Source organism: Galbibacter sp. PAP.153, from assembly GCF_037029175.1.
Classification (GTDB): Bacteria; Bacteroidota; Bacteroidia; order Flavobacteriales; family Flavobacteriaceae; genus Galbibacter; species Galbibacter pacificus.
Genome location: NZ_JAZEUN010000014.1, coordinates 57,672 through 115,342, shown reverse-complemented (window position 1 = coordinate 115,342; position 57,671 = coordinate 57,672). Strand labels below are relative to the sequence as shown.

47 protein-coding genes, 1 other RNA gene and 1 pseudogene (1 of these 49 only partly in view) are annotated in these 57,671 nt (G+C 38.3%); 36 read left to right on the top strand and 13 right to left on the bottom strand.

Going from position 1 to position 57,671, the window contains the following annotated elements; genetic code table 11:
- The 3 genes in view from UXI14_RS10790 to UXI14_RS10780 are tightly spaced (at most 11 nt apart) and all read right to left on the bottom strand, a layout consistent with a single transcriptional unit that may run on beyond the window.
- Positions 1-2, bottom strand: a 2-nt sliver of a protein-coding gene (locus UXI14_RS10790) for a hypothetical protein (RefSeq protein ID WP_335966148.1). It extends 517 nt beyond the left edge of the window; just 2 of its 519 coding nucleotides fall inside the window; only part of the start codon is in view: it crosses the left edge, with 2 bases visible at positions 1-2; the stop codon falls past the left edge of the window.
- Between the two features lie 11 nt (positions 3-13).
- Complete coding sequence (locus tag UXI14_RS10785; protein ID WP_335966147.1) at positions 14-1,618, bottom strand: FMN-binding glutamate synthase family protein; 1,605 nt, start codon at positions 1,616-1,618, stop codon at positions 14-16.
- Positions 1,619-2,902 carry an amidohydrolase gene (locus tag UXI14_RS10780; protein ID WP_335966146.1) on the bottom strand — a complete coding sequence of 428 codons (1,284 nt, stop codon included), beginning with the start codon at positions 2,900-2,902 and terminating at the stop codon, positions 1,619-1,621.
- A gap of 375 nt (positions 2,903-3,277) precedes the next feature.
- On the opposite strand from UXI14_RS10780, the gene UXI14_RS10775 reads away from it, so the two are divergent.
- The 7 genes from UXI14_RS10775 (at position 3,278) to UXI14_RS10745 (ending at position 11,307) form a co-directional block, all read left to right on the top strand.
- Positions 3,278-5,608: a UvrD-helicase domain-containing protein gene (locus UXI14_RS10775; RefSeq protein ID WP_277899197.1), complete on the top strand. Its 2,331-nt coding sequence runs from the start codon at positions 3,278-3,280 to the stop codon at positions 5,606-5,608.
- Between the two features lie 711 nt (positions 5,609-6,319).
- Positions 6,320-6,655, top strand: a complete 336-nt coding sequence (locus UXI14_RS10770; RefSeq protein WP_277899198.1) for a metalloregulator ArsR/SmtB family transcription factor — start codon at positions 6,320-6,322, stop codon at positions 6,653-6,655.
- 53 nt (positions 6,656-6,708) lie between these two features.
- Positions 6,709-7,182: a DUF6428 family protein gene (locus tag UXI14_RS10765; RefSeq protein WP_335966144.1), complete on the top strand. Its 474-nt coding sequence runs from the start codon at positions 6,709-6,711 to the stop codon at positions 7,180-7,182.
- Positions 7,183-7,200: 18 nt separating this feature from the next.
- Positions 7,201-7,812, top strand: a complete 612-nt coding sequence (locus UXI14_RS10760; protein ID WP_335966143.1) for a protein-tyrosine-phosphatase — start codon at positions 7,201-7,203, stop codon at positions 7,810-7,812.
- A complete protein-coding gene (gene arsB / locus UXI14_RS10755) occupies positions 7,812-8,861 on the top strand; it encodes an ACR3 family arsenite efflux transporter (RefSeq protein WP_335966142.1) in 1,050 nt (349 codons plus the stop codon). The genes UXI14_RS10760 and arsB overlap by 1 nt, the downstream gene beginning before the upstream one ends.
- Positions 8,862-8,937: 76 nt before the next feature.
- A complete protein-coding gene (locus UXI14_RS10750) occupies positions 8,938-10,218 on the top strand; it encodes a sorbosone dehydrogenase family protein (RefSeq protein ID WP_335966141.1) in 1,281 nt (426 codons plus the stop codon).
- 84 nt (positions 10,219-10,302) lie between these two features.
- Positions 10,303-11,307: a hypothetical protein gene (locus UXI14_RS10745; RefSeq protein ID WP_335966140.1), complete on the top strand. Its 1,005-nt coding sequence runs from the start codon at positions 10,303-10,305 to the stop codon at positions 11,305-11,307.
- A gap of 74 nt (positions 11,308-11,381) precedes the next feature.
- Here the strand turns inward: UXI14_RS10745 and UXI14_RS10740 are convergent, their stop codons facing one another.
- A complete protein-coding gene (locus UXI14_RS10740; protein WP_277899204.1) occupies positions 11,382-12,215 on the bottom strand; it encodes a flagellar motor protein MotB in 834 nt (277 codons plus the stop codon).
- Between the two features lie 259 nt (positions 12,216-12,474).
- Between UXI14_RS10740 and UXI14_RS10735 the strand changes: the two genes are divergently transcribed.
- From UXI14_RS10735 to UXI14_RS10725, 3 genes are all read left to right on the top strand, one after another.
- Positions 12,475-13,197 carry a DUF6090 family protein gene (locus tag UXI14_RS10735; RefSeq protein ID WP_277899205.1) on the top strand — a complete coding sequence of 241 codons (723 nt, stop codon included), beginning with the start codon at positions 12,475-12,477 and terminating at the stop codon, positions 13,195-13,197.
- A gap of 91 nt (positions 13,198-13,288) precedes the next feature.
- Complete coding sequence (locus UXI14_RS10730; RefSeq protein WP_335966139.1) at positions 13,289-14,560, top strand: MFS transporter; 1,272 nt, start codon at positions 13,289-13,291, stop codon at positions 14,558-14,560.
- Between the two features lie 178 nt (positions 14,561-14,738).
- On the top strand, positions 14,739-16,679 hold the full coding sequence (locus UXI14_RS10725) for a heavy metal translocating P-type ATPase (RefSeq protein WP_335966137.1): 1,941 nt from the start codon (positions 14,739-14,741) through the stop codon (positions 16,677-16,679).
- Here the strand turns inward: UXI14_RS10725 and UXI14_RS10720 are convergent.
- Positions 16,651-17,241 carry a pseudouridine synthase gene (locus tag UXI14_RS10720; RefSeq protein ID WP_335966136.1) on the bottom strand — a complete coding sequence of 197 codons (591 nt, stop codon included), beginning with the start codon at positions 17,239-17,241 and terminating at the stop codon, positions 16,651-16,653. The genes UXI14_RS10725 and UXI14_RS10720 overlap by 29 nt on opposite strands.
- 270 nt (positions 17,242-17,511) lie before the next feature.
- On the opposite strand from UXI14_RS10720, the gene UXI14_RS10715 reads away from it, so the two are divergent.
- The 13 genes from UXI14_RS10715 (at position 17,512) to UXI14_RS10655 (ending at position 38,596) form a co-directional block, all read left to right on the top strand.
- Positions 17,512-23,661 (top strand): DUF2272 domain-containing protein, encoded by a 6,150-nt coding sequence (locus UXI14_RS10715; RefSeq protein ID WP_335966135.1) that lies wholly within the window; start codon positions 17,512-17,514, stop codon positions 23,659-23,661.
- Positions 23,662-23,818: 157 nt separating this feature from the next.
- The gene (locus UXI14_RS10710) at positions 23,819-24,382 is read left to right on the top strand and encodes an AAA family ATPase (protein ID WP_335966134.1); all 564 of its coding nucleotides are present in this window, start codon (positions 23,819-23,821) and stop codon (positions 24,380-24,382) included.
- A gap of 97 nt (positions 24,383-24,479) precedes the next feature.
- A complete protein-coding gene (locus UXI14_RS10705; RefSeq protein WP_335966133.1) occupies positions 24,480-24,854 on the top strand; it encodes a hypothetical protein in 375 nt (124 codons plus the stop codon).
- 88 nt (positions 24,855-24,942) lie between these two features.
- Positions 24,943-26,220: a serine hydrolase domain-containing protein gene (locus tag UXI14_RS10700; protein ID WP_335966132.1), complete on the top strand. Its 1,278-nt coding sequence runs from the start codon at positions 24,943-24,945 to the stop codon at positions 26,218-26,220.
- Between the two features lie 356 nt (positions 26,221-26,576).
- Entirely contained in the window at positions 26,577-27,338 is a 762-nt protein-coding gene (locus UXI14_RS10695; protein ID WP_335966131.1) for an AraC family transcriptional regulator, read from the top strand.
- Positions 27,339-27,496: 158 nt separating this feature from the next.
- A complete protein-coding gene (lepB, locus tag UXI14_RS10690) occupies positions 27,497-29,002 on the top strand; it encodes a signal peptidase I (protein ID WP_335966130.1) in 1,506 nt (501 codons plus the stop codon).
- 99 nt (positions 29,003-29,101) lie between these two features.
- Positions 29,102-29,569: a (2Fe-2S)-binding protein gene (locus UXI14_RS10685; protein ID WP_277899215.1), complete on the top strand. Its 468-nt coding sequence runs from the start codon at positions 29,102-29,104 to the stop codon at positions 29,567-29,569.
- 50 nt (positions 29,570-29,619) lie between these two features.
- Complete coding sequence (locus UXI14_RS10680) at positions 29,620-31,878, top strand: molybdopterin cofactor-binding domain-containing protein (RefSeq protein ID WP_335966129.1); 2,259 nt, start codon at positions 29,620-29,622, stop codon at positions 31,876-31,878.
- Between the two features lie 474 nt (positions 31,879-32,352).
- A complete protein-coding gene (locus UXI14_RS10675) occupies positions 32,353-34,431 on the top strand; it encodes a M1 family metallopeptidase (protein ID WP_277899217.1) in 2,079 nt (692 codons plus the stop codon).
- Between the two features lie 50 nt (positions 34,432-34,481).
- A complete protein-coding gene (locus tag UXI14_RS10670) occupies positions 34,482-35,387 on the top strand; it encodes a patatin-like phospholipase family protein (RefSeq protein ID WP_335966128.1) in 906 nt (301 codons plus the stop codon).
- A 102-nt stretch (positions 35,388-35,489) separates the two neighbouring features.
- Positions 35,490-36,407 (top strand): patatin-like phospholipase family protein, encoded by a 918-nt coding sequence (locus UXI14_RS10665; protein ID WP_277899219.1) that lies wholly within the window; start codon positions 35,490-35,492, stop codon positions 36,405-36,407.
- A gap of 307 nt (positions 36,408-36,714) precedes the next feature.
- Positions 36,715-37,338: an L-threonylcarbamoyladenylate synthase gene (locus UXI14_RS10660; protein ID WP_335966127.1), complete on the top strand. Its 624-nt coding sequence runs from the start codon at positions 36,715-36,717 to the stop codon at positions 37,336-37,338.
- A gap of 1 nt (position 37,339) precedes the next feature.
- A complete protein-coding gene (locus UXI14_RS10655) occupies positions 37,340-38,596 on the top strand; it encodes a glycosyltransferase (RefSeq protein ID WP_277899221.1) in 1,257 nt (418 codons plus the stop codon).
- 6 nt (positions 38,597-38,602) lie between these two features.
- On the opposite strand, the gene UXI14_RS10650 is transcribed toward UXI14_RS10655, so the two are convergent.
- Together UXI14_RS10650 and UXI14_RS10645 are read right to left on the bottom strand one after the other, a co-directional pair.
- Complete coding sequence (locus UXI14_RS10650) at positions 38,603-38,992, bottom strand: acyl-ACP thioesterase domain-containing protein (RefSeq protein ID WP_335966126.1); 390 nt, start codon at positions 38,990-38,992, stop codon at positions 38,603-38,605.
- A gap of 226 nt (positions 38,993-39,218) precedes the next feature.
- On the bottom strand, positions 39,219-40,283 hold the full coding sequence (locus UXI14_RS10645; RefSeq protein ID WP_335966125.1) for a glutaminyl-peptide cyclotransferase: 1,065 nt from the start codon (positions 40,281-40,283) through the stop codon (positions 39,219-39,221).
- Between the two features lie 83 nt (positions 40,284-40,366).
- Here UXI14_RS10645 and ffs point away from each other — a divergent pair.
- An RNA gene (gene ffs / locus UXI14_RS10640) (signal recognition particle sRNA small type) lies at positions 40,367-40,465 on the top strand.
- Between the two features lie 173 nt (positions 40,466-40,638).
- Positions 40,639-41,295, top strand: a complete 657-nt coding sequence (fsa, locus tag UXI14_RS10635; protein ID WP_277899223.1) for a fructose-6-phosphate aldolase — start codon at positions 40,639-40,641, stop codon at positions 41,293-41,295.
- Between the two features lie 67 nt (positions 41,296-41,362).
- On the opposite strand, the gene UXI14_RS10630 is transcribed toward fsa, so the two are convergent.
- The 4 genes from UXI14_RS10630 to UXI14_RS10615 all read right to left on the bottom strand — a co-directional run bounded on the left by UXI14_RS10630 (position 41,363) and on the right by UXI14_RS10615 (position 44,122).
- Positions 41,363-41,764: a hypothetical protein gene (locus tag UXI14_RS10630; RefSeq protein WP_277899224.1), complete on the bottom strand. Its 402-nt coding sequence runs from the start codon at positions 41,762-41,764 to the stop codon at positions 41,363-41,365.
- A gap of 87 nt (positions 41,765-41,851) precedes the next feature.
- A complete protein-coding gene (gene raiA, locus UXI14_RS10625) occupies positions 41,852-42,157 on the bottom strand; it encodes a ribosome-associated translation inhibitor RaiA (protein WP_277899225.1) in 306 nt (101 codons plus the stop codon).
- A 240-nt stretch (positions 42,158-42,397) separates the two neighbouring features.
- Entirely contained in the window at positions 42,398-43,198 is an 801-nt protein-coding gene (locus tag UXI14_RS10620) for a hypothetical protein (RefSeq protein WP_335966124.1), read from the bottom strand.
- Positions 43,199-43,291: 93 nt separating this feature from the next.
- The gene (locus tag UXI14_RS10615) at positions 43,292-44,122 is read right to left on the bottom strand and encodes a UDP-2,3-diacylglucosamine diphosphatase (protein WP_335966123.1); all 831 of its coding nucleotides are present in this window, start codon (positions 44,120-44,122) and stop codon (positions 43,292-43,294) included.
- A gap of 185 nt (positions 44,123-44,307) precedes the next feature.
- On the opposite strand from UXI14_RS10615, the gene aroC reads away from it, so the two are divergent.
- From aroC to UXI14_RS10560, 11 genes and pseudogenes are all read left to right on the top strand, one after another.
- On the top strand, positions 44,308-45,372 hold the full coding sequence (gene aroC / locus UXI14_RS10610) for a chorismate synthase (RefSeq protein ID WP_335966121.1): 1,065 nt from the start codon (positions 44,308-44,310) through the stop codon (positions 45,370-45,372).
- Positions 45,373-45,420: 48 nt separating this feature from the next.
- Positions 45,421-46,866, top strand: coding sequence for a dicarboxylate/amino acid:cation symporter (locus UXI14_RS10605; protein ID WP_335966119.1), 1,446 nt, complete (start codon positions 45,421-45,423; stop codon positions 46,864-46,866).
- Positions 46,866-48,026 carry a flavohemoglobin expression-modulating QEGLA motif protein gene (locus UXI14_RS10600; protein ID WP_335966118.1) on the top strand — a complete coding sequence of 387 codons (1,161 nt, stop codon included), beginning with the start codon at positions 46,866-46,868 and terminating at the stop codon, positions 48,024-48,026. Before UXI14_RS10605 ends, UXI14_RS10600 begins: the two co-directional genes overlap by 1 nt.
- A gap of 241 nt (positions 48,027-48,267) precedes the next feature.
- Complete coding sequence (locus UXI14_RS10595; protein ID WP_335966117.1) at positions 48,268-48,660, top strand: hypothetical protein; 393 nt, start codon at positions 48,268-48,270, stop codon at positions 48,658-48,660.
- Positions 48,653-49,042: a response regulator gene (locus tag UXI14_RS10590; protein WP_335966116.1), complete on the top strand. Its 390-nt coding sequence runs from the start codon at positions 48,653-48,655 to the stop codon at positions 49,040-49,042. Before UXI14_RS10595 ends, UXI14_RS10590 begins: the two co-directional genes overlap by 8 nt.
- Positions 49,043-49,373: 331 nt before the next feature.
- On the top strand, positions 49,374-50,669 hold the full coding sequence (locus tag UXI14_RS10585; RefSeq protein ID WP_335966115.1) for a carboxypeptidase-like regulatory domain-containing protein: 1,296 nt from the start codon (positions 49,374-49,376) through the stop codon (positions 50,667-50,669).
- A 252-nt stretch (positions 50,670-50,921) separates the two neighbouring features.
- Positions 50,922-51,584: a hypothetical protein gene (locus UXI14_RS10580; RefSeq protein ID WP_335966113.1), complete on the top strand. Its 663-nt coding sequence runs from the start codon at positions 50,922-50,924 to the stop codon at positions 51,582-51,584.
- A gap of 155 nt (positions 51,585-51,739) precedes the next feature.
- Positions 51,740-53,244 (top strand): annotated as a pseudogene (locus tag UXI14_RS10575) (YifB family Mg chelatase-like AAA ATPase).
- Between the two features lie 136 nt (positions 53,245-53,380).
- Entirely contained in the window at positions 53,381-54,109 is a 729-nt protein-coding gene (gene pxpA / locus UXI14_RS10570) for a 5-oxoprolinase subunit PxpA (RefSeq protein ID WP_335966112.1), read from the top strand.
- Complete coding sequence (gene pxpB / locus UXI14_RS10565; RefSeq protein ID WP_335966111.1) at positions 54,102-54,836, top strand: 5-oxoprolinase subunit PxpB; 735 nt, start codon at positions 54,102-54,104, stop codon at positions 54,834-54,836. Before pxpA ends, pxpB begins: the two co-directional genes overlap by 8 nt.
- Positions 54,820-55,665, top strand: coding sequence for a biotin-dependent carboxyltransferase family protein (locus UXI14_RS10560; protein WP_335966110.1), 846 nt, complete (start codon positions 54,820-54,822; stop codon positions 55,663-55,665). Before pxpB ends, UXI14_RS10560 begins: the two co-directional genes overlap by 17 nt.
- A 1-nt stretch (position 55,666) precedes the next feature.
- On the opposite strand, the gene UXI14_RS10555 is transcribed toward UXI14_RS10560, so the two are convergent.
- Both UXI14_RS10555 and UXI14_RS10550 read right to left on the bottom strand, forming a co-directional pair.
- Complete coding sequence (locus UXI14_RS10555; protein WP_335966109.1) at positions 55,667-56,254, bottom strand: hypothetical protein; 588 nt, start codon at positions 56,252-56,254, stop codon at positions 55,667-55,669.
- Positions 56,255-56,433: 179 nt separating this feature from the next.
- Positions 56,434-57,264: an N-acetylmuramidase family protein gene (locus UXI14_RS10550; RefSeq protein ID WP_335966108.1), complete on the bottom strand. Its 831-nt coding sequence runs from the start codon at positions 57,262-57,264 to the stop codon at positions 56,434-56,436.
- Between the last annotated feature and the right edge of the window lie 407 nt (positions 57,265-57,671).

Here is a 57,671-nt window from a genome sequence, read left to right as displayed (position 1 = left end):
ATGGGGATTGTTATTAATAGCGTATTTGTTTGTTTTTAAATTTATCCATGGCACCTTCTGTGGTATAATGGCCACCTAAGTGTGGGCAATGTAATAAACTTTCTGTTCCCTCAAAAGGAACATTTACTTTATTATAACCATATACATTTGCCAATGGCTGGGTTAAACTTTTGTCGCCTAGATTTATGTCCACATCTTCCATGGTTAACTGGCTTGGGTGCTCGTAACCGCAGGCATGTGTTATTTCAATAAGTTCTTTTTTAAAGTTTTTAAAATAATAACTCACGCGTTCTGCTTTATCTTCAATGTTTATACCAGATTGCAGCCACTTGTTCTGGGTGGCCACGCCGCTTGGACATGTATTGTTATGACATACTTTGGCCTGTATGCAACCAATGCTCAACATGGCTTCCCGGGCAACATTTATAAGGTCGGCACCCATGGCAAATGCCATTGCCGCTTTTGATGGGAAACCAAGCTTGCCGCTACCAATAAATACGATACGGTCGGTTAGTTCGGCATCTTTAAAAACCCTGTACAGATCGCTAAATGAATATACCCACGGAAGGGAAACATGATCGGCAAAACTCGGTGGAGCGGCTCCTGTACCGCCTTCGCCACCGTCTACGGTAATGAAATCGGGGCCTTTATTGGTTTTTTTCATGATTTCCGCCAGTTCTTTCCATTGGTCAAGTTTTCCAACGGCGGCCTTTATTCCAACGGGCAAGCCGGTTTCATGGGCAAGGAGCTCTATAAATTCCACCATTTCCTCAACATTGGAAAAAGCCGAATGATTTGGTGGCGACAATACATCTTTTCCCATTGGAACATGGCGTATCTCGGCTATTTCCTTGGTGATTTTAGATGCGGGCAAGACCCCGCCTTTACCCGGTTTTGCCCCTTGCGAAAGTTTTAGTTCGATGGCTCTTACCTGTGGATATTCTTTAACTAAGGCTTTAAGCTTTTCTAATGAAAAATTTCCTTGTTCGTCCCTAACGCCAAAATATCCGGTACCGATATGAAAAATAACATCGGCTCCTTTTTTATGATAGGGAGAAAGGCCGCCCTCGCCGGTATTGTGGTATGCATGTGCCAAATAGCAACCTTTGTTTAAAGAAGCTATGGCCCTTGCCGAAAGCGAACCGAAGCTCATTGCCGATACATTGATAACCGAGGCAGGCCTGTATGGACGTTTTCTTTTATTGTATCCACCGATTAATTTGGCGCAGGGCAAAAAATAAGGATCACTGGCATTGGGGTGCCCCATTTTTATTTTGAAGGGCATCATGGCATTATTTATAAAGACATAATGAGATTCATGAATATCCCTGTCTGTACCAAAACCTTCATAATTGTTTTCGTTTTTTGCAGAAGCGTATATCCAACCTCTTTCAATTCGGTTAAAGGGAAGCTCCTCACGGTTATTTGCAACAATATATTGCCGTAATTCCGGACCTATGCTTTCCAGCATATACCTAATGTGCCCAACCACGGGAAAGTTATGGGTAATAATATGCTTTTTATTAAAAAAAACATCCCTAATTGCAATAATCACCAAAACGATAAGGATCCATCCCCACCAGGGAATATTTCCCAAAAAATCTAAAATTGTTTCCATTTATTCTGTTAAATAATCATTTACTATTTGTGTAAAAGCCTTGACCCCAAGCAGGAGTCCGCTTTCATCAATATAAAAATCGGGAGTATGGTGTGGTGCCGCTTCTGTAGCATTTAACGGCTTTCCGCCCAAAAAGAAATAAAACCCGGGAACCTTTTCCTGAAAAAAAGAAAAATCTTCACCGCCCGTAGTTGCCTTAACCAGTTCTACATGTTCTTTTCCCGCCACTTTTTCTAACGAGGGCAACATTTTATCGACCAATTTTTCATCGTTATAAGTTACTGCGGTAAAATTTTCAATTTCAATGGTGGCTTCTCCGCCATAGGCTTTAGCAATTGTAGGAACCATTTCTTTCATCCGTTTTAAAATCAGGGTGCGCATGTCGGGGTCCAAAGTCCTTACCGTTCCAATAAGTTCGGCGGTTTCGGGGATGATATTAAAACGTACACCGCTGGTAATTTTTCCAACCGTAATTACTGCGGCTTCGTCTACCAATCGGGCTTCGCGGCTTATTATTGTTTGTAGCCCGTCTATTATTTTTGCCGAAATCAATATGGGATCGACACCGCTCCAAGGTGCCGAACCGTGGGTTTGTTTGCCTTTTACGTTTATTACAAAGCGTTCTACTGCCGCCATAATCCCGCCGGGCTTATAACGAATAGTACCAACAGGGGTTTCAGAGTTGATATGGAGCCCGAATATTGCATCTACTTTTGGACTTTCTAGTACGCCTTCCTTAATCATTAATTTTGCACCGCCTTCTTCACCCGGTGGCGGGCCTTCCTCGGCGGGCTGAAAAATAAACTTAACGGTTCCGGCAAAATCATTGTGCTTGCTCAATATTTCTGCTACGCCCATCATAATGGCAATATGCGTATCGTGCCCGCAAGCATGCATAACCCCGGTTTCTTTTCCCAAAAAAGTATCTTTAACAACAGACTTAAACGGTAAATCGTTGCGTTCGGTAACGGGCAAGGCATCAATATCGGCCCTAAGAGCAATTACCTTTCCCGGTTTTTTTCCTTTTAAAATGCCAACGACACCTGTTTTTGCTATTCCCGTGGTTACCTCCATGCCAAGACTTGTAAGGTGTTCGGCTATTTTTTTTGAAGTATTAAACTCGCGGTTGGACAATTCGGGATGCTCATGAAAATACCTACGCCACTCTATTACTTTACTTTCTATATTATCGATATCATTATTGAGCGAAGTTTGCGAAAAAACATGTGCAGATAAAGTAAATAGGATTAATAGCGGTATATATATTTTAAGCCCTTGTCTCATATTTTGTTTTACGTTTGGTGGTTAAAATTAGTAATATTTTCGATTTTAGGGTTGGATTTTTTTATTTAGTATGGCATTCATCATGGGGAGCTTTATATTTCCAGACGTTTTCCCAATATAAGGATTTATTATAAGTTTTACTTGTGGAAAATTACGATCTTGATATGGGCCGTAATGATTGTTGTTGAGTTCATTTATAAAAAATAAAAGCATCAGCATTAAAATACCGTTTAATTGATTAAATTGACATGCCAAGTAATATTTGGTTCATGTTTATGGAGCGGTCCCTGATTGTTGACTAATCCAAAAGATAAATGTATTTTTGGGCTTGCATCCGGATATTTTTATTATCAAAATAAAAAAAAGAAAACTACATTGGAAAAGTATTTAGCAGAGTTGAATGAGGCGCAACGGGCGCCCGTGTTGCATAAAGACGGCGCATTAATGGTTATTGCAGGTGCCGGTTCGGGCAAAACAAGGGTACTTACCTATAGAATTGCATATTTGATGAACCAAGGCGTAGATGCTTTTAATATACTGTCGTTAACCTTTACCAACAAGGCAGCCCGTGAGATGAAAAAACGTATTGCCAATATTGTTGGGAATAGTGAAGCTAAAAATCTTTGGATGGGGACTTTTCATTCGGTTTTTGCAAAAATATTACGAATAGAGGCCGATAAGCTGGGATATCCAAGCAATTTTACCATTTACGACACGCAAGATTCGCAAAGGCTCATTAATTCCATAATCAAGGAAATGGGGCTGGACAAAGACGTGTATAAATACAAACAGGTACAAAGCAGGATTTCTTCTTATAAAAATAGCTTGATTACCGTAAAAGCTTATTTTAACAACCCCGAGCTTATGGAAGCCGATGCCATGGCAAAAAAACCACGTCTGGGGGAAATATATAATGAATATTGCGAGCGGTGTTTTAAGGCCGGGGCAATGGATTTTGACGACCTTTTGCTTAAAACCAACGAACTGCTAAACCGTTTCCCGGAAGTGTTGATGAAATATCAAGAGCGTTTCAGGTATATTCTGGTAGACGAGTACCAAGATACCAATCATTCGCAATATCTTATTGTAAAAGCATTGTCGGACCGTTACCAAAACATTTGTGTAGTTGGAGACGATGCCCAGAGTATTTATGCATTCCGCGGGGCAAATATCAACAACATTCTTAATTTCCAAAAGGATTATGACGATGTTACCATGTACCGTCTGGAACAAAATTACCGGTCTACAAGAAATATTGTAAATGCGGCCAATTCGGTTATTGAAAAAAATAAAAGTCGGTTGGAGAAGGTCGTATGGACTGCCAACGACGATGGAAACAGCATAAAAGTACATCGTTCGGTAACCGATGCCGAAGAAGGCCGTTTTGTAGCTTCTACCATTTTTGAGACCAAAATGCAGGAACAACTTAAAGATGGTGATTTTGCCGTATTGTACCGTACCAACTCGCAATCACGGTCCATTGAAGATGCCTTGCGCAGAAAAGATATTCCATACCGAATTTATGGCGGGCTCTCGTTTTATCAGCGCAAGGAAATAAAAGATGTATTGGCTTATTTAAGGTTGATATTAAACCCGAAAGACGAAGAAGCCTTGGTGCGCGTTATTAATTATCCTGCCAGGGGAATAGGACAAACAACCATACAAAAACTGACCATCGCTGCAAACCATTACAAGCGGTCCATTTTTGAGGTAATGGAAAACCTGAACAGAATAGACTTAAAGATTAATTCGGGGACCAAACGAAAACTGGAGGATTTTGTAACCATGATAAAAAGTTTTCAGGTAACCAATCAATCTGCCGATGCCTTTGTGTTGGCAGAGCATGTAACCAAAAAAACCGGATTGTTACAGGAATTTAAAAAAGATGGAACTCCAGAGGGAATTGCCCGTATGGAAAACATAGAAGAACTGCTAAACGGTATCCAGGATTTTGTTGAAGGCCAAAAAGAACTAGCCGATGCCAGTGGCGATTTATCCGAGTTTATGGAAGATATAGCCTTGGCAACAGATATGGACAAAGACGCCGGGGACGACGACCGGGTTGCCTTGATGACAATTCACCTGGCAAAAGGACTTGAGTTTCCCTATGTTTTTATAGTGGGAATGGAAGAAGACCTTTTTCCGTCGGCCATGAGCATGAACACCAGGAGCGAACTAGAAGAAGAGCGCCGTTTGTTTTACGTTGCATTAACAAGGGCCGAAAAGCAGGCTTACCTTACCCATGCACAAAGCCGGTACCGCTGGGGGAAATTAATCGATGCAGAACCCAGTAGGTTTATCGAAGAGATAGACGATACGTATTTGGAACATCTTACACCACCTATGGATAGCGGTTACCGTTATAAACCATTAATAGATTCGGATATTTTTGGCGATGTTGATAAAAGCAAACTCCGTTTGCGCAAACCTTCGGCGGGCACGCCGCCTTCTCATCATAAGCCATCGGAGGAAAAACTAAGGAAATTAAGGAAGATTAAACCCGATATTGGCGAGCCCGTGGCAAACAACAACCTATTTGACGACGACCTTGTTGTGGGCAACAAAGTTGAGCACTCGCGTTTTGGAAAAGGGGAAATCGTTAAGATCGAAGGTGTTGGCAACGATAAAAAAGCAGAGATAAGATTTGACAACGGCGGCATAAAAAAATTGCTTCTCCGCTTTGCAAAACTTGATGTTATTGGGTAATTGAAGAAGATATATTAATAGTGAAGATGCTACGTTGTTATGCTGTTATGCAGCTATGCCTTCAGTGTTGTTAGCGATAGGGGATTAGTTATATTGTTAATTGTTAACAGTTAATTGTTGTTGACTATTTACAGTTGACAATTATCCATTAGCTATTCAAAATCACAGTCACTTCGACGCAAGGGGAAGTCGCATACTTTGATGCTACGTAGTCATGCTGTTATGTTATTATGTAGCTATGCCTTTACCATTGTTGTTAGGGATTAGTTGGAGCCTAAACATGACTGAAACCTTGCTCGTTGATCTTTGTTAAGTGAACTTTGAATCTTTGCAACTTTGAACCTTTCGACTCTGAACTCTATACTAAAAAACCCCTTTCCTCATTAACTTATTGACTCGTTATAGCCAGTACCTAGTGATTTATTTTATAATTATGAGCGGCTATGTTTCTATTGTTTTTTTTGCGTTAGGGATAGAAGTGGAAAGCCCGCAAACCCCAGCGTGAGCATTGGGGTTGAGGACTTGTAACGGATAGCCCGACCCGACATTTAGGAAGGGTAACGCCCCGATAGTAAATAGTTGGGCCGCTTCTAATTGTATCAAGCAACATCAAAAATTATTTAGCCTTGCGTGTCGATTAAATTTTTTATGATAACTTCCTTGCCAGATAATCATATTAATTGTAATATTGCAATAAACAAATTATATGTTATGGGAATTACCAAATCAGAAATATATACCAAACAGCAAAACGAAATTGCACAAATAGCCAAGGTAATAGGGCATCCTGCTCGTGTGGCAATTCTTGAGCATCTTTTTAAGGCCCAGTCCTGTATTTGTGGAGATTTGGTGGAAGAAATAGGTTTGGCGCAGCCAACTATTTCGCAACATTTAAAAGAACTTAAAAACATGGGGTTCATTAAAGGTACTATTGAAGGCACGAGTGTTTGTTATTGCATAGATGAGACCAATTGGGAATCCATGCAGCAGGTACTTACTTCGTTTATCACCCAGAATCCTTCTTCAAAAAATAAAAATTGTTGTTAAAAAATTTGATTCTATTAATCGTAATATAGCAATAAATAAATAATAAAATTACCATGAAACTATCAGCATTAAAATTAGCATTGCAAAGCAGGGAACAAATTGCTTTTAAATTACCAAACGGGTCATTGGTACCCGCACATTTCCACGTAACTGAAGTAGGGCATATACACAAAAAGTTTATCGATTGTGGAGGAACCGTTCGTGAAGAAAGCCGAATTGGACTTCAATTATGGAGCGCTAATGATTACAACCATAGATTGCACCCAGAAAAATTGATACACATTCTTGAACTATCTGAAAAGGTATTAAAACTGGAGGATCATGAAATTGAAGTAGAATACCAGGGAGAAACCATCAATAAATTTGGGCTGGATATTGAGGGTGATGTTTTTGTCCTTACCGGAACTGAAACAGATTGTTTGGCAAAGGCCGCATGTGGCATACCGCAACAAAAAAAGAAAGTTTCCTTGTCCGACCTTCAAAATGAAAAAAGTACATGTTGTACGCCAGAATCAGGTTGCTGTTAATCAATAAAAAGCTAACAAATGTATTTGAATTTACAAGAAAAAATTGCTGAAATTACTCTGCTTGAGGTTACCAAAGAACGCAAAGAAATACTTAAACCTTTAATTGAGTATGTAAATGTTAATTATTCTAAAAACAAGAGAGTTACAATTAATTTTATTTGTACACATAATTCACGCAGAAGTCATTTGGCACAAGTTTGGGCACAAACCATGGCATATCATTTTGGTATTAAAAAAGTAGCCTGCTATTCGGGAGGGACCGAAGCAACCGCTGTGTTTCCAATGGTGACAAGAACTTTAAAAGAGCAAGGGTTTCGAATACAGACCCTTTCAGAAGGTAAAAATCCGGTATATGCTATTAAATATGCAGAAAATGAACATCCTATAATTGGCTTTTCTAAGCGTTACGACGATGTTTTTAACCCCGAAAATGGTTTTGCGGCCATCATGACATGTTCTCAAGCCGATACCGGGTGTCCTTTTATTGCTGGTGCGGAAAAGAGGATTCCCATTACGTACAACGACCCCAAAGAATTTGATGATTCGCCCGAACAAGCCAAAAAATACATGGAACGTAGCAACCAAATAGCTGTGGAAATGTGGTATGTTTTTTCACAAATTAACAAGTAATGACTCAAGACGGTATACAAAAGCGCACCTTAAGCTTTCTAGATAAAAATCTGACTTTTTGGATATTTGGCGCCATGATTTTAGGAGTTTCTTTAGGGTATTTTTTTCCTATGTTGCCTAATTATATTAATTCTTTTAATCGCGGTACCACAAACATTCCTATTGCAATAGGCTTAATTTTAATGATGTACCCACCATTGGCAAAGGTGAATTATAAACTTTTGCCCAAAGTTTTTAAGGATGTAAAAGTATTGTCCGTTTCTTTAGCATTAAATTGGTTAATAGGCCCTTTTTTAATGTTTTTTTTGGCCATACTATTTTTGCAAGACTATCCAGAATATATGGTAGGCTTAATTCTTATAGGACTTGCAAGGTGCATAGCAATGGTACTGGTATGGAATAATTTGGCAGAGGGGAGTAGCGAATATGGTGCTGGTTTGGTAGCACTTAACAGTATTTTTCAAATATTTGGATATAGTTTTTATGCTTGGCTGTTTATTACCAAGTTGCCTCCGCTTTTTGGTTTGCATGGTGCTATTATAAATATTTCTATTGCAACCATAGCAAAAAGTGTCGCTATTTATTTGGGCATTCCGTTTCTGGCAGGGATAATAAGCAGAAGCATCTTTACTAAAATTAAAGGAGAAGTATGGTACACACAAAAATTTATTCCTTTTATAAGTCCGCTAACGCTCATTGCCTTGCTGTTTACTATTGTTGTTATGTTTTCCCTAAAGGGAGCACTTATAGTTAAAATCCCTAGAGATGTAATGCTAATAGCAATACCACTTATTTGTTATTTTATCGTCATGTTTTTTATAGGCTTTTTTATATGCAAGGTTAGGGGGATTGAATATGATAAAAATGCGGCTATTTCCTTTACTGCCGCCGGCAATAACTTTGAGCTTGCCATTGCGGTTGCAATAGCAATTTTTGGCTTAAACTCCGGGCAAGCGTTTGTAGGTGTAATTGGTCCTTTGGTAGAAGTGCCTGCACTCATTATATTGGTAAGAATTGCCTTTTGGCTCCGTAAGAAATATTATTCGTGAACCTATTTTCAAACTATTCTTTTTAGCTGTACTTTAGTGGTTGTATAACTATTTGTAAAAGCTTAAATTTTTTATTATGAAAAGAACAATAAGTGTTTTATGCTTATCCTTCTTGGTGTTTGCATGTAAGCAAAACCCGAAAAAAGAGGCTTCTGAAGCAACAACTGAAGCCGTAAAAGACAGTACCCCAACCGTGAAAACAGCCATAGGAAGTATGGAATTGCCCGCCCCATATGCTACGCGGTCTATTTCTAAAAACAGTAAAGTGGTAGCCTGGCCCGAAAACAAAACGCCACAGGCACCCGAAGGCTTTACCGTAACCAGATTTGCCGACGGTTTAAAACACCCGCGATGGACATACATAGCCCCCAACGGAGATATTTTTGTTGCAGAAGCAAATACAGGCAAGGACAGTGCCAACCAAATTACACTTTTAAGGGATACCAACAACGATGATGTTGTGGACGAACGGCATGTTTTCCTGGAAGGCCTTCATCAAAATTTTGGAATGCTGGTTTTGGACGGTTATTTTTATGTAGCCAACACCGATGGCTTAATGAGGTTTCCATACAAGGAAGGAGATAATAAAATTACTTCCGAAGGAGAAAAAATAACCGATTTACCAGCTGGTGGCTATAACAACCATTGGACCAGGAACATTATTACAAATGATGCAAAAGATAAAATTTTTGTTTCGGTAGGTTCTGGCAGCAATGCCGGTGAAAATGGTATGGAATATGAAGAAAACCGGGCAGCTATTTTAACGGTAAATCCCGATGGAAGTAATAAAGCTGTTTTTGCCAGTGGTATCAGGAACCCGGTTGGGATGGACTGGAACCCCGTAACAAGAGAACTTTGGACCGCCGTAAACGAACGCGATGGACTGGGTGATAATTTAGTACCCGATTATATTACCAGTGTAAAAAAAGGTGGATGGTACGGCTGGCCGTATAGTTATTATGGGGCTGTAAACGATCAGCGTTGGGAAGAAGACCCACATCAAGATATGGTAAACAAGGCTATTGTTCCCGATGTGCCCGTGGGAAGCCATACCGCTTCATTGGGGCTTGTTTTTTATACCGCCGATCAATTTCCGGGAGAATATAAAAACGGCGCCTTTGTAGGGCAACATGGTTCATGGAACCGTGCCAATTTTTCGGGGTACAAGGTTTTGTTTGTTCCTTTTAAAGACGGGAAACCACAACAGCCAAAAGATTTTTTAACGGGCTTTATTAAAAGTGATGAAGATGCCGAAGTATACGGCCGCCCGGTAGATGTTAGCGTTACGCCAAACGGTGCACTCTTGGTAAATGATGATGATTCTGGAATTATCTGGAAAGTAACGGCCAATAAATAACAAAAATTAATTTTAAGACTGCTTCTTAAATAACTTTTCAAAACGTTTAAGAAGCAGTTTTGTTATAATATACCATATACCCCAATGCGCATTTATTTTATAGTTTTTCTTTTATTTAGCGGAAGTTTTTATATAAGGGCTCAAGATTACACTAGAGCGTCCGATTTTAAGGAATATTATCCAATTGCCGAGCGGCCTTATATTATGGGCGGCGTAGGCAATAACCCATACGAAACCATGCTTTTTGATGCCAAACCAGTGGTTTATTACAGTTTTTATAACGATATCAGAAAAGCGCTCAGCAGTGATACCATTACGCCGGGATATGCTGTATATGCAAGTTTTCAGCCACAGCTTAGGATGTACAACGAGACCTCCAAGCCTATCAAAACGCCATCATATAAAATTTTATTTGGATGGCAGCCCATTATTAAAACCCAAGAAAACAACTTTTTAACTTTAGCTATCGAAAGCGGTCATTATTCCAATGGGCAGTCTAAAAGCGCCTTTAGTGAAGCGTATGATGACGAATCTGAGGAAAGCAAGGAAATTTATAAAACAATTACGGATAATACGGATTTGTCTGAAATGTTAAACAGGCAAAGTGGTAATTTTTCAACCAACCTTACACGATTGTCCATAAACTACCGTATCAATCATTTTGATAAAAATAACAGGCCTAATCGCATCCACTCTTTTACATTGGCTTATCAATTATATCATGATAGGTTTTTGGGCATATTTAATTTTGGTGGGTACAATCCAGAAGATATAGATATCTATGGAAGGCACCAATTGGAATTTAAGTATGAATATTCTGCTTATTGGAACAAAATGAGGTATGTTGTGGGGCAGGATGTTTTTGTTCATTTTGGGGCACATCCATCTACCGAACCTTACAGGGTGCAATCAAGGGCGATTTTATTTCCATGGGATACCGATTTAGGGTTTATAGCTCAATTTTCGGCCGGGTTTGATGATTATAACTATCGTTTTGTAGATAGTTACGCCCGGTTCTCGGTTGGAATTACCTGGGATTGGTTTACTCCTTTTATCATAAAGCCCTCCAAACCAAAAGGCTCCAAATAAAAAACGCCTTATTTATCAAAAAATAAGGCGCTTGAATTTAAAGTGTGTGCTAATTCATTCTAATTCATCATTGCTTAATCATTAGAAGCCATTAGGGCAAAGAACTTGTTTATATTTGGTAACAATACAATGCGTGTTCTTCTATTTTTGGCCCTGTCTTCTTTGGTATCGTTGCTTACAAGCGGTTGAAATTCCCCTCTCCCGGAAGCAATCATTTTTTCTGGAGATACGTTAAACTGGTCCTGTAATTTTCTAACAACCGAAGTAGCCCTTAAAACACTTAAGTCCCAGTTGTCCTCAACTTTTGCGTTGTGTATGCTTCTGGCATCGGTATGTCCTTCTACCATTACTTCGATGCTTGGCTCCGAATTAATCACATCGGCCAATTTTTGAAGGATATCGTCGGCCTTGTTGCTTACGCGGTAGCTTGCCGTATTGAATAGTAATTTATCTGAAATGGAAATCATTACAACGGTTTCATCAATGTCGATAGCAATATCTTCATCTTCGTTAAGGCTACTGTTGCTCATTGATTTTTGAAGGTTGTATGAAATGGCCAAATTCATGGAATCTTTTAAGGTCTCGGCACCGCTAAGCAAAGAAGGGTCTACGTTTTGCAAAGTTTTGCGCATTTCCTTTTTGGTGTTTTCAGAAATAACCGCAGCATCGCCAACAGTAACAAATTGACTATTGTTTTCCTCTGTCAGGCTGCTTATTTTATTGTTGTACTCATCGACCCTTTGTTGAATTTCGGCAAATTTGCCTTCGAGCTCTTCGTTTTCAACCTGGCTTTTTTGTAGCTGACTTTGAAGTTCGCTATTTTGGTCCTGTAGTTCAACATATTTCTTTTTCGATACGCACGACGTCAATAATGCTATCGTTATTAAAGTTATTGCTGTTTTTTTCATAATGTTATTTTAAGTGATTCTGATATATCTACGGTTGTATGCATAAAATAGATTATTAAAAAAAAGTTAAAATGATACAATTCAACTGAAGTATCCTGCTTTTTATCGATGTAAAACCAACGCTGGACCTTGTATAAGAATATGTTTTTCAAGTAATTAATTTTTGGTTTTCCCGCATTAAGGTTATAAGAAATATCTTAACTTGCCAATTCGTTTTTATCGTAATTTTTTAGACTTTTTTAAATACAAATCCGCTTAAATGATAAAATTCTTCAAAAACAAACGGAAAGAATTCCTTAAAAAGGACAAGCTTGTCAATTACCTTAAATATGCCTTTGGGGAAATAATTTTAGTGGTGGTAGGGATATTAATTGCTGTCTCCATTAATAACTGGAACGAAGACCGGAAACAAAAAAAGAATATAAACAATATATTGGCCATCGTGGCAGAAGATATTAAAAACGATACCATTGAAGCAAATAAAATCCTTAAATCTTATAATGATAAAAAGGCTTATTTTTTGAAGATTATGAACGATGGGTATACAAAAGAAGAATTTATGGATTGTAAATCGTGTCCGTATTTAATTACCAACTCGTATCCGTTTACCATAAATAAGAGGGGCTACGACCTCCTAAATGAGTATGCCGATTATTCTGAAGCCAATCAAGACAGTTTGGTATTCCAAATTAATAACTTCTATACTACATCCATTCAAAACGTAAACAGGATACACAACTTTATAGATGATGATATACGGAGCAATATGAAGGAATGGAGCGACAAATACCCATGGTTTTTAAAATTATTCAATGGGGAAATAGACAAAAACAGTTACGATTACTTTTATGCAGACCCAATTTATAAAAATAAAGTAGTGTATCATTATGCGCTTATTTATAGAAGTTTTATTCCGGTTTTGGAAGGGTTTAATGAGAAAAGTAAAGTATTGCTGGAAAAAATAGACGGCCGTTTAAAATAAATTAAGGGTAAAGATCATCCTCAATTGTTTTTCATATATGTACCTTTGCTATTTTTTAAAATGTTTATAATATTCTTTAACAATTTTACTTGTGAAAAAGAACGATCCCTACGCAGCATTACGTTACAAAGAGTTTAATATATTTCTTATTGTTAGGTTTGCCATGGTATTTGCCTGGTCCATGCAGTTTGTGGTCATAGAATGGGAAGTGTACAGCATTACCAAAGACCCGCTTTCACTGGGTATTATTGGGCTCATGGAAGTAATCCCGGCGGTTTCGCTGGCATTGTTTGCCGGCCATATTGTTGACCAAAAGGAAAAGCGGAACCTGTTGATAAAATGTATTTTGGGTTTTTCTGTAATTAGTTTAGGCCTGTTTTTGCTTACTTGGCCTACCGTCGTGGGCGGATGGTCTACTAAATTGGTGTTGTATGCCATTTATTTTTTAGTGTTTCTTGGCGGTATTGTACGTGCCTTTTTAGGTCCCACTATTTTTTCGTTATTTTCATTGATCGTGCCTAAAAAAGTATATCCAAACGCGGCCACATGGAGCAGTTCGGTATGGCAAATGGGTGCGGTTTTGGGACCTGCTTTGGCAGGTTTTAGTATTAATTGGATTGGCGTGCATTGGTCTATGTGCCTTATCTTTGGCTTCTCGCTCATTGCTTTTGTCAATCTGTTGCAAATTCCCATAAAACCAATATTAAACCCTAAAATTGGTGAGAACGTATTTAAAAGCTTACGCGAAGGCGTAAAATTTGTGTTTACTACCAAAATAATCCTTGGTGCAATTACCTTGGATATGATTGCCGTTCTTTTTGGCGGGGCAGTTGCGCTGCTTCCTGTTTTTGCACAGGATATTTTGCATGTGGGCTCTCAAGGGTTTGGTATTCTTCGTGCCGCACCGGCCGTAGGTGCCTTGATAACCATGTTTACTTCGGCATATTTTCCGTTGAACAAAAGTGCAGGGATGAAGCTTTTGGGCGCCATATTCGGGTTTGGGATTTGTATTATCGTGTTCGGACTTTCAACTTGGTTCTGGGTTTCTGTACTGGCGCTGTTCTTTAGCGGGGTTTTCGATGGTATTTCAATGATTATCCGCCAGACCATTCTTCAGCTCCGTACTCCAGACCACATGCGGGGCCGTGTGGCTTCGGTAAATTCTATGTTTGTAGGTTCTTCAAACGAATTGGGTGCCTTTGAAAGTGGTTTAACCGCCCGGTTAATGGGTACGGTAACAGCCGTGGTTTTTGGGGGTACAATGACACTTGTTACGGTATTGACAACGGGAATTGTTTCTCCTGCATTTAGAAAATTGGACTTGCGTAAAGACATTGCCGAAAGTGAAAACGAGGACGGATAAAAGTAAGTGCCTTCACTTAAAATAGTTTAAGGGTTTCAAGTTTCTGGTTTCAGGTTTTTAGTTTAAAGGCTCCAGAAAAAGCAGCTTCTTTTGCAATTCCATTGCACTACATGCTTGTATATCTTTGTTTTTCAATTGATAAAATAGTGTGGAATTGGCTTCAAAAGAAAAAATTCAAATGAAAGACTTGCAAAAGGATTGCTGTGGAAACGGCGACCATAATCATGATTCTCACGAACATGAACATGGCGGCGACCCAAATGCATTGAAAACGTATCTTCCTGGTATTGTTAGTTTTGTTATGCTAATTGCGGGAATATTGTTGGATTATTTCAATATTTCTTTTTTTAAAGGATGGATACGTATTGCCTGGTACGTTCTTGCATATTTTCCCGTGGGACTTCCTGTAATTAAGGAAAGCATAAACAGTATTAAAAAAGGCGATGTATTTACCGAGTTTTTTTTAATGACCATTGCAACTTTGGGAGCTTTTGCCATAGGCGAATATCCCGAAGGCGTCGCGGTCATGCTTTTTTATACGGTTGGCGAACTGTTCCAGAGTGCTGCCGTAAACCGTGCCCGCGGAAACATAAAGGCGTTGCTGGACGTGCGCCCTCAAGCGGCCACTGTATTTAGGAACCGAAATTACAGCACCGTTAATCCGGAGAAGGTTGAAGTTGGCGAGAAAATTCAAGTAAAAGTAGGTGAGAAAATTCCGTTGGACGGGGTTTTGTTAACCGATAAAGCTTCTGTAAACACTGCTGCAATTACTGGTGAAAGTAAGCCTGATGCCCTAAAAAAGGGGGAGAAGGTTTTTGCTGGAAGTATCAATTTGGAAAATGTTATAGAAATTGAAGCTACAAAAGCATTTAAAGACAGTTCTGTGGCACGCATTCTGGAAATGGTAGAAAACGCAACGGCCAGAAAGTCCAAAACCGAATTGTTCATCAGAAAATTTGCACGTATTTATACGCCCATTGTAGTGTTTGCGGCGATTGGACTCACTTTTATTCCGTACTTTTTTGTTTCTTCTTATGTTTTTGAAGACTGGTTGTACCGGGCACTTATTTTTTTGGTAATTTCTTGCCCGTGTGCCCTGGTAATTTCCATTCCGCTTGGTTATTTTGGCGGATTGGGAGCGGCTTCCAAAAACGGAATTTTATTCAAAGGTGCTTCCTATTTAGATGCCATTACAACAATCAATACGGTGGTAATGGACAAAACGGGCACCGTTACGCATGGTGTTTTTAATATTCAGCAGATAAAACCAGAAGAACTGCCTGAAGATGAGTTTATGAATTATTTAATTGCACTGGAAAAACAATCTACGCACCCAATAGCAAAAGCAATTAGTAGTTACAATCTGAAAACCGACTTGTACAAGGCCACCCAAGTTGAAGAAATCTCTGGAAAAGGCCTAAAAGGAACTGTAAACAATAAAGTTGTATTGGCGGGGAACAAAGAGTTAATGAAAGCCCATAAAATTGCTTTACCTAAAGATGTTGAAACTATTGTGGAGACCGTAGTTTTTGTTGCTATTGACGCTCAATATGCGGGCTTGGTTGTTATTGCAGACGAGGTAAAAGAAGATGCCGCGAAAACAATTTCCGGATTGCACAACGTTGGCATTCAAAAAATAATGATGCTCTCCGGAGACAAAAATAGCATTACGCAAAAAGTAGCTTCGCAGTTAAAAATTGATGCGGCCAAAGGCGGGTTATTGCCCGAAGATAAATTGCAAGAAGTAGAAATCCTTAAAAAAGAAGCCAATACCAAAGTTGCCTTTGTTGGCGATGGCATTAACGATGCACCTGTATTAGCGGCCAGCGATGTTGGAATAGCCATGGGCGGACTGGGAAGCGACGTAGCCATAGAAACCGCCGATGTAATTATACAAACCGATCAGCCTTCCAAGATTTCAACGGCCATAAAAATTGGTAAATCCACACGAAAAATTGTTTGGCAAAATATAATTTTGGCATTTGGCATAAAACTTATTGTCTTGATAATGGGAGCTGGCGGCATTGCTACCATGTGGGAAGCCGTTTTTGCCGACGTTGGCGTTGCCTTTTTGGCAATTTTAAATGCAATTAGATTACAGCGGATGCAATGGAACTAAGCGTTTCCACATCGCCAGGCTGTAAGTTTTCTAAATAAATATCACCAATACGCACGCGTACCAGCCGCAGGGTAGGGAACCCCACCGCAGAAGTCATTTTTCGCACTTGGCGGAATTTCCCTTCGGTAATTATAATACTTATCCAAGTGGTTGGTCCGTGGCGTTCATCGCGTATTTTCTTTTTTCGGGTTGGTAGGGAAGGAGTATCAATTTGCTTTGCCTTACAAGGTTTTGTTAAGTATTTTTCCCCTTTTACCCCAATTTTAACGCCGTTGCACAAGGTTTCAATGGCTTCATTGGTAATGGCACCATCAACCAAGGTATAATATTCTTTTTCAATGCCGCTTTGGTTAACGGTGTTGCTTAGCTTTCCGTCTGTAGTCATCAGTAAAAGCCCTTCCGATTTTTCATCGAGCCTTCCAATGGGCATAATTCCATCCGGGAAATTGTACAGGTCTTTTAAAAAACGCTTTTTGCGGGCTTGGCGCTCATCGTTACTGTACATTTGACTTATGTAACCATATGGTTTGTAAAGTTTAAAATGTGTGTGGGATTTTGCCATTTTATGTAAAAACTGAGCTTTTATGTTAAAAACTTACGCCGAAATTACTAAAAATATCCAGTACGGGGTTCTTCCCTAGGAAAAATCCCTTTTTTAAATAGGTAACACCCTGTTACATAGTCTTTTTAAGTTGCATACATTCGTAATGTTCAAAAAGAAAAGTTTGCCTAAACTATTTCTACTACTACATTTTTTTAAAAACCCGACCCCGTTTTTAACACTGCTCTTTTTTAAAATTTGTTCGATCAAAATAAACTAAACAAATATATTATGGCTTCCGTTCAATTCAGTTTCACATCAGAAGGCGATAATCGTCAACCAGAATTCAATAGTATTATAATTGAAGTAAATATCCCGAAATTTTCGTATAACATTAGTCGGAGTCAGATTTTCCGTTACGCAAGCGGTTTCGAATCTTTTAAGGTTTCGCATGATGTTGAAGACGAAACGTATAAAGTAAACGTGCCGTTAAATAAATTAACGGGGACGGAAATGGAGGACATTTACGGGTTTTTCCTATATCATTTTATAAATATTTTAAAAGAAGAGGGCGTTAATATCAACGATTATTCGTTCAAGTTTACAATTACGACCAAGGACGATTTAAATCAAATTATTTCTACCAAGGAATTTGAAGGGATTTATTATTCGAAGTCGCTCTATTCGTCTGATTTTGACAGAAAATACCATCAAGAAGAATACGGAAGATTTCTAAGCACTTATGGCGACATTAATTCTAAAAAGAAAGACGCACTAAACGTAAAGGGGCTTGCTAACTTGGCCGATCAATACAATAAACGTGTTTTTATAATAAATAAGGAAGCTTACGAGCTGTTTAAATATATTTTTGATGCTATTTATCCAGAAAGGAATGTTTCTGATGATTTTGTGCTTAATTTCATACAAATTCTCGTAGACCTTAATGGCGAACACCCAAAACTAACCGAAGCCGAATTTACTATTGGATACACGCAATTGGCCGATTTCCTTAAAAAAACCGAATATAACATCAGCAAAGAATTTTTTGATTATTTAAAGGAAAATTTCAACAAATTGTTCGATTTCCCCATTGCTATTCCTGAAATTCAAACCTTGACCATTGGAGGAAAACTGGAAATTATTTCAGAAGAAGAAGTAGTTCAGGGGGATTTGGATTTTTACGATTTGTCGGTCGAATATTTACAGGTAAACGGAACCCCCAAGATTTTAAAATACAATTGGACCGAAGCAGGAAATACCATTGACGATAATACCATTGATTTTAACTTTAATGATGACGAACCATTATTGATCAATAATATCTCCGGGCCAGTTTCGGTAAAGGTAAAAGGGTACGATGGTGCTGTTCTTTGGGAAGAAAAATTCAATAAAGATAACGACGAGCTTCAAAACCTCGATATAAAAATACGCAAATACCCCGCCGGTACCATTGAAGTAGATCCGCAAACCGGAAAACCAAAAAGTACCAAACGGTTGCGGGGAAAAGTGCTTCAGAATGGAGATAAGTATAATTTAAACGAGCTTACGGTAATTGTTCAGGCAAAAAAAGACGGCGACGAACTGTACAGGATCGTAGGTTCTGCAACCACCGATAAATCGGGGAACTTTTCGTTGGATTATCCTTATGGCGATTATATAGAGGCCCAGGCAATGGTATCGTTAATGCCAAATAGTCCGGTAGATTTGGTTGTAAATCCCGATGATTCCAACGAAACCATTTCAGACGATTTTATTTTCTTGCTTTTAATAGATGAGGAAGTGGTGGTAACCAATACCGAAACCGACGAACACGATGATTGCGATTGCCATGCTACCAAAAAGGCAAAGAGACTGCCCGACCAGGCAGATCTTATTAATTCAGACGAGTATACCCAGGATATTGGCGGTTCCTGCATCAACCTTTCCACCCCAAATAGAACTTTACGCGAATATAGTTACAATGCCATTGTGCGTATATCCGACCCCGAAGTGGCAAATTATGTGTTGCAAAAAGTAAATTTCCGGGGAAAAATACAGTACAATTTAGTAGGCGGAAGAAAAACGCTTGACCGGAAAGAAGTAGACCTGGACAACCCAATTCGCTGGGAAGACGCCCCCGATGCCAAAGAAAACCTGTCCATGTACCAAGCTGTTACGGTGGCTACGGGGCATATACTTCATTATAAATCGGTTTTTAAAGCCGATGGTTACTCGTTGGGAGATTTGGTATATTCATTGCCATTGGCGCCCGGGCAGAAAAAACAAATTGTGGTGTTCGAGTCGTCTCATTCCCTTTCCGGAGCCGAGTCGCAATCCATCTCACAAGGAGAGAGCCTTTCGGCAGAATTGATTAGCGACCGCTTCATTACCGATCAATTAAGTGGAGGTATTAACGAAAACATGAGCGGTAGGAGCAAGGCCCATACCTCGGGAATGTCGGCAGGTTTGGGCGTTGGGGTTTCCTACGGCGGCATTGGTGCTTCTTTGGGGGTTGCCGGAGGTTTTTCAAATTCAAATTCGTCTGCCTCTCAAAACAGTTCAAGGAATATCTCTCAGTTTTTTGGGGAAAAGCTAAGGCAATCGTTAATGCAAAATGCAGAAAGCTACAGGCAATTAAATGCATCTGTGGTAACAACGGTTACCGAAGGGCAAGACTATGGGGTAACGGCCGAGACCATTGCCAACCATAACCATTGCCATTCCCTTACCATGATGTATTTTGAAGTGTTGAGGCATTATGCAATATACCAAGAGCTCAGCCATGTAGAAGAGTGTGTGTTCGTGCCCTTGTTAATGACCAATTTTTCAACAGAAAACATTCATAAATGGAAAGACATTTTGGCACAGAACCTATTGCCAATTCCTTCAAATACATATTTAAGGACATTTTCTTTTTTAAGGAGACAGCACCCTTTATTAAAAGCTTTTGATGCCAACGAACGCATAAAAACAAATTACGCAAGGGTAGATTTTCCAGACCAGACCTATGCCGATGAAGTTATAACAGAACTTACCGGATATATGAAACTGAATATCCATATTCCAAGGCCCAAAACCCGGTTTGACAGAATCCTGTCTTTCCCCGTAATAAAAACAAAGGTAACTGTAGATGCGGGTGTAGATGTACCGGGCACCATACGCCAAAACATCAAAGACACCATTGTGGGGGCAGTGGTTCCCTGTGCTGCAAAAGGCCCAAGTATAAAAAGGAATACCACAACTACCGAAGTTTTAACCCGGGGACAGATATTTGATATGTTTATGACCTTGGATGCTAATTATGAAACTGTTCCTCCCGCTCAATGTATCCGTGTTAATTTTGATGGATCCAATGGGGTAAATGTATTTAAGAATTTTATCAGCATTGTTTTTGATGGTGACGATGTTCCAACCCAAATGGATTTCTTTGCAGGAATGGAAAAAGAGAAAAAGCTTTGGGAAGCATATGCCAAGATATTGGATATGGACCTTGAAGAACTTTTTAGTTATTTTAATGGAAATGTAATTGCCGATTGGGACAGGATATTTAACGAACACATAGCACCGCAAATTGTAAGCAACTTGATAAAAGACAATATTGGAAGTGGTGGGGCAAGGGTTTCCATTACGCCACTTGGTGATGTGGACCTTACGGAAGAGCAAAAATATAAAGGAGGGAATAGGATATTAAAATATTACATAAAAGATAACGGCCTTCCCACAAACAAAACCCGTAAATCCATTGATGAAATAGAAATTGATTTCACTTCGCCGTTAACCGGGGAATATCACGATCTGTTTTTTAATTACGTAACCTTTAAACTAGATAGCATCCAGATTAATTACAGAAGCGATTACCATTCATCAACTTTGGTAAACAGGCGGCTTGTAAACGACTTACATGATGATGTACCGAATATCAATACGCCATTGAATTCACTCGAAAAGAAAAACCCCAGAAAAGAAGATGAATACCTTGTAAACGAGCTCATTGAGCATTTAAACAGTAATTTAGAGCATTACAATAAAATATTGTGGTCAAATTTGGATCCGGACAGACGGTACATGCTCCTCGACGGCTTCAATATACAAACATATACTTCAACAGGACATAAATCGGTGATGCGCAGCTTGGCATCGGTGGTAAAAAACGAATTGACTACCATTACGGGGAATTCTTTGGTTTTTCCAGTAGCCGAAGGATACCGCGTAGGAAGAAACAACATGCTTGAAGAAATTGGCGATAATGTATTTATAGAAACATCGTTGTTTGATTATTACAAGCCCCTTACCCCAATACCTCCATATAGGGTAAGTGTGCCAACCCGTGGCGTATTTATGGAAGCCATACAAGGCAATTGCGATGCCTGCGAAATGGTAAAAGAAAACTCATCTCAGGATTGGGATAAGTTTAGGACCGAAGAGCCTACTTCAATAGCTCCTGTGGTAACCCCAACGCCAACCGTAACCGAATACAAGCCCGAGTATAAAGATTTTGCCCCTCCAATGGTAAATATACAAAATGCGCCCGATGCTCCGGCACCGGGGGCCGGCTTATCCCAATTGTCAGAATTGTTAGGGAAATCAGGCGTGTTTAACGATATTACCGGATTGGCAGGAAATCAGGAAAATGCCATGAAAACCTATCTTTCCAATCAGGAAAATGCAAAGGCTTTTGCAGAAATGGCAAAAAGCCTGGCAACCCAGCAACACAATACCCAAAATTCACAAAACATTGCCGATGGTATTTCGCAGGCACGCCGTGATGGTAATATAAGCGATGAGGACGCACAAAATTTAACGCGTCAACATTTGCAACAGCAAATAGACGGAGGGGAAAGCGCAAGGGAAACTCAGCAATTTGAGCGCGAACAAAGTAGGCCTTCATTATCCCAAACAGCTTCCGATGCCGTAAACCGTGGTCAATCTGTACAGGCACAGCGTACCGATGCCGATGGCACCCATGAATCTATAAGCGTAAGGCCACCCGAAGGCTCTCAACCTGTTAACGTAAATTATACTGTTGAAGGGTTAATACAGCCGTCTATGGGTTGTTGGGCAACGGTAGCTACCATGATGATGAATTGGAAATTACACAGCTCGAACCCAATTCCGGAAATACTAAGAATGGCCGGAGAAAATTTGACCCCGCCAAACGAAAATTACTATGTAACTATGTTCGACAATGCTACCGGGTTAGCAGCATCAGAAAAAAATCAATTTATAAGCGCGTTGAACATGCAGGCCATGCCACCGGCAAGTTATACAATTCAGCAATATTACGAGTGGTTAAGCAATTATGGACCATTATGGATTACTATAGATGCCGATCCTACAGGTGGGTTCTCGCCGCATGCATTGTTGCTATTTGGAATGTCTGGAGATTTAAACAATCCAGACGATGTTACCTTTAAATTTATAAATCCTCAGGACGGGCAAGAACAATTTGAGTATTTTGATGATTTTATTGAAATGTTCGAACAAATGGCTACAGACAACTCTGGAGACCTGTTTCTACAAGTGGTAAGATTTAATGAAAGACTTTCCTTGGTTTCTGAAGGGCAAGCTTCGGGGGCGGGAAATCAATGGGATATCCCTGCCGATACCGTTATGAATTTTGCCATACAGGTAGCCCATGATGAATTTAATACTTGGTGGACAGGAGGTTTATTGGACAATAATAATGACGGCATAGAAAAAGTTACGGAATATTGGTTGCCTTTCTATTCTGTTTCTGGTGCCGAAAGCACCGCAAGGCAAACAGAGCCCAGTCAAGTAGCGTGGAGTGCTGCATTTATTTCTTATTTATTATTAAGGGGCTATTTGCATGCCGTTGTAGCCAATTATCCAGAATTGGCTACACACAATGGCTTGGACCTAGAAGATTACAACACGCTAAGCAATACCCAAAAACGAACACTTTTGCGCCATGCAAAAGATAATTTGGAAAGGTTGGGAATCTTTAAAGCCGGCGGAAACCATGTAAGGTACATTGCTCAAAGTATGCAATTACAGCATAATTCCATTACTTTACTGGACCCAACCACAGAACCCGTACAATTGGGAGATTTAATACTAAACGGTCGGGATGGAGCTACATATAGCATTAATGGCAATGGTAGGATTAGCCCGTCCAGTGGCTCCAGCCATGTGGATGTTGTAGTTGAGATAATTCAAATTGAAGATGCCAATTTTGCAAGGCTTGTGGGTGGAAACACTACAAATACTTCAGATAGGGTAGCGTATAAATTAAGGCCGCTTGATAGTGCTGGGCGATTGATAAACGAAAGTAGCCTGAATGATGTTCCCATGGATGCATTAGGGCAAAATGTAAGAGACCACATGAGCGCATTAAGCAGCGGTTATTATTCCATTAGCGATGTCTCTGGCATAATAGAAGGAGCCAATGCATATGAACGCATTATTATAGGCGAAACAAATATAATTGCTAGATTTACATAATTTTAATGGTATACCATTATTGCTTCAATTAGAACTCGTCTTAACTTTTTTAATCAACCCACCAGAATAACCCTTGTCGGGCAGGGTGGAAAGAGTTAAGATGAGTTTATAATAAAAAAAACTACAAGCCTATGAGTGCCTTCAACAAATTAAAACAATGAACTTAACTATAAACAACAATTTTTTTGTTATTACCGGCGGGCCCGGTGTTGGAAAAACAACGTTGCTTAATGAACTAAAAAATAAAAATTTGGTTGTTGTACCCGAGATAGCAAGAGAACTTATAATTGAGCAGAAGCATAATAATGGAGAAGCCCTTCCATGGAAAAACACAGAATTGTACAAACAATTACTATTTGACCGATATATTAAAAGCTATAAAGAAGTTGAAAAGGAACATGCCGGTTCTGTTCCGGTTTTCTTTGATCGTGGGTTTCTGGACACGCTTTGCTATGCCAAATTGATTAATTCAAAAATAAACGGGCACATGCACGGGTACGGTAAAAAATTACGGTACAACAAAAACGTTTTTATACTTCCGCCGTGGAAAGAAATATACATAACCGATGGCGAAAGAAAACAAAATTGGGAAGAAGCTTTATTGACCTTCAAGAAAATGGCAGAGACGTACAAAGAATATGATTATACCATTAATGAAGTCCCAAAGAAAAGTCCAAGCGAAAGGGCTAATTATATTTTAAAATGCATTAATACCCAGTGAATTAATAAAAACAACACAATGTATAACTTATTTTGATTAACGGGGCAATCGTTTAGATTTTTATTATCTTTATGCTATAACACCAATTAAGGATAACATGAAAAAGTTACTTTTTATAGCATTAATAATGCTTCAGTTTTCTGTATCGGCACAAGAAGAAACAGCCCCACAAAATATGTCTTATAACGATATGTTGAACAAACAGGTAGAACAGCTTCAGCTAACAGGTGCCGAAAAGGACAGTTTTATAAGCATCAGCAAAAAATACTATGACAAGGCAGTTGAAGTAAAAAACAGCAGTGTTTCCAGAAACGAAAAATTTCAAGAACTAAAATCGCTCATGAAGGGTAAGGACGATGAGCTTCAAGCAGCCCTTTCCCCTGCAAGTTATAGCACTTACAAAGAAATGCAGAAAGAAAACAGGGAAAAGGTAAAAAGAGCCTATAGGCATTTAAATGCCATTCAGGAATAATATTTATAAGTGGATATATTGTTGTTGACTTTTTTAAAAGTAAATAAAACACTTAATTTGTAAGTGAAATCCATAATTAATATTCAAAATGAAGGTTAAAAAATATGCATCCATGTTGATGCTTTTTGTGGCAATAATTAACCTAAGTGTACTATCTGCCCAAACACTGCCCGAAACAAGTCCTGAAGCTGTTGGAATATCTTCAAACCGACTTACTTATTTAACCAAAACCTTTAACGATTTTGTAAAAGACGATGCCTTGCCGGGTTCTGTTTTATTAGTGGCAAGACATGGAAAAATAGCCTATTACAAAGCTTTTGGTAAAAAGGATATCGAGAAAAATGTTCCTATGAAGAAAACCGATATGTTCCGTATAGCTTCTCAAACAAAAGCCATTGTAAGCGTTGGGATCATGATGTTGCAGGAACAGGGAAAACTATCCATTACAGATGAGGTGGGAAAATACATTCCAGAGTTTAAAAAAACAACGGTTGCCGTTGCCAAAGAAGACGGCTCTTATAATGTGGTAGCTGCCAAAAGAGCCATTACACTACGCGATTTATTAACGCATACCTCGGGGATTGGATATGGTAACGGTATTGCAGCCGATAAATGGAAAGAAGCCGGGATTCAAGGCTGGTACTTTGCCGATAGAAAAGAACCTATTTTGGAAACCGTAAAAAAAATGGGGAACCTTCCTTTTGATGCCCAGCCCGGTGAACAGTTTGTATATGGGTATAGCATTGATATTTTAGGTGCCATTATTGAAGTCGTTTCAGGAGAAACATTAAATGACTTTTTACATACGAACATTTTGGGGCCTTTAAAAATGAACGATACCTATTTTTATTTACCAAAAGACAAAAAAGACAGGCTTGCCGTGGTATATTCCCCTTCTGGAAACGGATTGGAAAAAGCCCCAAATCCCGGTGGGATGGTAGGCCAGGGAGCCTATGTAGACGGCCCCCGAACAAGTTACTCGGGCGGTGCCGGATTAGTAAGCACGGCCAGCGATTATGCACGCTTTTTACAAATGATGCTCAATAAAGGAACGTTAAACGGTGCCCGTATATTATCGAGAAAATCGGTTGAATTAATGACTGTAAACCATCTTAGAAACGTTAAGTTTCCCTGGGCAGACGGCACGGGCTTTGGCCTGGGCTTTACGGTGGTAGAAGACCTTGGTGCAAGGGGAACAATGGGCTCTGTTGGCGAATATGGATGGGGCGGGGCATATCATTCTACCTATTGGGTCGACCCAAAAGAAGATATGGTTGTGGTTTATTTAACACAAGTCATCCCTACAAAAACCATGGAAGATCATGAAAAACTACATTCGTTAATTTATCAGGCTTTAGAGGAATAAGAAAGGGTTTGAAAATAATGGACTTATAAATTTGCTGCATATAATAAATGTAGATAGTAATGAATGTAAACTCGGAGTTTTATAATCATTTAGGTTTTTTATTTGGTAGTATTGGCGTAATTCTTGGCGTTTTCTTTGGAATTATCATGATATTTCGCAAAGGAAAATTTACTGCCAACGCAAACATTTTTTTGGGTCTTTACCTACTTTGTTTCGGCTTGCGGATGGGAAAATCATTGTTTCATTATTACTATTTTATTGAAACAGCAATTCTCAATATTTTTTTAAGTATTTTTTTGGTAATTGGGCCATTGGTTTGGTTGTATTGCTTTCATCTTATAAAAAATAAAACTAAGTTGAATACGCTTTACACATACCTTCATTTTATTCCGTTCTTTCTTTCCGTTATACTCAGTGCTTATATTCCGGCTATTTATCAACCTTATTCATGGGTATTTTACTTTTTTATTTTTGCACATGGCCTCATGTACTCTTTGTATGCTCTGTATTGGGTTTTGAGGAGTCAGCGGTTTTATGAGAATGTTTCCAAAGGGAAAATAGTTAAAAATTGGCTTACAATATTTATTGCTTCCACGATTGTTATATATATCAATGCGGTATTAATTTATTTTAATATTGTTCCGTTTTACCCAAGTAGTTCGTTTGTTTTTTCTGTGGTTTTATTGATTTTAATTATTTGCGGCTTTTATAGCTTTGATGTTTTTTCTTCGGATATGGAAAAGTATAAAAATTCATCATTGAACAAGGATGCGGCTTTGGATTATTCAAATGAATTAAAACGTCTAATGAATGATGATAAACCATTTTTAAACCCGGAGCTTACCTTAACATCGCTTAGCAAAACCTTGGGGATAACATCTAAACAATTATCGCAAATAATAAATCAGGTTGAAGGCAAAAATTATTCGCAATACATTGCAGAACTTCGGGTTTATCAAGCTGTCGAACTACTTAAAACCAATAAATACAAGCACTATACTATGGCTGCAATTGCTTACGAATGCGGATTTAGCAGTATTTCATCATTTAATATTGCCTTTAAAAAAATTACCGGAAAGACCCCCGTTCAATATAAACAAACTGTTAAAGTTTATTAAAATATCCCATTTTGTTTTCCTAAATCATGATTTAAATAGATTTAACAGCATGATTAGATGATTTTCGTGAAAATTTCACGCGTATGTTTTTCATTTGGTTTATTTATTTTCTTTTTATTCAATTGGTACATTTTTTATCGACATGGAAATTATATAAAATGGCCGGAAGAAAAAGTTGGGAAGCCGCAATCCCTATATACAATGCCGTTATTTTAATGAAAATTATAAACCGGCCAACATGGTGGGTGATATTATTGTTTGTTCCCATTGTCAACTTAATCATGTTTCTGGTAATATGGGTTGAAACTATAAGGAGTTATGGTAAAAACACTCTATTGGATACATTTTTGGTTGTATGTAGTTTAGGATTGTATGTTGCATATCTAAACTATTTTTCAATGGATTTATCATATATAAACAAAAGGTCATTGAAACCTAAAACATCCATCGGTGAATGGATAAGTTCTATGTTATTTGCCATTGTAGTTGCAACAATAGTGCATACATATCTTGTTCAACCGTATGTAATACCTTCATCTTCACTTGAAAAAACGTTACTTGTTGGAGATTTTTTATTTGTAAGTAAAATTAATTACGGAGCAAGGATTCCATTAACAACAATTGCTTTCCCGATGGTTCACGATACCATTCCAGTTATTAATTGCAAGTCGTATTTATTTAACGATGCTATTTCTAAAAAGGAAACATCATGGTTTAATAAGTTTCAGCTCCCGTATTTGAGGTTGCCTGGTTTTCAACGAATAAAACGAAACGACCTTGTAGTGTTCAACCAACCTGCTGATACGCTTTTGGATATGAGCAACTTTCATCCAAACAGAAATTATTACAAGCCAATAGACAAAAAAACAAATTTAATTAAACGTTGTGTCGGTTTACCTGGAGATACATTGTCCATTATCAATGGATATGTTTTTATAAATAATAAAAAATCAATACTGCCAAAAAATGCAAGGCTACAATTTGCATATTTTGTAGAAACCAAAGGAGGTAAGCTTACTCCAAAATATATGTACGAACGTTTTGGGGTTACCGACTGGTTTGGAGAAATTAAGCCCAGCTTATATTATTTTAAGTCATTAACCAACAAAGCCGTCAAAAAGCTATTGAAAAACCCAAATGTTGTTGCCGCCAACAGAGACATGGTACAAATGGAAACCATTGTCCAAAAAGTTTTTCCATATTCGGGAGCATATAAAAATACTGTAAATCAATTTGAAGCAGTTTATATTCCAAAAGCAGGAAGAACCATTCAATTAAATAAAGGAATATTGCCGTTGTATAAAAGGGTAATTGAAGAATATGAACATAATGAATTAAAACTAAAAGGGAATCAAATATTTATCAATGGAAAAGAAGCAAAAACATATACCTTTAAACAGGATTATTACTGGATGATGGGCGATAATAGGGATAATTCTATTGATTCCCGCTTTTGGGGTTTTGTTCCTTTTGACCATATTATTGGAAAACCTGTTCTTATTTGGTTCAGCTGGAATAAAAATGAAAAAGGGATTATAAAAAAAATACGTTGGAAGCGATTGTTGACTTCAGTTGAGGGTTCGTCAAAATCGTACTTTATATATTTTGCAATATTAACCCTTGCATACTTGGGCTATACAGCTTTTAGAAGAAATAGAAAGTAACATTATAATGTTAATATTTCCCTAAAATCTAAGTTAATGTTTGTTTTTTGCAAGTAATCCTATGACAATATTTATTAACTTAATCAAAAAATAAAGAATATGGCCGACTTTAAACTTAACATTAACGGAGAATCACGACAAGTAAGTATAGACCCTAATACCCCTATGCTATGGGTATTGCGCGATCACCTTCAATTAGTGGGCACCAAATTTGGTTGTGGCATTGCTCAATGCGGTGCATGTACCATCCATATTGAAGATGTAGCGGTACGCTCATGCCAATTGCCTGTTTCGGCGGTTGGCGAACAAAAAATCACCACCATTGAAGGCTTATCAAAAGAAGGAGAGCATCCGGTGCAACAGGCATGGTTGGAGCAGGACGTACCACAATGCGGGTATTGCCAGGCCGGACAAATTATGTCGGCTACAGCCTTGCTTAAAGCTAACCCAAGCCCAACCGATGAAGAGATTGATCAAGCCATGAACGGCAATATATGCCGATGTGGTACTTATACACGCATCAAGAAAGCAATTAAATCGGCTGCAACCACAGCACAGAATAGTTAGTTATTCAATTTTGCTAATCACATTTATCACTAATCACTAAAAATAATATCGTGGCACTTATAAAAACATCATATGGAAGAAGATCGTTCTTGAAAACTTCGGCTATGGCCGGTGGCGGACTCGTAGTTGGGTTTAGTTGGCTTGCATCGTGCAATCCTTCGCCTAAGGAAGTAGCAGAAATGCCCAAAGAATGGTTTGAAATTAACGGATATCTTAAAATAGGCGATAATGGCATGGCAACTATTATGTCGCCGAACCCCGAAATAGGTCAGAATGTAAAAACATCCATGCCTATGATCGTGGCCGAAGAGCTGGACATAGACTGGAACAACGTACTTGTTGAGCAGGCTCCGCTTAATACTGCTATTTTTATACGGCAACTGGCTGGAGGAAGTCAATCCATCCGTCAAGGATGGGACGGTTTACGTATGGCCGGGGCAACTGCAAGGCATATGTTAAAACAGGCCGCGGCAAAACAATGGGAAGTGCCCGTAGAAGACGTAACTACAGAAGCAGGCGTAATTCACCATAAAAGCAGCAACCGTTCGGTAGGTTATGGCGAAGTAGCTTCATTGGCGGCAACTTTGACCGCCCCCGAGGAGGTTGAATTAAAAAGCTTGGACGAGTTTAAAATTATTGGTACGGCAACCAGAAACGTAGACGGAAAGAAAATCGTAACCGGAAAACCTTTGTTCGGGATCGATCAATATGAAGAAGGAATGCTTACTGCTATGATTGTGCATCCGCCAGCGTTTGGACTTACCTTAAAGTCTTTTGATGATGCCGAAGCACGTAAAATGCCGGGAATTAAAGATGTTTTCAGTATAAAAACTTATGAGAAAGGAAAAGCCAAAAGCATGTTTGATGCCGATGCTTTTCCCGAGCTGATCGTGGTTGTGGGTAATTCTACATGGGAAGTAATGAACGCAAAGAAGACCATAAAAGCCGAATGGCAACCTTTTGAGGGTTATGAGGAGGAGTTTGCCAATTTTTCGGGCGATGGCTCTTTCTCTGTAAAAGTTCCCGGTGGGATGGAAAATACCAATAGCCACAAAGAAAAAATGGAAGCATTATCGGCTAAATTGGCCAAAGAGGCCCGAAAAGATGGCGATCCGGCTTCAGCATTTAAAAAAGCCGCTAAAATAGTAGAACGTAGCTATACAGCTCCTTTTTTGGCGCACAATACCATGGAGCCCATGAACTTTTTTGCCAATGTAACGGCAGATAAGGCTATTTTAAGCGGCCCCATTCAAACGCCGGAATTTATGGAGAAATCGGTTTCGTCTCGAATCGGACTTCCTTTAGACAAAATTGAAATACAAATGACACGCCAAGGTGGAGGTTTTGGGCGTAGGCTATACGGCCATTTTGTAGTGGAAGCCGCTGTAATTTCACAAAAAATGAAAGCTCCCGTTAAATTGGTCTATACCCGTGAAGACGATATGAGTTTTGGTAATTACCGGCCTGCATATCACGCCAGATATAGGGCTGCACTTGACGAGGATAATAACTTAATTGGTTTCCATGTAAGGGCAGGAGGCATCCCCGAAAGTCCGCTGTTTGCCAATAGGTTCCCGGCGGGGGCGGTCGAAAATTACTTGGCCGAATCGTGGGACGTACCATCCAATATTTCGGTAGGTGCATTTCGCGCACCACGCTCCAATTTTATTGCCGGAGCGGAACAGTCCTTTCTAGACGAAGTTGCCGAAGCTGCCGGAAAGGATCCTATTGAATTTAGGATTGAACTTTTTGAAAAAGCTAAAAATAATCCCGTTGGCGAAAACAACGATTATGATGCCGAACGTTATGCGGGAGTACTAAAATTGGCCCGTGAAAAATCTGGATGGAACGGAAATACAACCGGAAATGTATACCGGGGCGTTTCTGCTTATTATTGCCATAATTCGTATGTGGCCAATATTTTGGACATGGAAATGAAAGAAGATAAACCAGTGGTTAAAAAAGTATTTTGTGCCGTGGACTGTGGCTTGGTGGTAAACCCGATTGCCGCCACCAATATGGTGGAAGGCGGCACCGTTGACGGTATTGGGCACGCCATGTACAGTGGGTTGACTTTTAAAGACGGTAAACCCGAACAGGTAAATTTTGACCGCTACCGGTTAATACGCCACAGCGAAGCCCCAAAAGATATTGAAGTGCATTTTGTTAAAAATAACGAGCACCCAACGGGATTGGGCGAACCACCTTTTCCTCCAATCATGGGGGCCTTGGCCAATGCGTTATATAAAGCAACCGGACAACGGCATTACGACCAACCGTTTATAACCAAGCGTCCGGTCGTGAGCTAATACTAGTGATATTGAAAAGATAAAAGAGTCGAAATATTCAAAAAATATTTCGACTCTTTTTTTAGGGGCTAGATTAACGTGGTTTCTTGATTGATTTTTTTATACTGAAATGAAATTATTCACGTTTATATAAAGACATGATCAATCCATTGATTATGATTTTAAATTAGTTGATAGACACTTGCTAACTGTTATTAGTGAACAATCAAGTCCACTGGCAACAAATAGCACCATAACTCCATAGCAAAACCATCAATAGAAAAAGAGACCCTTCTTCGTTTATCTACTTGTTAACTCATTAACTTATAGATATTATGCGACTTCTCCTTCGTCGAAGTGACTAAAACCAGAAACCAAAAATATTAAATCTTGAACCATGTACTTAAAAAACTTTCCCTTGTTAGCTTATTTCCTCATTACATTATGGGCTAGTTTTTAATAAAATGTTACTTTGGCAGTATAATTAAACAATCCATGAAGTTATACATAAGTGCAATATTTTTAGTTGCTTCCTTCTTTGGCCTTGCCCAGCAGACTGCCTATATTGATGTTAAAAAAGCAGATATTGACATAAAAATAATTCCAGAAAAAGAGCAGGTTTCCGGAAATGTTGTTTATTCGTTTGAAATTATAAAGGCTATAGATTCAATGATAATCGATGCCAAACAAATGCAGGTTTCCGAAGTTTTTTTAAATGATAAACCAGTCGACTTCACCTACAATAAAACACAGATTATACTAAATCATTCATTTAATAAAAAAGATTTAAATACGTTTAAAATCAAATATTTATGTAATCCTAAAAAGGCAATGTATTTTATTTCTTCTGAAGAAAACGGCATTGATCAGGTTTGGACGCAGGGGCAGGGCAAGTACACATCTAATTGGTTGCCCAGCTTTGACGATATGAATGAAAAAATTGAATTCGACATGTCCATTTCTGTTCCCCAATCATACGGGGTTGTTGCCAACGGAAAATTAAAGACCAAAAAGAGCAGGGGCAATTTAACCACTTGGGAGTTTGACATGAAAAACCCAATGAGCAGTTATCTATTGGCCTTGGTAATTGGCAATTATAAAATAAAAGAAGACAGCGCTGCAAGCGGAATCCCGCTGGAAATGTATTACAATCCGCACGATAAAGATTTGGTAGCACCTACTTACAGGTATTCCAAAAAAATATTTGACTATCTGGAAACCGAGATTGGGGTTTCCTTTCCATGGCAAAATTACAAGCAGGTTCCGGTAAAAGACTTTTTGTATGCGGGGATGGAAAACACATCGCTAACAATTTTTTCGAATAGTTATATGGTCGATTCCATAGGTTATACCGACAAAAATTATATCAACGTAAATGCTCATGAACTGGCGCATCAATGGTTTGGCGATTTGGTGACAGAAGAAAACAGCACCCACCACTGGCTACAGGAAGGATTTGCCACTTACTTTGCTTTGTTGGCCGAAAGGGAAATTTTTGGTGATGATTATTTTTATGTACAATTGTTTCATACGGCCAAGCAACTGGAAGAACTTTCCAATAATGGAGGAGAAAGTTTGTTGGATCCGCATGCAAGCAGTCTTACCTTTTATCAGCGGGGCGCATGGGCTATTTTTGCGTTGAGGAATTTAATAGGGGACAGGGCTTTTAAAAAATCGATAAAAAAATACCTAAACGATTATGCCTTTAAAAATGCAAATACAAACGATTTTATCAATATTGCCTCCGCTAAAAGTCAGACCAAATTGGAAGACTTCGTACAAACGTGGTTTGTGGATAAAAAATTTCCAATAGCCGAAGCCCAGAACCTATTAAAAGAAAATACCTTAGCCAAAGAATTGCTGCGGGTCGATAAAATGGATAAAACCGGACTGCTAAGTTATGCCGAACAGCATCCCGAAATTTATATTGATACTACACAAACAGAAATTGTTGGGTTACTGCTAAAAAAATTAAAATCCTATTCCGTTACCGAAACCCAAACAGCCTACAAAAAGGCAATCAATTCCAACAATATTAAAAACAGGCAAGCCGTGGCCATGTATCTGGACACGGTGCCAACGGCGCTCCAAAAATCTTTCGAAAGCCTTCTTAAGGACAAGAGTTATGTTACTATAGAAAATGCATTGATGAAACTCTGGGTCAACTTTCCACAAAATAGGAACCAATATTTAAATACCACGGAAGGAATTGTAGGCTTTAAGGACAAAAATATAGAAACACTTTGGCTTACATTGGCCTTAATTACACCAGCCTACAAAACGGATACAAAAATGCAATATTACCAACGGTTAGTATCGTATACATCGCCTTATCAACATTTTGAGGTTAGGCAGCACGCATTTGAATATTTGTTCCAAATACAGGCTTTTAACGAAGAATCACTAAAAAATTTAATTCAGGCTTGTAAGCACCCGGTTTGGCAATTTTCTAAATTTTCTAAAGGTCTGCTCACGGAATTATTAAAAAACGAAGATTATAGAATGGTGTTGAAAAATATAATGCCACAACTGGATAAAACTTCCCAAAGTTTTTTAAGTAATCAATTAAAATAATATTTTTAGCTGATGGAAATTAAAAGAGGGCCAAACAAAACACAACCTAAATGAAAGCATTGGTAATATCGGGAGGTGGAAGTAAGGGCGCTTTTGCCGGTGGCGTAGCACAATACCTTATTGAAGAATTAAAAAGGGATTACGATATATTTTTAGGCACTTCAACCGGAAGCCTTTTGGTAAACCATTTGGCACTGAACAAAGTAGAAAAAATAAAAGAAGTATATACCTCGGTAAACAATCAAAGTATTTTCAATATTTGTCCGTTTCATATCAAAGAAAAATACGGCGTCCAGCAAATAAGTATCAACCATTTTAATGTTGTCAGGAATTTTTTAAGGGGAAGCAAAACTTTTGGCGAAAGTGAAAACTTAAAACAACTTATAAGAAATACCCTTACCGAAGAAGAATTTTTGGAGCTTAAGCACGGCGAAAAAGAAGTTATAGTAACCGTATCCAACCTCTCCTTAAATCAAGTGGAATATAAATCGGTAAACGATTTTGAGTATGATGAATTTTGCGACTGGGTATGGATTTCCAGTAATTACACGCCGTTTATGAGCCTTGTAAGAAAGTATGGTTGTGAATATGCCGATGGTGGCCTTGGAACCATGGTCCCGATCGAGGAGGCCATCAAGCGGGGCGCCACCGAAATAGACGCCATTATTTTGCAAACCGAAGTAACACAGCTAAACCGGTTGCCGTCCAGAAACCCTTTTTCGCTTTTAACGACCATGTTTAGTTTTATGTTAGACAGAATTGAATATCAAAACATAAGAATTGGTAAATTTGTGGCCACAAATAGCAATGCAATTATAAATTTTTATTATACACCTACAATCCTAACAACCAATTCTTTAATCTTTAACAAGGGAAAAATGACAAAATGGTGGCAAAGTGGTTATGATTTTGCTAAATTTAAAAACCAAGAAACGAGCCAGCTTGAAATTGAATAGCTTTTTTGAAAGTTTAAAAATGAGTTTAGAAAAAAGAAATACGGCCGAAAATAAAACCTAAGTCGAAAATTTTAGCAGAAAACAACAAACAACAAAAAGCATATGCGCGCATTAGTAATTAGTGGTGGTGGAAGCAAGGGAGCCTTTGCAGGCGGAGTTGCTCAATATTTAATTGAAAACGAAGGAAGGGATTACGACATTTATTTGGGGACCTCTACGGGAAGCCTTTTAATTCCGCATTTGGCAAATAGAAACATTCAAAAAATATACGAGGTCTATACAACCGTAAATCAGCGTAAAATATTCAGTAACAATCCATTTGTAACAAGAAAAAAAGGAGATAAGGAATATGTGGCCATTAATTACCTAAATGTAATGTGGCAACTTATAAAACGCAAAAGGACCTTTGGTGAAAGTAAAAACTTAAGAAAACAGATAAACAAAAATTTTTCAGAAGAAGAATTTCAACTTCTAAAAGAAAAAGGAAAAGACGTTGTTGTTACGGTAAGTAACCTATCCATGAACAGGGTAGAGTATAAGTCTATTACGGACCATAGTTATGAAGATTTTTGCGATTGGATCTGGATGTCGTGCAATTATGTGCCTTTTATGTCGCTGGCAAAGAAAAACGGCTTCGAGTATGCCGACGGCGGTCTAGGTTGTGTAATTCCAATTCGTGAGGCCATTAAAATGGGAGCTACCGAGGTGGATGCCATTATTTTGGAAACGGAAAATATGGAACATAAAAAAGTGTTGGGCAAAAACCCTTTTTCATTGATGGTAAACCTTTATAGTTTTGTTTTGGACCAATTGGAGTCGCATGATATTATTGAAGGAAAATTGGCGGCCATCAACAAAGATGTAAAATTGAATACCTATTTTACACCAACCAGGCTTACCGAAAATTCGCTTTACTTCAACAATAAATTAATGACAGAATGGTGGGAACAAGGAAAAGTGTATGCCCACGAGCGTGTAAAGGCCCAAAAAGATGTTAAAAAAGTAAACATGGCCGGTTGATGATTGTTTTGATGAAAGCGGTAAGATTTATTATTAAGGGAAAAGGGATTAGCGATAAGGGATTTAGTTATATTGTTAACAGTTAATTGGGTAATATCATAACAGCATAACAACGTAGCATCATAGTATGAGATTTTTCAATAGGTTGAAGTGAATTGGCTTCGTATAGCAGTTAGAAAAAGTTAATAGTTACCGCCAAACAAAGAGAATTGTTAACAGTTAATTGTTGTCACTGGTAATATCATAGCAATGTAACAACATAACAACATAGAATCGTAACAGCATAACAATAAAAAAAAGTAACAAAATGGCTGAATTAATCCGTATTTATGAAGAAAATCCCAACCCCAAGGAAATAAAAAGGGTTGTTGATGTATTGCGGAATGGCGGGCTGGTTATTTATCCAACAGATACGGTTTACGGTCTGGGTTGCGATATAACCAATTCCAAAGCCTTGCAACGCATTGCGCGTATTAAAGGTGTAAAGTTGGAAAAGGCCAACCTTTCATTTATTTGTGCCGATTTGAGCAACTTGTCCGATTATGTACGCCAGATAGACACGCCGACTTTTAAAATCCTCAAACGGACATTGCCGGGGCCTTATACGTTTATTTTGCCAGGAAACAACAATCTCCCAAAGGATTTTAAAAAAAAGAAAACCGTCGGGATACGGGTGCCAGACAATGCCATTGCCAAGACTTTGGTGGAGCAATTGGGAAACCCCATCGTTTCGACTTCCATACGCGATGATGACGAATTGATAGAATATACCACAGACCCCGAGTTGATTCATGAAAAATGGGACAATCTTGTAGATATTGTTATTGACGGAGGTTATGGAGATAATGTGGCATCGACCGTAATCGACCTTTCGGGCGCAGAACCTGTAATTCTCCGTGAGGGTAAAGGAGATATAGACGAATTTTTATAAAGTGGGGCTAGTAAATAAAAAAGTACTTTTTATAGGCTATGTCTGGCCCGAACCTACATCGTCGGCGGCGGGTAGCAGAATACTTCAGTTGATACGATTTTTTATGGATGCCAATTGCCAAATAACTTTTGCGTCTCCTGCCAAACATGGCGAACATATGCACGATTTGACTTCCGAAGGGGTTCAGCAAAAAAAAATCGAACTCAACAGTGCTTCTTTTGATGAATTTATTATTGAACTGCAACCGGACGTGGTTGTTTTTGATAGGTACATGATGGAAGAACAATTTGGGTGGAGAATTGCCGAACATTGCCCCAATGCCTTGAGAATATTAGACACCGAGGACCTACATTTTTTGAGGGATGCGCGTAGGCTGGCCTTAAAAGACGAAAATAACGCAGGAGATTTAAAATTGCTTGAAAACAATCTTGCCAAAAGGGAAATTGCAAGTATTTACCGCTGCGATATATCGCTGATTATTTCTGAAGCGGAACATGCATTGTTGACAGGACTTTTTAAAATTGATAAGAAATTATTGTGCCATCTACCTTTTTTGCTGGATGAAAATTTAAATGAGTTGCAAAAAAAATGGCTGGCGTGGGAAGAAAAACAGGATTTTATTTTTATTGGTAATTTTATCCATGCTCCAAACTGGGATGCCGTTTTGGCCTTAAAGGAAACTGTTTGGCCACATATAAAAAGGAAATTACCCGATGCTAAATTGCACATTTTTGGTGCTTATGCAGGCGATAAAGTACATAACCTAAACAATAAAAAAGACGGTTTTTTGGTTCATGGCTGGGCAAAAAATGCCAAGAAGGAGTTTCAAAAGGCCAAGGTTTGCCTGGCACCTTTAAGATTTGGTGCGGGGTTAAAAGGCAAGCTTGTTGAAGCTATGTTGTATGGCACCCCAAGTGTTACTACTACAATTGGTGCTGAAGGTATAAACGGTAACTTTCCATGGAATGGTGCCGTTTTTGATAATCCAGAGGCTTTTGTGCAAGCGGCGGTAGATTTGTATCAAAATAAGAATAACAGTTGGGAAGAAGCCCGGAAAAATGGCGCAACTATTTTAAAACACCGTTTTGACGGACAAAAGCACAAGGAACTGCTAAAGACTTCAATTACAGGAATACTTCAAAATTTGACCGGCCACCGAACGCAAAATTTTACGGGCGCCATGCTCATGCAACAAACCGTGCAGGCTAGCAAATATATGTCCAAATGGATAATGGAGAAGAACAAGAAAAACCAATAGTTAAGTTTAGGTAAACATATTCTTTAATTGATCTGTAAGCCTAATGGGCCGTTTGCTGTTTTTGTCTATCAAACACCAGTCTGTTTTGGAACGCAATAATAATTTTTCGGTTTTATTGTTGTAGATTTCCACAATACGGGTAGAGGTAACCCCTTTGGCCTTTTCGATATATGTTTTAAGCAATATTTCATCGTTTAAAAATGCCTGTCCCTTGTATTCAATATAATGCGTAAGGACCATCCAAATATAGGCGTCGAGCATTTCCTTGGAGGCTTCTTTCAACCAATGATTTTTTGCAATGTCTTGAATCCATTGCACATACCGCACGTTGTTAACATGTTTTAAATCGTCTAGGTCTTCTTCCTGTACATGGATTATTTCTGTATATTCTTTCAATTATGTTGGTTTGTGTTTCCGTATTCTTTTTTCAGTTCTTTCCAGAATTCATTTTTATTTTCTTCTAAATATTTCAATTTATTTTCCCAATCATTACGATTGTTGTTTGATATTTTCTTTCTTGTAAATAACCAAGATACTAAAATTACAAAGACAATAATTATGGGAATAATTATTGTATAAATAATAATATTTAATACTGGGCAAATTATTTAGATGTTAAAAATCATTTCTCTTTGATAATTACTTCAAAGAGTTTATCCCAATTTTTTCCGGTAACAAAGAAGGTCTTTGTTTTTGGGTTGTATGCAATTCCATTTAAAACGTCCAAATAGGGGTGCTGCTTTACCTTTTCTTTTAATCCCCTAAAATCTATAACCCCGATAATTGCGCCCGTTTTTGGGTCGATAATCATGGCGCTGTCTTTTTGGTATACGTTGGCGTAGATTTTGCCGTCTACATATTCCAGTTCGTTGGCCCTGTTAAAAACAGAGGTATTGGTAACGGTTTCTATAAAATCTTCTTCGGCCAGCGTTTCGGGGTTCAGGATCCATATTTTATCGCTTCCGTCGCTTTTGTATATTTTTTTCCCGTCGTTTGTGTGTGTAAGTCCCCAGCCTTCTTTGCTTTTGTTGTACTTAAAGGTGCTCAATTTTTCAAAAGTGTGTAGGTCGTATACAAACCCGGTGCCTTCTTGCCAGGTAAGCATGTATATTTTGTTGTTGATAATTGTTATCCCTTCACCAAAATACATATTATCCAAGTCGATTTTTTTAAGGATTTCCCCGCTTTTATAATCTACCTTTCTCAAAGAGGATTGCCCATTTCTACCCGGGTTCCCAGTGCTTTCGTATAAGGTATCGTTATAGAACTCCAGTCCTTGTGTGTAGGCTTTCATGTCGTGGGGATATGTATTAATTACTTCATATGTATACACTTTTGGGGCTTTATCGGAAAGGATTGTAATGTCTTCCGAAATTTTTACCGATTCACCTTCAAAAAAAACAGTGGCTTCCAAATTTTGTATGCCGTATTTATCGGTATTTATGGTATACGCGTTGTTGTTAAGCTTAATGGGGTTACCGTGCAAAGTATAGGTAACCGAATCTATTTCCTTATTTTTCCGGTTCTTGAGGCTCACATTTATAGTGCTTCCCTGCTGGATTTTACCGGTATTGGAATCTATTTTAAGAGAAAAAAGATTTTTTCCGGAAGAATTGGCGCCATTGCATCCGCCAACGGACACCGCTAAAAAACTGACGATTAAAAACTTATAGAAATACATGGCCATGTTTTATTTTTTAAGCAATTTATTTAATAAAATTAAGATAGTAAAATTATTGTGCTAACATAAAAAGTTTGTAAATTTGCACCCGGCAAGTCCTACACGACCAGCTCCTATAGAATCCCCCAGGGCGGGAACGCAGCAAGGGTATATGGTTGTAGCGGTGCGATGTAGGTAGCTTGCCTTTTTTTATGCCTTCAATTTAACTGCTTTCTCTTAGAATTTTCTTAAAATACCCAACTAAGTGTTATTAAATTATAACTTTATAAATGTTATTTGTTTTTTAGTATAAAAAGACAAAATAGAGCAGTATCTTTACTGTATTAATAAAATTGTAAAATCAAGAACAGTATTTTAGGTTATGAAATTTTTTATAGACACGGCAAATTTAGATCAAATTGCTGAAGCAGAAGCCTTAGGGGTTTTAGATGGTGTAACTACCAACCCTTCATTAATGGCAAAAGAAGGAATTACGGGACGAGACAATATCTTAAAGCATTACGTTGACATATGTAACTTAGTGGAAGGCGATGTTTCTGCCGAAGTTATCGCAACCGATTTTGACAGCATTATAAAGGAAGGCGAAGAACTGGCAGACTTGCACGAGCAGATTATTGTTAAAGTTCCCATGATTAAAGATGGGGTAAAGGCAATTAAGTATTTTTCTGATAAAGGCATTAAAACAAACTGTACGTTGGTTTTTTCTCCCGGGCAGGCCTTGTTGGCCGCAAAAGCTGGGGCAACCTATGTTTCTCCTTTTATTGGAAGGCTGGACGATATCTCTACCGATGGCTTGGCATTGATTGCCGACATCCGGTTGATTTACGATAATTATGGTTTTGAAACAGAAATCTTGGCCGCATCCGTGCGCCATACCATGCACGTAATAGATTGTGCCAAACTTGGTGCCGATGTTATGACCGGTCCACTTTCTGCAATTACGGGATTGTTAAAACACCCATTGACCGATATAGGCTTGGAAAAATTCCTTGCAGATTATAAAAAAGGAAACCAATAAGAAAAGCCTCCTTTTTAAAATAATATCAAGGCCTAAAAATGGTATGCCGCTTTTAGGCCTTTGTTTTTTAAGGAATGTCAATTCCCGAGGAATCCGGTTTTACCAATTTTAGCACATCCGAAAAAGAATGCGCCACAATGGCTTCGTTTCCACGTATTGCAATGGGGTAAACAAATGCTTCCGGATGTTTGTTAAGTACTTTAAGGGCATCGTTTTCATCCAGTTCCACGTTGGTACCATAAGTATTCGTAAATGCAGGATGGTCGGTGGCAATGAGCTCAGGCAACGTTTTGCCCACCCGCTCTGCTATTTCTGCCCATTCCGTATCGGCTATTTTGGTCTTGTTGATATCTATGGCCAATATTTTGGCCCCTGCCGAAGCTGCATAAGCCTGACATTCGCGCCCAAGTTTCGTACTTGAATCGAATATAAACTTTATCTGATTTTCATTGGTTGCTATTATTCCCATTTTTTCCACGACTAATTATTTTAAAAAATTCACTTTAAATTTTATTGTGTAGCAGTTTTAGGGAAAATTGATATTATTTTAAATAGGCTATTTCCTGGCCTTCATTTTTTCTTTTCTCTTTTTTAGTTGTTTATCCAGGTCTTCGGTGGCCTCGGCAATGGACATCTCAAACTTTTCATGGGATGCTTCTGCAAAAAGGCGTGGCCCCGGGACGCTAACCCTGATTTTACAAATTTTACCCGTATTTTTGGAAGATGTGTTTTCTGTTTTAAAAAACACGTCGGCCCTTACAATAAAATCGTATTTATCAACCAGCTTATTTACTCTTTTTCGGGTCAGTTCTTCCAAACGGCTGCTGGCAGCAACATTGTCGTATTCAAAATTTATCTGCATAGTTCGTTAGTTTTACTCACCAAGTGAGATTTGATATTTTTCCGGCATCAATGTCGAAATATTTTTATTTTTAAAAATGAATCCCGGGATTCCCGAGGTAATTAATCTAAAAATACTAAATTTTATAATGTAGATAAATACAAAAAATGTCTTTTAATAAGATTTTGTGAAGAAAGAAGTCAATATTACCAAAATATTATAAGAATATATGGGCACTTTCAATTTTATGATGAATAATCTTTAATTCAAAATAGAAAAATCTTCAATACTTTGGGTAATAACCTCTGAATATTCTGTAGGAAAAGGAAGTTTGCCCTCCAGTTGATCGAGATTGGAAAGTTGATAAGCTATGGCAGCTTCATTATAAATAAGTCCGATTCCAGGTGCAAAATATTGGGTGGAAATAATGGCATCTTGATCCTTGATTACGGGAATTGTTAGTTCGTACCCATCTACATCTGTAGTTAAAATCCCTTTTATGTTAACCGTTAAGGAGGTTTTTATAACGTTGTTGTAAGTCTCATCAAATAAGGTATAATCGTTTAAAACAGCTTCTGTTTTGGTAGAAACGGTATATTCTATATGAAGAATGTATTTGTTGTATTCGTAGGTACTAATGCCCGAATTTGTATAAAGTTCACCGCCCAAGGGGCTTTTTATGTCCAAAAGCACCAAATTATGCACTGGAATTTCCAGACCGGGGATAAGCTGGCTAATGTTTCCGTCTAAAAAGAGTTTGTTTTTTGATTTTACCACAAGCGAACTGGAAATCAAATTTGTAAAAAAGCCCTTTTTTTGGGTATTGCCTTTGGCTTGGTAATATATTTCCCCTTCAATTAAGGAGTCTTTTTCCACCCAGACACTATCTTTTGCCGAAGTTTCTGCTTCGATATTGTAGGTCCAATGGTTGTTTTTTTCCAAAGGAAAATAGTTTTCGCTTCCTATTTCGGCCAACAATTCTTCTGAAATGGATTCGCTACTGGAGCAAGAACAATAGAAAACTATAAAAAACAGTGTTGCAATGGGGTAGATACGGCGCATGAAATAATGTTAATCCCTTATAAAATTTATATTTGTTTTTTAACGGGTTTCCCCATGGTAGGTTTTGGTTTTTCCAAATATAAAAAATTAATTCTATTTTTTGCCCGTAATGGTTATTGCGGCCAACAATTCTTTGTAGTTCATGCTTTTAATATCTTCGTCGGAATAAAAAGGGCTTAGTTTATCTTCATTGAAATGGTAAAGCTCCCAACGTTTGTCGTGATATTCCAGGGCGGTTAGGTTTTCTATCCAGTCTCCAGAGTTTAAATATAGGCAAGTACCGTTTTTGTTGACCTTCCGGAGCATTTGTGGTTGGTGTATATGGCCACAAACCACATATTTGTACCCATTTTCAATGGCGAGGTCGGCTGCTACCTTTTCAAAATCGGCTATATATTTAAGGGCTTTTTTTACACTGCTCTTTATTTTTTTTGATAATGAATATTTTTCCCGGCCCATTTTTACCAAAAACCAATTGATAAACCTGTTTATCAAAATTAAAAAATCATATCCCCATCCGCCCAATTTTGCTATCCATTTAGTGTGCTGGATGGAGGCATCAAAAACGTCGCCGTGGAAAATCCATGCTTTTTTTCCGTCCAAATTCATTGTCAATTTATCCAATATATGGATGTTCCCCATGGTTACGTCACTAAATTTACGGAGCATCTCGTCGTGGTTTCCGGTAATGTAATATACTTCGGTCCCTTTGGTAGAAAGGTCTATAATTTTTTTTATTACTTGAAGATGGTTTTTTGGAAAATACCTTTTCCTAAACTGCCATATGTCTATAATATCGCCATTTAGGATCAATTTTTCCGGAGAAATGCTATTTAAATAAGAGAGTAATTCTCCTGCATGGCAACCAAAAGTGCCAAGGTGCACATCTGAAATTACGACGACTTCTAATTTTCTTTTTCTCAATCGTATTAATTTGGTACTACGAAATAAAGAAACACATGGCGGTATTGTATTTCCTGAAAATTAAATATTTATGATAGGATTGTTAAGAATAGTTATATTTTCATGTTAAATATTAATTTATGATTACGCATATTTAATTTTTGTTTCTCTTTTTTAAAATTTACATTTGTCAAAATCAAAATTTTATGGCAGGAAATTCCTTTGGAAACCTCTTTAAGTTAAGCACTTTTGGTGAGTCTCACGGCGAGGCTTTAGGAGGAATTATAGATGGGTGCCCGGCGGGCATTGAGTTGGATCTTAGTAAAATTCAATTAGACCTCGATAGGCGAAAGCCTGGGCAATCGGCCATTGTAACCCAACGTAAAGAACCGGATGAAGTTCGTTTTCTTTCCGGAGTGTTTGAAGGAAAGACCACCGGCACGCCCATTGGCTTTGTTATAGAAAACACCAATCAGAAATCGCACGATTATTCTCATATAAAAGATAGCTACAGGCCTTCTCATGCCGATTATGTTTATGATAAAAAATACGGTTTTAGGGATTATCGCGGCGGCGGAAGAAGCTCGGCAAGGGAAACAGCCAGCAGGGTAGTGGCAGGTGCCATTGCCAAGCAAATGTTAAAAGGCATTAAAATTAATGCTTTTGTGTCTTCCGTAGGAAGCATACAACTTGAAAAAGACTACACCGAGCTGGATCTTGCCAATGCAGAAACCAATATAGTGCGCTGCCCCGATACGGCATTGGCCTCAAAAATGGAAGATTACATCAAGCAAATCCGCAAAGAAGGCGATACTGTTGGAGGCGTTGTAACCTGCGTTATCCAAAATGTTCCTATTGGGCTTGGAGAGCCTGTTTTTGATAAGCTCCATGCAGAATTGGGCAAGGCCATGCTTTCCATTAATGCTGTTAAAGGATTTGAATACGGAAGTGGTTTTGGCGGCTCCAGCATGAAAGGGAGCCAGCATAACGACCTCTACAATGAGGACGGTACAACCAAAACAAATTATTCGGGAGGAATACAAGGCGGTATTAGCAACGGGATGGATATTTACTTCCGGGTTGCCTTTAAACCAGTTGCTACCATCATGCAAACGCAAAAAACAATAAACAAAGAAGGAGAAGAAGTGGAAATGCAAGGGAAAGGCCGTCACGACCCATGTGTGGTGCCACGTGCAGTCCCTATTGTAGAAGCTATGGCAGCCTTGGTTTTGGCAGATTATACTTTAATAAATAATAGTATATTACGCTAAATTATAAAAGCTTAAACTAAACATCTTTGCTAACTTAAAACAATTCATGTGAAAAAACTAGCACTACACTGGCAGATTATTATAGGTTTGATACTTGGTATTATTTGGGCAATTTTTTCCAGTAAAATGGGATTGAGCCAATTTACCATTGATTGGATAGCTCCTTTCGGCACCATTTTTATCAACTTATTAAAGCTTATAGCTGTACCATTGGTGCTTTTTTCCATAATAAATGGTGTTGCCAATATTGGGGATCCGTCAAGTTTGGGTAGAATGGGCGGCAAAACGCTTTTGGCATACCTTATTACCACAATACTTGCGGTTTCGTTGGGATTGGTCTTGGTAAACCTTATAAAGCCAGGAAAACTTATTGATGAAGAAAGCAGGATAGATAACAGGATAAGCTATGAGTTGTGGGCCGCTTCTGAAAACCTAGAAATTAAAGACGGAATTAATTATTTGCACGACCCGGCTTTTCTTGAGCGTGCGCAACATATTTCTGACCTCTCCAAAGATGAGCTAAAAGAGGCCGCTACCAGCGAAGTAGGTGAAAAAATGAGCGAGGCCAACAAGACCAAAGATGCTGGCCCCTTAAAACCATTGGTTGATATTGTTCCAGATAATATCTTTTTGTCTTTGGCCGATAACGGCTTAATGTTGCAGGTAATATTCTTTGCCCTTTTCTTCGGTATTAGTTTACTTTTTATTCCAAATGATAAATCCAAACCGGTACTTGCTTTTGTAGACGGTGTCATGGAAGTATTCCTTAAAATGGTAGCTTTAATCATGAAAGCCGCTCCTTTCTTTGTATTTGCACTTCTTGCAGGCGTAGTAAGCAAAATGGCCGGTGACGATATAGGCAAGGTTCTGGAAATTTTTAAAGGTTTAAGCTGGTACTCGCTAACCGTAATTTTGGGCTTGACCATAATGATTTTTGTAATATACCCGGGAATCTTCAAGATTTTTGTTCGGGTCGTATCATACTTTGGCTTTTTTAAAGCAATGAGCCCGGCACAAACCTTGGCATTCTCTACGTCGAGCAGTGCGGCCACGCTTCCGGTAACAATGGAATGTGTGGAAGATAACTTGGGGGTGAACAAAAAGATTACAAGCTTTGTACTGCCCATTGGGGCAACGGTCAATATGGACGGAACGTGTTTGTATCAGGCGGTTGCCGTTGTTTTCTTGGCTCAGTTGCACATGATCGACTTAACCATTGGTCAGCAGTTAACCATTGTACTTACGGCTACTTTGGCCTCTATTGGGTCTGCGGCAGTACCAAGTGCAGGATTGGTAATGCTCATTATCGTGCTTCAATCGGTTGGGCTTAACCCAGCCTGGATCGGTATTATACTTCCTGTAGATAGAATCTTGGACATGATGCGTACCGTTGTAAACGTAACAGGAGACGCAACCGTTTGTTCTTTAATTGCCAAAAGCGAAGGCATGCTGGATTACGACCCAAATAAAACCGAGCTTAAAAGTGAAGTGTAATGATTGCCGACGACCTTATAAGGGAGCATATAGACCTTATTGAAATAGATAAGAACCTGGACAGGCTTATCAAGCGCATTGAATTGCTTAGTTATTTAAACCCTTTGAATGCCGAAAAGGAAAAACACCGCTTTTTCTCGTCAAAATATACCGAAGAACCTGTTTTTAAATATCCTAAGCAGAACTTTAACGCCTATAAGTTGCAACGGGCCTTGTTTTCTAACAGGCTTGAAAAAATACCGGACAACGATATACGGTCGCTTTACCAGAGCGTTATTTATTATTATGCCAATATGGTGCAATGTGCCGAGGCAATAGGGGAGCAAAAGAAATTTTTTTACAATAGCTTGCGCCTGTACGGTACCCCAAAAGAAAAAGATGTTGCCAATGCCAACTTTATCCTTCATTTAAAAGATCAGCTTGCATCTTCGGATTCAGAAAAAAGATATACGGCCCTCGATGCTAAGGCTTATTTTGAAGATTTTGTAAAACGTTATGATTTTCCTTTAAACATAAAATTGTCTACAAGCATTGCTGCCGATGCCATGGTTTCCAACAGTACCCAGACCCTTGCCATTAAAAAGAACGCCCGTTTTAGCGACAATCAACTAAAAACCTTGGCAAACCATGAAATAGGGGTGCATATGGTAACTACTTTTAACGGACTTAACCAACCGTTGAAGATTTTTTCAAATGGTTTTCCAAAAAACGTGGAAACACAAGAAGGGTTGGCCGTATTTAGCGAATACATGAGCGGCGCCTTGACCCTGGACCGATTAAAAATATTGGCATACCGTGTAATAGCGGCCGATAGCCTAATAAAAGGATATTCGTTTGCCGATACCTTCGACCTTTTGCACAACCAATATAAATTGGATAGGGACAAGGCCTTTATTATAACCTTAAGGATACACCGCGGAGGCGGTTTTACCAAAGATTTTTTATACCTCACCGGACTAAAAAAAATATACGAGTATTATAAAAAAGGGCAACCGCTTACACCATTACTCACCGGAAAGGTATCGCTGGACAGGGTAGACTCTATTCTAAAACTGCAAGAATACGGCCTGGCTTCTAAGTCGGTACATATAACCGATTCGTATTCAGGCAATAAAAACACCAATGCAACCATTGATTTTATCCTTCAAAATTTAAGATAATCTGCTGGTTTCGTAATTGACTTTTTTCACATACAAAAAATTGCACTACACAACAAAAAATTTTATTTCCTTTCGATTAGAAATATGTTTGTTACTGTTAAACGTAAATTATAAGGATTTGGGGTCTTTTTAATTTATGTTTAGTTGGCCAAATCAAACTATTTAAACAACGTATACCAACCAGCTTATATGGTTATGAAAATAGACACCAAAGCTAAGTTGAACAGTATAATTGTATGTAATGATTAATAATACCATACTAGGAGTGAATAGAGAAAAAAGATTAAAAAGAGCCGATATTACCAAACTGGTAAACGATTGCCTTGGCGACAAGGAATACATAAGCGAAATTGTTTTGTTGCTGAATGAGAACATTGAAGAATTTTACGATGCTACCGCTATATATCTCAAGGCCAAAGACCGCTTTTCTATTTCCAGGGCGGCTCATAAAATAAAAAACGGACTGGAAATGATACAAGCGTATTCTTTGTTGGACTACATAGACGTTATACAAACCGAATGCCAGCACTTGGATACTTTTAAGAACATTGAAAAACTCATTGCCGACTTTAAAAAAGAATATACCCACGTTTTAAGTGAAGTTAAACAGCAAATAGAACTTTTGGATGAATAAAAAAAGCATTTTATTGGTTGAAGACGATAGAATGGTAGCTTCTTTGCTGTCTTTCAGGTTGAAAAAACATGGTTACCATGTTGTTACCCAGTTAAATGAAGCAATGTTGTTTAATACTTTAAAATTCAATAAACCCGATATTGTTGTGTTTGGATTGTCGTCCAGCAGTTATGCAGGGCTTAATTTTGTTGAGCGGATTGAAAAGGAATTACAACTTAATATTCCCACAATTATTGCAGTTTCAAAAGAGCAGCAAAAAAAAGCAATTGCTTCGTTACAATTAAATGTTGACGGAATTATTGAAAAGCCCGTGGTTTTTGAAGACTTAATGAAATTAATTTCAAGTATTTTATATCAAAACATCGATAAATCATTATCGTAATTTTGCATTAAATACACATTTAAAAAACGTACACATACAAAAAAAGGGGTTTTACAACAAAAAATTTTAATTGTTATAAATCTCATGTACTTTTAGTCTGAATTTAAAATATGCTTATTGCCCCATAACATATTTTATATTCAAATCAACAGAAAAGACTTGCTTCAAGTCTTACCTGAATCCTACTTAAATCTCCCGGATGTTCATCGTGGGAGATTTTTTTTGAATCAAATTTACCTTCTGTCATAGAACGTTAAAAAACGATATATATTTTATAATTATTTCAAAAAATATTGTATCTTTTAATGGTTTAATTAAAAATTTCAGGCATATGGTGAGCATTCTTTTAAAAAAGCCTGTTTTATATGTGCAATTCTTTATTTTAATGGCTTGTTTTACAACCAATGCTATTAACATCCCCCTTGTTTTAGCACAAGACACTTTAAAATATAAAGAATACAAAGGAACTGTTATAGATAGCAAGACAAACGATAAATTAGTTTTTGCAACCTTGGCCGTAGAAAATACAAACATAAGCTCAATAACCAATTCAGAAGGGGAATTTGTGCTAAAAGTGCACGATTCCATACGTTCAAACAACGTAATTGTATCTTTTTTAGGATATCAGCAAAAAATAGTGCCGTTAACCAACTTAAAAAAAGAAGACAATGAAATTGCATTGAGCCCTGTATCCATAGAATTGCCTCAAATAGATTTGAGCGCTCCAAAAGATGCATTGAGCCTGGTTTTGGCCATGCTTAAAAAAAACGGGGAAAATTACTTGACCCAGCCCGTTAAAATGACCGCCTTTTACAGGGAAACCATTAAAAAGAGGCGACGGGACGCATCGCTTTCAGAAGCGGTGGCTTATATTTATAAACAGCCTAATTCATCAGCAAAAAAAGATATCATCGATCTGTACAAATCCAGAAAAAGTACAAACTATTCGCGTTTGGATACCGTGGCATTAAAACTGCAAGGAGGGCCTTTTACACCGCTTTTTGTGGATATTATGAAATATCCCGAATATATATTTACAAAAGAATTGATTACTTATTACGATTTTAGTTTTGACGCCTCCACCAACATAAACGACAAGCCGGTCTATGTAGTTAGTTTTAAGCAAAAAGAAAGTGTTATTGAGCCATTATTTTATGGCAAACTGTATATCGATGCCGAAACAAAAGCACTGGCAAGCGCTGTTTTTAACTTAAATGTTGAAGACAAAGAAAAGGCCAGCGACCTACTGGTAAGGAGAAAACCGAACGATATAGACGTATACCCTACAGAAGCTTCATATAGGGTAGATTACCGGATTAAAAGCGGAAAATGGTATTATGGTTATGGCAATGTACAACTGGCCTTTGTTGTAGACCGGAAGGGTAAATTATTTAACTCAAAGTATTACGTAAGCAGTGAAATGGCAATTACCGACTGGCATGAAAACGGAACTGGAAGAGACATAAAATCAAAAGAAAGGTTGAGGCCGTCGATTATTATAGCAGATGAAGCCTCTGGGTTTTCAGACCCCGAATTCTGGGGGACATACAATGTAATAGAACCCGAAAAATCCATAGAATCTGCAATAAGTAAAATTCAACGGCAACTTGAAAGGGATAAAGGGTAATTCTTAATTAACCAACCCGGAAAGCCAATTTTTAGCATTCAAACCGCTTCAAAAATTGGCTTTTTCTTTTTTTGGTGAATAAAAAAACAGGTTAAATTTCTTTTTATCTGATGCGGCATGTAAGGAAATTAAATTCAAATTAACATAATTTAAAGCTTTGGCATAGATTTGGTTATTATTTTTACATGATTTAAAAAAGTCAAGAAGAATTCTATATCTATATTTATTGCGAATATGAATTTTAATGAAAAAATGAAGGTTTTATTCACATTGAGCGTATTATTGATAGGACTAAATACATATGCACAGGGAGATTTGCCAAATACGCCAATTCCATTAAAAGGTTTAGGTGCAACAGAACAACCAAACAACGAAGCCCCCGAAGAAAAGCCACTTGACATTAAGGCAGTTCCCGACATCAATGTTCCCGAGGCACCAAAGGAAAAAACCGCTGTAGACATTGCCAATAAAGAGGTAAATTTAATGGATAGCAACGAAGCTTTTTTGGATGCCGGTGACCGCTTTGACAAAAAGCTGAACCGCGAATACAATAGAAAAGACGGAGAAAAATTGGGAGCGACCACAACGCAATATTTTGGAGATTTCAAAACCAATTCCAAAACCGTAAAGATATTGTGCAGGGACCATGGAAATATAGACGGAGATAGAGTAAGCATCATTATAAATGATAAAGTAGTGGTTCCAAATGTATTTCTGGAAGGCAGCTTTAAAGGGTTTTATTTCGATTTGCAGCCCGGCTTCAACAAAATCGAGTTTAGGGCTTTAAACGAAGGTGCTTATTCCCCAAATACCGCACAATTTGCTGTTTTTGACGATAAGGGGGGAGAAATTTCTGCAAACGAGTGGAACTTAAACACAAACGTAAAAGCTTCGTTGCTCATCATCAAGGAATAATTTTCTGGAAATAGATACCGTTTTATTCTTCTAAAAAATTAAACTCACTTCAACTTCTTTGATTAATAGGATACACGGTCTTTTTATAGATATAACGAACCTAATTCTTTATTATAGCATATTTTTTAATATATTTAGATTATAAATATAATTTTATGATACGAAAAGTATTTGGAAGTGCCGTTTTTGGAATTGAAGCTACAACCATTACCGTTGAAGTCAACATAGGGCAGGGCATAGGCTACCATTTGGTAGGATTGCCAAACAACGCCATTAAAGAAAGTAATTATAGAATAGCTTCTGCGTTATAGTATCACGGATATAAAATCCCCGGAAAAAAAATTACCATAAACATGGCACCAGCCGATATGCACAAGGAAGGCTCGGCTTACGACCTTACTTTGGCCATAGGCATTCTGGCAGCTTCTGAACAGATTAAAGCCGATAATCTTGACGACTATATTATTATGGGCGAATTGTCGTTGGATGGAACCCTACAGCCCATAAAAGGTGCGCTTCCTATTGCAATAAAGGCCAAGGGCGAAGGGTTTAAAAAATTTATCCTGCCCAATGAAAATGCCAAGGAAGCGGCCATAGTTGAAGGAGTTGATATATATGGGGTGACAGACATTCTTGAAGTCATCGAGCATTTTGACAAAGAGGTTGTTTTAACGCCCACAAAAGTTAACATTCAAGAAGAATTCTATAAAACGCTTAATTTTCCCGAATATGATTTTGCTGATGTAAAAGGACAGGAAAGTATTAAAAGAAGCATGGAAATTGCCGCCGCTGGAGGGCATAACATCATACTTATTGGTCCGCCAGGCGCCGGAAAGACAATGTTGGCCAAGCGGTTGTCTTCTATTTTACCACCAATGACACTAAACGAGGCACTGGAAACAACAAAAATACATTCTGTTACAGGAAGGACGGTAGAAAAAGGCATCATGAACCAGCGTCCATTTAGGAGCCCACACCATACAATTTCGGATGTTGCCTTGGTTGGCGGCGGCGCTTATCCGTAGCCGGGAGAAATTTCCATGGCACATAATGGCGTGCTTTTTCTGGACGAGTTGTCCGAGTTTAAAAGGAGCGTACTGGAAGTTATGCGGCAGCCCTTGGAAGACCGGGAAGTTACCATTTCCAGGGCAAAATTTACAGTTACGTATCCTTCCAGTTTTATGTTGGTGGCCAGCATGAACCCAAGTCCCGGCGGATATTTCAACGATCCCGATGCCCCCGTAACTTCGTCCCCGGCCGAAATGCAACGGTATTTAAGCAAAATATCGGGGCCGCTTTTAGATAGGATAGACATTCATATTGAAGTAACCCCGGTCCCGTTTGAAAAATTGATATTAGAAAAAGGGTTACCGCCGCTAGAGTGCTACAGACAGAACGCTTTGATGAATTTCCCAACATTCATTACAATGCCCAAATGGGGACAAAACAAATTAGAAAATTTTGCGTGCTGGACGATGAGTCCAAAACATTGCTGAAAAAAGCCATGGAACGCCTAAACCTTTCGGCAAGGGCTTACGACCGCATACTTAAAGTTTCCCGCACCATTGCCAATCTGGAAAACGAAACCCAAATAATGCCAGTTCATATCAGTGAGGCCATTCAATACAGAAGCTTGGATAGGGATGGTTGGTTAGGGTAAAGCTACAAATACACTAAACATAGCTCCTATATATTAATAATCCTAAATTTATTTAGCCAAAGCAAAAACTTATGTTATATTTATTATAGAAGTTATTTAATCAATAAATTACAGATTAATGTTGCCTGAAGATAAAATGGAAACAATAAATATTAACTGCGATTTAGGTGAGGGTACTTTCAATGAAAACGAAATAATGCCTTATATTCAATCGTGCAATATTGCCTGTGGCGGCCATGCCGGAGATTTGCAAAGCATGAAAGAGGTGGTGGGCTTGGCGTTGAAATACAAGGTACTCATTGGTGCGCATCCGTCTTATCCCGATAAGGAAAATTTTGGTCGGAAATCTGTTGATCTTTCAGCAAAAGATTTAAAGGAAAGCATCTCGCTTCAACTGGGAAATTTTGATAATGTTTTACAGAAATGCAACGGAAAACTACATCATATAAAACCACACGGTGCGCTGTACAACGATATTGCCCGGGACAAACGCTTGGCAACCACATTTTTGGAAGCTGTTAACATGTATAAAAAAAGAGCACTGTTGTATGTTCCATATAATTCCATAATTGCCGATGTTGCACAAGAAAACGGGTTCCAGATATTATATGAAGCCTTTGCCGATAGGAGTTATAACGAAGACCTATCCTTGGTAAAAAGAACACTCCCAGATGCGGTGCTTCATGATAAAAATGCTATTTTAAAACAGGTGCAGGATATTGCCAATCATCAAAAAGTAGTGACCGTAAACGGAAAATCGGTCTTTATAAAAGCTACTACTTTTTGTGTTCATTCTGATACCGAAAATGCCGTCCAGATTGTAAAATACCTATATAACTCTTTATATACAACTGCCATTGGATAGATTTAAACTAGAATACCGGCCCTACGGGGATAAGGCATTGTTGGTGGAATGGCCAAGAATGGTGAATGAGGAAGTATTGAACAATATACTAAAGTTCAAAAAATTGATCTTATTGAACATGGATGGTTATGAAATTGTTCCGGCATACAACTCCCTTACTTTAATAGCACAAGCGCCCATTCGGCATAAAGAATTAATCGAGCAGCTAAAACAGCTTTACATACAAAAAGACATTTTTGGAAATCTCCAACGTAAATTATGGCATATTCCCGTTTGTTATGATGCCGAATTTGGCATCGACATGGAAACTTTTTCCATGGAAAAAAAGATGTCGGTACCGCAAATTATAGAACTACACACGGCTCCATTGTATACCATTTATTGCATTGGTTTTTTACCGGGATTTATGTATTTGGGCGGATTGAACAAAGCCTTGCACCATCCAAGACGAAGCAAGCCCAGGTTAAAAATACCACAGGGTTCTGTTGGTATTGGGGGCGAGCAAACCGGCGTGTACCCACAGGAATCTCCCGGCGGATGGAATATTATTGGCAATTCGCCCGTGAAGGTTTTTAATCCCAAAAACGAGAATCCCTGTGGTGTGGGCGTAGGCGATAAAATTAAGTTTTATCCAATAGACAAGGCCACGCATGAACTGATTAGCATTCAGGTAGATGCCAAAATTTTTCATTTAAAAACATACGAACTCGATGATACAGGTAAATAAACCCGGTTTCTATTCTACCATTCAAGATATGGGCAGGTTTCAATACCGCGACAAAGGTGTGCCCGTAAGTGGCGTCATGGATGCCATTTCGGCTGGGTTTGCCAACAAATTGTTGAACAACGACCCAACGGCTGCCGTTATGGAAATTACCATGACAGGGCCCGAACTTCTTTTTGAAGAAGAAAGCTATATTGCCGTTTGCGGGGCAATTATGTCGCCTTCCATCAATAATAATGAAATTTATAACGACGAGGTTTACAAGGTTGTTCCGGGCGATGTATTGCGGTTTGGGAAACTAAAAAGCGGAATCCGTTGCTATTTGGCCGTTAAGGGCGGGTTTGATACCGAAGTTGTTTTGGAGAGCAGGTCGTGGTATGTTTCAATTACCGAGAAATTTCATTTAACCATTGGGCTAACATTAAACATAGCGAAACACAAAGCGTTTTCTCCACCGGAAAACTTGCCGGGCATGGACCATAATTTTAAGGAAAAAGAACTGGAAGTCTACAAAGGTCCTGAGTTTAATTTGTTGACGGAAGAACAAGAATATCAGGTGCTAAATGGCATTTTCAATATCGCAAAGGAAAACAGCCGGATGGCATGTCAATTAAAACAGCAACTTTATCCGCATAAGTATTCCATACTCACGTCTTCAACATTACCGGGAACGGTACAATTTACGCCATCGGGGAAATTAATTATTTTAATGAAAGATGCACAAACAACAGGTGGTTACCCAAGAATATTACAGCTTACCGCTAAAGCAATTGCCTTATTGGCACAAAAAAAGACCCATGAAGAAATATTGTTCAGTTTAGTCGAGCAATAAGTTAGCCAACCACCTTTTTGGGGGCTGGTTTTTTACCTGGGTGCACTTCTTCTGCTAGAATATATAAAATATCGTTATTGGTAATGGACTGCGAAACCGTGGTGGCTTTAGTTTTAAAGTTGTCGTGATTTAACAACAAACGCCATAAAGCATTGATAAAATCAGAGAAATTCGTTGCTTCGTGATATTGCACCATGTTACTGTCGTACGCCTGGGAAATTAATTCCTTGATAATAACCCTGGACTCGTTAATCCTATTTTCAATGGGCCTTAATGCTTCATGAACCGTTTTTGTAATATCTGGAATCAAGGCCATTGCCTTTTCCAGTTGATGGCTTTTTTGAGGCACACGTTGATCCAATGCTATCCGGGACGAAAGTAAATCAATCCTATACGTAGCAATATCGGTAAACGCCGATATTTTATTCCGCCTAAAGGTATCTTCAATTTCCTTTAAAAAAGTATATAATTCATCAGAAGCACTAATGTCTTCATTTTCAATTAAATCCTTTATTTTCCCAACAGTTGCATGGGTTTTGGTATGTATGCGGTTATACATATCCACATATGAGGTAGTAATATTCATCATTGCTGCTTTTATGTTGCTAATTTGGTATAAATAAGTATAATAGGAAAGGGGAAAATACCTGATTCTTTGTAAGAAGGGAACTATGGAATTAAGATAGCGATTTTTTGTGTAACCGCGGTTGGATTAATAAAAATTTAATACAAATTGTAGAAAAAATTAACTTTAAAACCTGAGTTCGATTAATTTTTGGCAGTGTATTTAAAGTACAAAAGTTTTAACCGTTTGTCATACTGGTTTTTTTTGTAAGAAGGCCCGTTATAGGCCCTTGAAAAAGCATCCCAATCTTTCTCCCGTAGCAACGGCAGGAGCTTATTTGCTTTTAAGTACATGCCAAATGCGTGTAAATGTTCCCTTTCGTGAACTTGCATGGCCTCAACAAACGCATTTACAGAGGTGTAACCTAAATCTTTGTAATGGTAGCCCATAATCTGGAAAGCCCCCCACGAAGCCGATGCATGGGCTGCATCATGGAAATCTTTGCTTTTTTGTATGGAAGCGGCGGTCTCCAACCGCAAATATTCGCCTTCGCCACCTACATAGTATTTTTTGGTCCATTTAGGGTAGAGTACGTGTCGGGTTTTTGCAGAAACGTATTTTTCGGGAGAAATCCCGCGTTTTTCAAGTTCCTTCCAAAATACATGGCCTTCAAATAAAATTTTCGCCCTTCCGGAAATTAAAAAGCCTTTTCCGTTGCTTTCTACTTCATTGATGGCTTTTACAATGGCCAGCTCCAGATTGAATTTCTTTGAAAAGTCCATTAAATCTTTTTCAGAAAGAAGTTTGTCCGTATTATTAAAAAGAGTGTTCTCAATGGCTAGCAATTTGCTCCATGTTTTCACCCCTACAATGCCATCGATAACAAGATCGTGTTTAAGCTGAAAACTTTTTACGGCGGTTTCGGTATCTTTTCCGAAGTAATTGGAAATTACAACGGGAAAACCCAGTTTCACCAGAATTTGTTCCAGTAAATAAACAGCGGGATCGTACGATTTATAGCGGAGTGTTTTCATGGATTGAAAATTTATAATTCAAATAAAAATGAAAAACATAACTCTCATTACATAGGATAAATACATAGCAAAGGTTGCCACATGCATTTGTTATGGTATTTTTCATTAACTCGGTGCATTTGTGGTAAAACCATCATTTTATCTGCAAAATTAAAAGGCATTAAGTGTCTAAAAGCCTCCGTTTCTTTACTTTATGGCAATACATCGTTGATTAAATACTTTTAATCGAATTCTTGTAAGGGATTTTCCCCGAAAACAAACGGTGAAAATAATGTAACTAATTTGTTTTCAATTATTTATATTGCAATATGAAATTTTATAGCTATGAAGGTACTGATTTTTTTATAGTATATTAGTAGTATGGATAGGTTTATAATGAACATGGCTTGATTTATACGCCTTTTCAG

Excerpts from the sequence above, each read along its gene's own strand:
- UXI14_RS10785 (WP_335966147.1), bottom strand. The coding sequence starts at position 1,618 with ATGGAAACAATTTTAGATTTTTTGGGAAATATTCCCTGGTGGGGATGG.
- UXI14_RS10780 (WP_335966146.1), bottom strand. The coding sequence starts at position 2,902 with ATGAGACAAGGGCTTAAAATATATATACCGCTATTAATCCTATTTACT.
- UXI14_RS10770 (WP_277899198.1), top strand. The coding sequence starts at position 6,320 with ATGGGAATTACCAAATCAGAAATATATACCAAACAGCAAAACGAAATT.
- UXI14_RS10765 (WP_335966144.1), top strand. The coding sequence starts at position 6,709 with ATGAAACTATCAGCATTAAAATTAGCATTGCAAAGCAGGGAACAAATT.
- UXI14_RS10760 (WP_335966143.1), top strand. The coding sequence starts at position 7,201 with ATGTATTTGAATTTACAAGAAAAAATTGCTGAAATTACTCTGCTTGAG.
- arsB (WP_335966142.1), top strand. The coding sequence starts at position 7,812 with ATGACTCAAGACGGTATACAAAAGCGCACCTTAAGCTTTCTAGATAAA.
- UXI14_RS10750 (WP_335966141.1), top strand. The coding sequence starts at position 8,938 with ATGAAAAGAACAATAAGTGTTTTATGCTTATCCTTCTTGGTGTTTGCA.
- UXI14_RS10745 (WP_335966140.1), top strand. The coding sequence starts at position 10,303 with ATGCGCATTTATTTTATAGTTTTTCTTTTATTTAGCGGAAGTTTTTAT.
- UXI14_RS10740 (WP_277899204.1), bottom strand. The coding sequence starts at position 12,215 with ATGAAAAAAACAGCAATAACTTTAATAACGATAGCATTATTGACGTCG.
- UXI14_RS10735 (WP_277899205.1), top strand. The coding sequence starts at position 12,475 with ATGATAAAATTCTTCAAAAACAAACGGAAAGAATTCCTTAAAAAGGAC.
- UXI14_RS10725 (WP_335966137.1), top strand. The coding sequence starts at position 14,739 with ATGAAAGACTTGCAAAAGGATTGCTGTGGAAACGGCGACCATAATCAT.
- UXI14_RS10720 (WP_335966136.1), bottom strand. The coding sequence starts at position 17,241 with ATGGCAAAATCCCACACACATTTTAAACTTTACAAACCATATGGTTAC.
- UXI14_RS10715 (WP_335966135.1), top strand. The coding sequence starts at position 17,512 with ATGGCTTCCGTTCAATTCAGTTTCACATCAGAAGGCGATAATCGTCAA.
- UXI14_RS10710 (WP_335966134.1), top strand. The coding sequence starts at position 23,819 with ATGAACTTAACTATAAACAACAATTTTTTTGTTATTACCGGCGGGCCC.
- UXI14_RS10705 (WP_335966133.1), top strand. The coding sequence starts at position 24,480 with ATGAAAAAGTTACTTTTTATAGCATTAATAATGCTTCAGTTTTCTGTA.
- UXI14_RS10700 (WP_335966132.1), top strand. The coding sequence starts at position 24,943 with ATGAAGGTTAAAAAATATGCATCCATGTTGATGCTTTTTGTGGCAATA.
- lepB (WP_335966130.1), top strand. The coding sequence starts at position 27,497 with ATGGCCGGAAGAAAAAGTTGGGAAGCCGCAATCCCTATATACAATGCC.
- UXI14_RS10685 (WP_277899215.1), top strand. The coding sequence starts at position 29,102 with ATGGCCGACTTTAAACTTAACATTAACGGAGAATCACGACAAGTAAGT.
- UXI14_RS10675 (WP_277899217.1), top strand. The coding sequence starts at position 32,353 with ATGAAGTTATACATAAGTGCAATATTTTTAGTTGCTTCCTTCTTTGGC.
- UXI14_RS10670 (WP_335966128.1), top strand. The coding sequence starts at position 34,482 with ATGAAAGCATTGGTAATATCGGGAGGTGGAAGTAAGGGCGCTTTTGCC.
- UXI14_RS10665 (WP_277899219.1), top strand. The coding sequence starts at position 35,490 with ATGCGCGCATTAGTAATTAGTGGTGGTGGAAGCAAGGGAGCCTTTGCA.
- UXI14_RS10660 (WP_335966127.1), top strand. The coding sequence starts at position 36,715 with ATGGCTGAATTAATCCGTATTTATGAAGAAAATCCCAACCCCAAGGAA.
- UXI14_RS10645 (WP_335966125.1), bottom strand. The coding sequence starts at position 40,283 with ATGGCCATGTATTTCTATAAGTTTTTAATCGTCAGTTTTTTAGCGGTG.
- fsa (WP_277899223.1), top strand. The coding sequence starts at position 40,639 with ATGAAATTTTTTATAGACACGGCAAATTTAGATCAAATTGCTGAAGCA.
- UXI14_RS10630 (WP_277899224.1), bottom strand. The coding sequence starts at position 41,764 with ATGGGAATAATAGCAACCAATGAAAATCAGATAAAGTTTATATTCGAT.
- raiA (WP_277899225.1), bottom strand. The coding sequence starts at position 42,157 with ATGCAGATAAATTTTGAATACGACAATGTTGCTGCCAGCAGCCGTTTG.
- UXI14_RS10620 (WP_335966124.1), bottom strand. The coding sequence starts at position 43,198 with ATGCGCCGTATCTACCCCATTGCAACACTGTTTTTTATAGTTTTCTAT.
- aroC (WP_335966121.1), top strand. The coding sequence starts at position 44,308 with ATGGCAGGAAATTCCTTTGGAAACCTCTTTAAGTTAAGCACTTTTGGT.
- UXI14_RS10600 (WP_335966118.1), top strand. The coding sequence starts at position 46,866 with ATGATTGCCGACGACCTTATAAGGGAGCATATAGACCTTATTGAAATA.
- UXI14_RS10595 (WP_335966117.1), top strand. The coding sequence starts at position 48,268 with ATGATTAATAATACCATACTAGGAGTGAATAGAGAAAAAAGATTAAAA.
- UXI14_RS10590 (WP_335966116.1), top strand. The coding sequence starts at position 48,653 with ATGAATAAAAAAAGCATTTTATTGGTTGAAGACGATAGAATGGTAGCT.
- UXI14_RS10585 (WP_335966115.1), top strand. The coding sequence starts at position 49,374 with ATGGTGAGCATTCTTTTAAAAAAGCCTGTTTTATATGTGCAATTCTTT.
- UXI14_RS10580 (WP_335966113.1), top strand. The coding sequence starts at position 50,922 with ATGAAGGTTTTATTCACATTGAGCGTATTATTGATAGGACTAAATACA.
- pxpA (WP_335966112.1), top strand. The coding sequence starts at position 53,381 with ATGGAAACAATAAATATTAACTGCGATTTAGGTGAGGGTACTTTCAAT.
- UXI14_RS10560 (WP_335966110.1), top strand. The coding sequence starts at position 54,820 with ATGATACAGGTAAATAAACCCGGTTTCTATTCTACCATTCAAGATATG.
- UXI14_RS10555 (WP_335966109.1), bottom strand. The coding sequence starts at position 56,254 with ATGATGAATATTACTACCTCATATGTGGATATGTATAACCGCATACAT.
- UXI14_RS10550 (WP_335966108.1), bottom strand. The coding sequence starts at position 57,264 with ATGAAAACACTCCGCTATAAATCGTACGATCCCGCTGTTTATTTACTG.